Origin of the sequence: Moraxella sp. CTOTU48268 (assembly GCF_032069585.1) — a bacterium.
Classification (GTDB): Bacteria; Pseudomonadota; Gammaproteobacteria; order Pseudomonadales; family Moraxellaceae; genus Faucicola; species Faucicola cinerea.
The window spans coordinates 12,256-69,926 of record NZ_DAMALV010000007.1 but is presented as its reverse complement, the minus strand read 5'-3'; the positions used below and the strand labels follow the sequence as shown (position 1 = coordinate 69,926).

The window sequence follows — 57,671 nt, the reverse complement described above, 5'->3', positions numbered from 1 at the left end:
GTTGGGCAAGGGTTTTGCGCCCATAGATTCAAAGGTCTTGCGACCCATAATCACGATACCGCCATTGGTATGTTTTTTAAAATGTTTCAAGTCCTCAGAGATGTGCCAAGGCAATTGATTGTCTTTGCCAATGGCGCGATTTTGGCTCATCGCCACGATTTGGGCGACTTCCACATTAGAATAACTCATGATTTATCCTTATTGTTGTGAGTTTTGGCATTAGGCTGCAAGCTTATACAGAGACCTCAGCCTTAATTGTGGCATGGCTTTGATAATTTTCAATTTTTATATCGTTAAAATCAAAGGCAAAAATGTCAGTAATGTCAGGGTTGAGCCAAAGTTTGGGTAGGGCAAACGGCTCACGACTAAGCTGCTCATGCACTTGCTGTAGATGATTGTTATAGATATGACAATCACCGCCCGTCCACACAAACTCACCGACACCAAGCCCGGTCACATGGGCTATCATATGGGTAAGCAAGGCATAGCTGGCAATGTTAAAAGGTACACCCAAAAACAAATCCGCCGAGCGTTGGTACAACTGACAAGATAATTTGCCATCGGCGACAAAAAACTGAAACAGGGTATGACAAGGGGGCAAGGCCACTTCGTTGGCTTCCAAAGGATTCCAGCCAGAGACAATCAAACGGCGCGAGTTTGGGTTGTTTTTGATTTCATTCACCACCCAACTGATTTGGTCAAAACCGTCTGAATGATAGCTGCCGTCCGCTTTTTTGCTCGCACCAAAGTTGCGCCACTGGTGTCCGTACACCGCGCCAAGTTCGCCTTCAGGCTTGCCAAAGCGGGCAGTTTGCTCGGCGGTTGCCCATTCATTCCAAATGCGTACCCCATTGTCCTGCAAGTATTGGACATGGGTATCGCCTTTTAAAAACCAAAGCAGCTCATAAATCACGCTTTTGGTATGGATTTTTTTTGTGGTTAGTAGTGGAAAACCCTCATTCAAATCAAACCGCATCTGCGCGCCAAAATAGCTGATGGTACCCGTGCCCGTACGGTCGCCTTTTTGTATGCCGTTATCTAGCACCAGTTTAAGTAAATCCAAATAGGCTTGTTCGTTCTTTGACGTAATCATGGGTGATGAGTTCCTTGGTTAGTTTTCTTTGTTAGTCCACATTCTTTTGACTGCCCCAATCGTAAATTTGGTTTTTATACGCCCAAATCAATAAAACCAAACCACCGATAATCATCGGTAGGCTTAAGATTTGCCCTTTTGTCATCCACCCTAATAAAATAAAACCTTGGTCAGCATCAGGTTGGCGGAAGAATTCGGTAATAAAACGTGCAATACCGTAGCCCATCACAAACAAACCACTAACCGCCATACGCGGACGCGGCCGACTGGCAAACCACCAAACCAAAACAAACAGTACCACCCCTTCAGTAAAAGCCTGATACAGCTGTGACGGATGGCGTGGGAGTAACAAATAATTGTTGCCATCAATCATAAAGGTTTGCGCAAGGCTTTGCAGGGCAGGGCTTTGTTTGAGTAGTTCATTGTCTTCATTGACCGCTTGCGGGAACAGCATCAGCCAGTTGTAACCCCCGTCAGACACGCGACCCCACAATTCGCCATTGATAAAATTGCCAATACGACCAAACAGCAGTCCGGTTGGCACGCAGGGAATAATAAAATCTAGCACATTCCAAATATTCTTTTGATATTTGCGGGCAAAAAATAGCATTGCGATGGCGACACCCAAAAATCCCCCATGAAACGACATGCCGCCTTGGTTGATTTTGAACAGATACATCGGATTGGCTAAAAATTCGCTTAATTGATAAAACAGCACATAGCCGATACGACCGCCTAGAATCACGCCCATCGCCCCGTAAAATACTAGGTCAGCGACCATGTCGGCATTCCAGTCTGGGCGTGATTTAGTGCGATACCAAGCCAACGCATAAGCGGCAGCAAAAGCCAGTAAATACATCAGCCCGTACCAGTGGGCTTGGATAGGTCCCAAATGCAGAGCGACAGGATCCCATTGCGGGTGAGTTAAAATTAGTGGAAACATGGCAATTTAGTCATTATCGAAAATGCCAATATCATAGCAGTTTTGGCTAGCTTGGGCTATTTTTTGCTGTGCCCTTTTAGTTATTACCAACGGCTATCGTTCTCACAAGGCTCGCCATTACAGGCGCATTTCAATGCCTTGCTGTGCCATAAACTGCTTGGCTTCGCCCACGGTATATTCGCCAAAATGGAAAATACTCGCCGCTAGTACCGCATCAACACCGCCTTGCAGCACCCCATCTGCCAAGTGTTGCAAATTACCGACACCACCTGAGGCAATCACTGGCACATTCACGCTATCTGTAATACGCTTCATCAAGGCGATATCATAGCCGTTTTTGGTACCATCTGAATCCATCGAGGTCACAAGCAGTTCACCCGCCCCAAAACCTGCCATTTTGACCGCCCATGCCACTGCATCAATGCCAGTCGCTTTGCGTCCCCCATGGGTAAAGATTTCCCATTGATTGTCAGCCACTTTTTTGGCATCAATCGCTACCACGATACACTGACTGCCAAAACGCGCTGCCGCTTCACCGACAAATTCAGGGTGAAAAATTGCCGCTGAATTAATCGATACTTTATCCGCGCCGGCGTTTAGCAAGTGACGAATGTCATCGACTTTACGCACCCCGCCGCCCACGGTCAGCGGTACAAATACGGTCTCTGCCATGCGTTCAACCGTGTGATAGGTGGTGTCGCGTCCATGATGGGTAGCGGTGATGTCCAAAAAAGTGATTTCATCCGCGCCTTGTTCGTTGTAGCGCTGCGCCACTTCAACAGGGTCGCCCGCGTCTTTGATGTCGACAAATTGCACACCTTTGACCACCCGACCATTGTCAACATCAAGGCAAGGGATAATTCGTTTTGCTAACATATTCGATTTCCTTCTATAATAGCCGTAAGTTTATCAAATTTACTTTGCCATTACCGCAGTTTTATCGGTGTGCTGCGCTTCAAGGATGCCTTATGTCTGTATATACCCAGTTGACTGACCAACAATTTAGTGATTTTTGCCAACAATTTGGCGTGGATTTTGCCAAAGCCATACCTATCACACAGGGTATCAAAAACAGTAATTGGTTTATTGAAACAACCACGGACAAAGCCGGCGAGCCGTCTTATGTATTTACCTTGTTTGAAGAACGCAAACCGCATGAAATTCAAAAAATGGCGATTATCCTAAACCGCCTAAAAGACCAGCTACCCGTAGCAGCACCGCTAGCCGCCAAAAACGGCGAGTTTTTGCTGTATTTTGACAACAAAGCCATTGTGGTGTCACCAAAACTCTCAGGCGGTCACCCAAAAGCAACCACACCTGATATGTGTCGCCAAATGGGCGAGGCTTTAGCTGTTCTTCACCAAACCTTGCAAACTTTGACCCCTGCACAAAACTATGGCGTTGAGTTATACCCTTGGCATCTGGTGCGTGACCGTGAAACCAAGTTTATGCCAAGCGATGAAGCCAAACTGATGAATGATATTTGGCAAGCGTACGAAACCGTAGCGAGCAAAAATTTGCCAACAGGTTTATGTCATCTGGACATGTTTGCCGATAACACGCTATGGGATTTTAGTGATGAAACCCAGCCAACACTCACAGGTTTGCTTGATTTTACCGAAGTCAGTGTTGAACATTTTGTGATGGATGTGGCGATTACCATTAATGATTTTTGCACCACTTGGGGTAACGCCAACGATGGTGAAGCGGTGAATTTTGATGACGCCAAGATGCAAGCGTTTTTACAAGGGTACGAGAGCAAACGCGCTTTGAGCGATGATGAGAAAAATGCATTGCCGATTATGCTGGCGATGGCGGGCGTGACGTTTTGGCTGCTGCGTTTGAATGTGATTTATTATAACCGTCAGCAAGGTCGCACGGGCGATAATATTATGGTGAAAAATCCTGACTTGATGAAACGCTTGGCAGCATACCATTGGGCGAGCGTGAAATAAGGATATTCAATGTTTCTTGTGTATGTGGATGAAAGCGGTGATACTGGCTTGGTAAATAGTCCATCGAATTATTTTTGTTTAAGTGCTATCGTAGTTCATGAAAGTCATTGGCAAACCACGTTAAATTCAGTGATTGGCTTTAGAAAAGAACTGAGAGCAAGCTATGGTTTTAAATTACGAGAAGAAATTCACTGTTCTCATTTTATTCACAAACCTGGTGATTTTCAGAGAATTCCTAAGTCTTTACGGCTCAGGCTGTTACGAGATGTTATTGATTTTCAAGCAAGTTTACTTAATTATCAAATTGTGAACGTGGTGGTAAACAAAAAGAATAAATCTTTAAATAGTGATATTTTTAGCCTTGCTTGGCAAACGCTTATTCAGCGTATCGAAAATACACTTTATCATCACAATTTTATTGGTTCAAACAATGCAACTGATTCAGCTTTGTTATTTGTTGATAAAACTGATGAGATAAAATTAAGAAATTTAACCCGACGAATGAGAAGATATAATCCTGTCCCAAATAGCTTTAACTTGGGCTCAGGCTATCGTATGATGCCCACACAATGGGTTATAGAAGATGCAATTCATCGTGATTCTGCACATTCTTATTTTATTCAATTAGCCGATGTTAATGCTTATTTCTTGGGGCAGAAATTTTTTACTAATCAATATGTTAAAAAGAAAGGTGGTAGAAATTATCTTGATAGACTAATGCCAGTTTTATTAAAACAAGCAAGTAAAAGTCATCCGTTAGGCATAGTTATACGTTAAAAAGAAAAGGGTTCAGCTTTCGCCGAACCCGATGAGTCCTACTGTAGGGTCTAGCCCTAGGTCAGACTACCTATTAATAATAGCATTTTTATGATTGATTTCAATTTAATTTTACCAAAATATACATAATTCTCGGAATAGTAAAGATGAATGATATTAACAACTGGCAGAAACTTGCCGAATACCCGACCAACTTATTGGCAGAAACCCATGCCATCTATTTACAAAACAACGGCATCAACGTACAGACCCAACTTGTTGATTTGATGGGATTAAACACAGGCGGTGTGCTATGGGTTGCCCCTGAAGATGTTGAGCAAGCCAAAGCTTTGCTCAATAATATCGATGACACCTCGCAACTAGCGGATGACGACTTGGTAGACCATAACGACTCAGCAAAATTGCAGTAGAAAGGAACCCTAATCACCATGTGCCAACTTCTGGGTATGAATTGCAACACACCCACCGATATTCATTTTAGCTTTGCGGGGTTTCGTCAGCGGGGCGGGCAGACCGATATCCATACCGATGGGTTTGGTATTGTATTTTTTGAAAAAAATCCCGACCCATCGCAGGGTAATGGTAAAGCAGGTCTGCGTCAATTTCACGATGACAAGCCAAGTTTCTGTTCACCGGTGGCGGATTTAGTCAATAGTTATCCGATTAAGGCGATGAATGTGATTAGTCATATTCGCAAAGCCACGCAAGGCACAAATTGCTTGGCTAATACCCACCCATTTGTCCGTGAGGTATGGGGCGAGGAATGGGCATTTGCGCATAATGGGCAATTACAGATGGATTTTATTGATCAGCTCAGCCCTGTGCCCACCCACTATCAGCCCGTAGGTACAACCGATTCGGAGATGGCGTTTTGTTATCTGCTCAATCGACTCAAATCACAATTTAGTGAGCCGCCCAGCGACGCGGTGTTATTCCAGTTTTTGACCACGATTTGTCGTGAGTTATCGGCGTTGGGCTTGTTTAATTGTCTCATTAGCAATGGCGATTGGCAGCTAGCGTATGCAGGGAGTTTGCTATTTTTTATCACCCGTAAAGCGCCATTTGGTGAGGCAAAACTCGCTGACAGTGAGCTGGCGATTGATTTTAGCGAGGTGACCTCGCAGACCGATAAAGTGACCCTGATTACAACCATTCCTTTGACTTACAACGAACACTGGCAACAGCTGTATGTGGATGAATGTTTGATGTTTCGGGATGGCGATATTTTATTTAAAGACACGCCTGATAATCCGACATGCTTAACCATTGAAGAAGGCATTGCCATCGCCCGCAAAGTAGGGGCGAGCTTATAATATGATAAAAGTCGCTTATTCTGATATTTTTAAATATGACGTCCCCGAGCGTCACCGTTTCCCTATGCAAAAATATCCGATGATTGCCGAGCGGTTACTGGCGGAGGGTACATTCACCCAAGCCAATTTTTTTGCCCCGCAGCGATTGAGCGAAGACGAAATTCTCACCACCCATACCCAAAGGTACTGGCAGCATCTAAAACACCAAACATTGCCCGCCAAGGACGCGCGTGCCATCGGCTTTGAGATGACGCCAAGGCTCGTTGAACGGGAACGTGTGATTGCCCATGGCACTTATGAATGCGCGCTATTCGCCAAACAATTCGGTGTCGCGCTCAATATCGCAGGCGGCACCCACCATGCCTTTGCCGATCATGGCGAAGGGTTCTGCGTGTTTAACGATGTGGCGGTGGCGAGTAATTTATTGTTGGCACGTGGACAGGCGACCCAAATTCTGACCGTGGATTTGGATGTGCATCAAGGCAACGGTACAGCGCATTTGATGGCAAATGAACCTCGGGTATTCACCTTTAGCATGCATGGCGCAAAAAACTATCCATTTCGCAAGCAAGCATCCGATTTGGATATTGATTTGCCAAACGAGACAGGCGATGAGGCGTATTTAGCAATATTAATGGATACGCTGCCCAGACTTATTGCAAAAGTGAAACCCGATATGCTGTTTTACCAGTCTGCTGTGGATGTGCTCGCCACCGATAAGCTCGGTAAACTTGCGCTCACCCGTGACGGCTGTGCCAAGCGTGATGCGTTTGTATTTAGCCAAGCCAAAGCCAATGGGATCCCAGTGGCGGTGGTGATGGGTGGCGGCTACTCAGAAAACATCGACGATGTGGTGGAAGCCCATTGCAATACCTTTCGCATAGCAAAAAGGCTGTATGAGTGAGTGTTAAGAGATAAAAAAAGCCCTGTTTCACAGAGCTTTTAAAATAAACCGTTGTTATGCTAATCAATGCGCTAATACATACGCTGATAATTAAGCTAATACTTTCTCAAGCGCTTGCTTAAAACGGCTGACTGTGCCGTCGACATCTATTAATTTATCTAACCCAAATAGCCCCAAACGGAATGTTTTAAAGCTGTCGGGTTCGCCAACTTTCAGTGGGACGCCGCCTGCAATTTGTAAACCTTGGGCTGCAAATGCTGCACCTTTGTGCATATCATCACGCTCAGTATAGACCACAATCACACCGGGTGCTTGGTAGCCTTCAGCTGCGACGCTGATAATATCGTGTTGATTGAGGACAGAGAGCACTTTTTGACCCAATTCAAATTGGGCGCTTTTGAGTTTATCAAGTCCAATCGCTTCGGCTTCTTTGACGGTATCGCGGAATTTGGTCAGCCCATCGGTTGGCATCGTCGCATGATATGCATGACCGCCATTTTCATAAGCGCGCATGATAGTGAGCCACTGTTTGAGATCGAGCCCAAAACTGGTCGATTCGGTGGCTTCCACTTTGGCAACGGCTTGTTCATTCATCATTACTAGTCCCGCACATGGCGTGCTTGACCAGCCTTTTTGTGGCGCAGAGATGAGCACATCAATGCCCAACGCTTTCATATCCAGCCACACGCAGCCTGAGGCGATACAGTCGATGACCAGTAAACCACCGACACTATGTACCGCATCGGCAAGTTGTTTAATATAGTCATCAGGCAGCATCAAGCCTGCCGCGGTTTCGACATGGGGGGCAAATACCACCGCAGGTTTTTTGGATTGAATCTCAGCGACAGCCGTCTCGATTGCCACTGGCTCAAACTGCTGTTGTTGGTTGCTATCACCGATGTGTGCGGTCAGGACAGTCACGTCATCCGTGATACGACCTTTTTCAAGGATTTGCGTCCAGCGAAAACTAAAAAAACCGTTACGGATGATGAGCACTGTTTGGTCAGTGGCAAGCTGGCGCGCAACCGCTTCCATACCGTAACTCCCTGTACCGGGCACGATTGCCACCGCATCGGCGTTATACACGTTTTTTAAGCTTGTGGACAAATCATTCATCACGGTTTGGAATTTTTTGGACATGTGATTGAGCGAGCGGTCGGTGTACACCACAGAGTATTCTAATAAACCGTCTGGATCAATATCTTGGCGTAGCGCTGGCATGGGACTCTCCTTTAATATCATTGTCTTTATCGCAAAATCGCAAATAAAATTAGTCTAGCAAAAAAGCCCTTTTAAAAAACAAAAAAATTGTAGAGCGGTTGTTAAAGTTTTTGTTATCAATGGCGCATCGATTAAGCCAAAAACTGTCCGCAGCAGCGTTTGTATTTCTCACCACTGCCGCAGGGGCAAGGCTGCTTTTGGGTGACAGACATGACCACTGTTGGATCCAAAAAATACCAACGGCTGTTGCCATGGTTGGGAATATTCACAAAGGTGGATAGCTCATGATGGACGTCTTTGCTGTCTAAACCTTTGTTGTCTAAAACAGCTAAATCCAAACCAGCGGAGTGCACAGCTGATGCAGGCAAGTGAAAGTAGGCTTTAAACTCCACTTGAGCGTGACGTTTGCCAAGTTTTGCTAGATGGTTGATGACTTCAAGTCCTGCCCAGTCAGTCTGCTGCGCCCAGTCGCTAATTGCTTTTGTATCGAGTAGCGGCTGCTGAAAAGGCGCGGTGGTGGCAAAGATATACTCGACATGTTGAAGCACAAATGCCCCATACCGAGCGCGCATTAGCTGTTCGGCGGTGTCGGCGGTTTTTTGCCCCACATGCAGGGGCGCACAGCAATGAGCATAAGACAGTGTAGAGCCACACGGGCAAGGTGACGTATGTATCATGTTAATGAATGTTCGGTAGGTTGATGGCGGTAGGCAAGATATTTTTCTTTAAAATAAGCCAACTAATCGGGTCTTGTAGCGTCTGCCAAAATATTTTAAACGGCGGGGCAAACACAATCATGGCGGCCAACACGGCATATAAGCCCAAATACCAGCCTATTTGATCGAATTTAAACACTTTAAACGCGGTACCAAAAGATTTTTTGACACTCAGCCCCAATAGGTTGACGCTAAACATCTCATCTAACAGCAGATGAACAATGGCGCCAAACATCAAAAACAGCCCCAAAAACCAACTGATAACAGCGCCTTGCTTAAACCCATAGAAGCTTGCGTACACGAGGGTCATCGCCATAATCCCCAGATAGGGAATCGAGTGCACGATACCGCGGTGCACTGTCAATTTGCTATATAAATTAAACACACCGTAGCGCATCAGCAAATAAGATGCTAACCACAATCCTGCCAATGCAACCAACGAAAACTGCCCGACACACAAGATAACAATAAAAAATGCGCACAACAGCGATACGACATTAAATCCTACGGTCGCGGGTACCGAGTGGTCCAAATCAATATCGGGCAGCAAGCCACCAATTGTACCAGCCACCACACACATTAAATATTCAGGCGCGGTCAGCATCCCTGCTTTATAAATCACCAAGCCAGTGACGCCACTGGCAACAAAAGCCACGCTTATGTGGGTGTTAAAATTTGCCATAGTCTTCGCCCAGGTTCCCAATAGCTTAAAATCAGCGAGTCAAAACTCAAGTGGTAAAATTTAGTGGCTTAAATCAAGTAGCTAGAATCAAGTAGCTTAAAGCAGATAGCCACAAAGTCATTTATCACATACGCAATTGCGCGCTCAATTATATGCTAATTTTGATGACAAAGCGTCAACTGAGCGTAAGGAAAATTGATTTTGTGGGGCATGAGGCATGGAGAAAAGCAAAACATTGTAAGCTATGTAACCTATGTAACCTAGCGTGGGTCAAGGCAATACTAGATAGCAAAAATTCCTACCAGAAACAGATAGCAAAAACAAAAAAGCCATCGTCCGTCAGACAATGGCTTTTTTTAAAATAAGTGGCGTCCCCACGGGGATTCGAACCCCGGTTACCGCCGTGAAAGGGCGATGTCCTAGGCCTCTAGACGATGGGGACGCAATCGCACGAGGTGCTCTAAGCAGACTTAATAGTGGTGGAGCTAAGCGGAGTCGAACCGCTGACCCCTTGCATGCCATGCAAGTGCTCTACCAACTGAGCTATAGCCCCATTTTTGGGAATTATTTAGACTGCTTTGCCTAAGAGTGCGCGTATTTTATTGAAAACTGATTTTGCTGTCAAGATGATTTTTGCCTAAAAACACAAAATTTTTACCCATTCTTGCTATAATGATGCCTGCTTAATGTTGCCTTCATATAACGACTGTAGATTAGTTATATTTTGTCGTTTTGTCTAAAATTATAAGGATAGCCCATGTGGTTGGTAAATTTTATTTTGCATATCGGTGATCATTTACAAGAGCTGGTCAACAACTATGGTAATTGGATTTATGCGATTTTGTTTGCCATTGTGTTTTGCGAGACGGGTCTGGTGGTGTTGCCATTTTTGCCCGGGGATTCGATGTTGTTTGCCGCAGGCACCATTGCCGCAGTGGGCGATATGAATATCTTTGTGCTGATTGGTTTATTGATTGTGGCGGCAGTATTGGGCGATTTTGTCAATTTTGAGATTGGCAAACACTTTGGGCAAAAGTTATTTTCCAATCCCAATTCCAAGATTTTTAAGCAAAGCTATTTGCAAAAAACCCACGATTATTATGAAAGATACGGCGGACGCACCATTATTATTGCCCGTTTTATTCCCATTGTGCGCACTTTCGCGCCGTTTGTAGGCGGTATGGGTAACATGAATTATGCCCAGTTTGCTCGCTATAACATCGTTGGCGCGGTATTATGGGTCGTATCTTTTACCACGCTAGGCTATTTTTTTGGTCAATTACCTTTTGTCAAAGAACATTTTTCGTGGATTATGATTGCCATTATTGTGTTTTCGGTGGTACCTATGGTGATTGAAATTATTCGCCATCGCAAGGATAAATAATTGAATTAGTCTTCAAAAATAACGCTAAATGCCAAAGTCAATCTGGCATTTAGCGTTGCCTTCCAAATTTATATTTTATCAGCCACCTATCATCGCTAGGATTCAATTTATAAAAATTCGATAGTCGGCTATAATAGCCGCTAATTTAAAATTTTTGTAAAATTGAGAAATCCATGTCAAAAGTCCGCACCCGTATTGCCCCAAGCCCCACAGGTTTTCCCCACGTTGGCACCGCTTATATCGCCCTATTTAACCTTGCCTTTGCCAAAGCGCATGGCGGCGATTTTATCCTGCGCATTGAAGACACCGACCAAACGCGCTCCACCGCTCAATCTGAACAAATGATTTTGGACGCGCTGCGCTGGGTCGGTCTTGACTGGGCAGAAGGTCCAGACGTGGGTGGTCCACATGCACCGTATCGCCAAAGCGAGCGTAAAGACATCTACAAACAATACGCTGAAGAACTGTTGGACAAAGGTCATGCATTTCGCTGTTTTGCCACAGCCGAAGAGTTAGATCAAATGCGAGCCGAACAAATGGCGCGGGGTGAAACCCCAAAATATGACGGTCGCTATGCGAACCTTTCCCGTGAACAATCGGACAAGCTCGCCGCCGAAGGCAAGCCATTTGTCATTCGTATGCGTGTGCCAGACGAAGGTGTATGTAAGTTTGACGATATGCTACGTGGGGAGGTCGAGATTCCTTGGTCACAAGTGGATATGCAAGTGCTACTTAAAACCGACGGTCTACCGACCTACCATTTGGCAAACGTGGTCGATGACCATTTGATGCAGATTACCCACGTCATCCGTGGCGAAGAGTGGATTAACTCTGCCCCAAAACATCAACTGTTGTATAAATATTTTGGTTGGGATATGCCAGTACTCTGTCATATGCCACTGCTCAGAAACCCCGACAAATCCAAACTATCCAAACGCAAAAACCCAACATCTATCACTTATTACCGTGATGCAGGTGTGTTGCCAGAAGCCTTGCTCAATTATTTGGGACGGATGGGCTACTCCATGCCAAATGAAGCCGAAAAATTCACGTTGGATGACATGATTGCCAGTTTTGACATCAAACGGGTATCGCTTGGCGGTCCGATTTTTGACGTGGAAAAACTCACTTGGCTCAATGGCGAATGGTTGCGTTCACTGTCACCCGAAGCGTTAAAAACCAAAATTCTCGATTGGGCAAATGACAGCGACAAACTTACCGCGATTGCCAAAGCCATTCAGCCACGCATTAACTTGTTGTCAGATGCGGTGAATTGGTCGAGCTTTTATTTCCAAAACTTGCCAACGATTAGTGAGGTGGACTTTGAGCATAAAGTGTTATCCACTGAACAAACTGTGGAGATTCTACAACTTGCGCAATGGCAGTTAGAAACCCTGCCTGTATGGACGGAGGAGAATATCCAAGCGGTATTGTCTGGTTTGGCAGGCGAGATGGGCATTAAATTGCGTGATTTTATGTCGCCATTTTTTATTGCCATCGCAGGTAGCAAGTCAAGTACGCCTGTGATGAATTCAATGTATTTGATTGGGGCGGATATGACGTTGCAGCGCCTGCGTCATGCCATTGAAGTATTAGGCGGTGTCAGTAAGAAAAAAGCCAAAGAATTGGAAAAACGTCATAAAGTATTGCCAAGCTTTTTGACCCAATAAGCTTAATTATGTTGTATAAAAGTCCGTCGCTATGGCGGATTTTTTATTTTAACAAGAGTAACCTAGGGTCATGCTAAATAACATGAATAAACCTAACAAAAATGGTATCATACCTAGCAAAATCAGATTCTAATTTTTACAATTTAAAGGTAATCATCATGGCAAATCTTCAAAATGAACTCGCCCAAGTACAGCATATCAGCGGTGAACTACACACCAATGCCCACGCCAAAATCGGTATGGTGGTAGGACGTTTTAACAGCTTTGTGGTAGAAAGTTTGGTCAGCGGCGCGATTGATACTTTATTGCGTCATGGTATCGCAGGCAGCAATATTACTGTCGTACGTGTACCGGGCGCTTGGGAAATTCCACTGGCGGTAGCCCGTATGGCACAAACCGATAAATTTGACGCTATCATCGGTTTAGGCGCGGTGATTCGTGGTAGTACGCCGCATTTTGATTTTGTCGCTGGTGAATCTGCCAAAGGCTTAGGCGCGATTGGGTTGGATTATGACGTGCCTGTCATTAATGCAATTTTGACCACAGACAGCATCGAACAAGCCATTGAGCGCTCTGGTACTAAAGCAGGTAACAAAGGCTCAGAAGCAGCCATGGTCGCGCTTGAGATGATTAACGTATTGGGTCAAATTGACGCACAAATGGCTGGTGAATAAGGTAGCGATATGACTGACAATTCAACCCACACCTCACCAGAGCAGGCGAGTCAAGACAACGCCGTCAATTATAAAACCAGCCTGACCGCGATTCGTAAAGCACGCCGTTTTGTGGTACAAGGGTTATATGAATGGCTGTTGACAGGCAATCCATCGCACGAAATCGAAGCGCATACCCGCAGTGAGAATGCCATGCACACAGTGCATTTGGGCTATTATCACGAGCTACTGAGCAAAATCATTGAGCAAAGCGATGACTTAATCGCCTATATCGACAGCCTACTTGATCGCCCTTGGACACGTCTAGATAAAGTTGAGCAAGCGGTACTGCTTGTCGGTGCGTATGAGATGAAGCAGCACTTAGAAGTGCCTTACAAAGTAGTGATTGATGAAGCGATTCAGCTCAATACCCATTTTGGCTCATCAGATGGCTATAAAATGATTCATGTGGTGATGGATAAAATCGCCAAAGACGCGCGTATGCCTGAAGTAGAGGCAGATGCCAAAAAAGCCAAAACAGAGGATGCGCCGCAGCCGCCATCTGAAGCGACCATTGAAGAAGAAAAATAATACCGTAAAGGGCGTAGCCAATACGCCCTTTTATGCTCGATACGGATGGCTAAGATGTCCGAATTTTCTTTGATTTATCAACATTTTCAACACTGTACACGCAACAATCCTTTGACCCAAGTGGGTATTGGGGATGATTGCGCGATAAGCAGTATGCCAAGTGATTGCGAACTGGTGAGCTGTATTGACACACTGGTTGCAGGTCGACATTTTCCCCTATCAACATCCGCTTATGCCATCGGCTATAAATCGGTCGCGGTCAATTTATCCGATTTGGCAGCGATGGGGGCGACGCCCTATGCGATATTGCTGGGTATTAGCTTGCCCGCTAAGCTTGCACAGGATGACTGGCTCAAACCATTCGCCCAAGGTATCGCGGACATTTGCAACCGATTTGATGTCGAGCTTATCGGTGGCGATACTACCCAATCAAACACTTTAACCATCTCTGTCACTGCACTGGGTTTTGTGCCAACTGGGCAAGCTATTACCAGAGGGGGCGCAAAAGTCGGTGATATCATCTGTGTGAGCGGTGAAATTGGCTCAGCAAGTTTTGCCTTACAGCAGATTTTAAACGCTGAAAAATCTGAGCAGCACAATACTGCTTTACAACAAATTGCTTTACAGCCGGCACTCGATTTACCTGTTCCGCAAGTTGAGCTCGGGCAAAAATTACGTGGGTTTGCCCATAGCATGATTGATATTTCAGACGGGCTAGGGCAGGATTTGGGTCATATTCTAATCGCATCACAGGTGGGTGCGGTAGTTGATTTGGCCAATATTCCAACGCATCCGCGATTACAAGCCTTACCAAATGCTGATAAGTGGCAACATCAGCTCAACGGCGGCGATGATTATCAGCTGTGCTTTACCATGAGTGAGCAAAATTTTCTCAAATTTAATCAACAGTTTTCGGATAAAATTTTTGCCATTGGCAAAATTGTCACAGAAAACGGCTTGAGGCTGACTTATAATAACCAACCAATTGAATTTTCGATCACTGGCTATCAGCATTTTTAGCCAAAGAACTCCCTATGACTCAACTGCACAAACCCGACGTCCGTAAAGCCAATGTTTGCCCGCCTTGTCCGCCAACCGCAAGCGTTTGGGAAAAGCTGATTTATTGGCTCGGTATCGGCTTAGGCTCAGGATTGCCAAAGCGCGCTGCTGGGACGTGGGGCACAGTGGGCGCACTGGTGGTTGCCATTCCAATGTTATGGCTGGGTTTTTGGGGGTTTTTGGCGGTTACAGTGCTGGGCGCTCTAGTGGGTAGTTATATCTGCGGTAAAACGTCTGATTTGATGGGTGTACATGATGACCCGCATATCGTATGGGATGAATGGGTCGGCATGTGGGTGTCACTCTTGCCAATTTTATGGCTGCATTTCTACGATGATGCTTTATTGCAAGGTCATCAGTTAAGTTTACTGCTACTATATTTTGCTGCATTTGTCGCGTTTCGTTTTTTTGATATTTTAAAACCTTTTCCGATTAAATGGGTGGATAAAAATGTGAGCGGCGGTTTTGGTATTTTGATTGATGACATTTTGGCGGGGCTGATGGCAGGGGTTGTACTAATAGTTTTTGTAAGTGTGCTCGTTACTTATGTTTAATCTGTTGTATCATTAAAATTAGTTTAAAAAAGAATAAGGAATTCCCATGACCAACTTAACCACCATCATCATGGCAGCAGGCAAAGGCACTCGCATGAAATCGAGCAAGCCAAAAGTACTGCAACCGCTGGCAGGCAAGCCTTTGCTACATCACGTACTTGCCACTGCCAAACAATTAGGTAGCCAAAAAAATATCATTATCTATGGTTTTGAAGGTCAGCAAGTCAAAGATGCCTTTGCCGATGAACAAATTGATTGGGTCGAGCAAGCTGAGCAATTGGGCACGGGTCACGCGGTGCAAATGACTTTGCCGGTGTTGCCTACGGATGGGAAAAGCTTGATTTTATCAGGGGATGTGCCACTCATTGGCGTCGATACCTTAGAGAAATTGGCAAATACAGACAGCCGTTTTGCCATGCTGACCCTAAACTTAGCCAACCCGTTTGGTTTGGGTCGTATTGTGCGTGACAACAACCAAGTAATCGCCATTGTCGAAGAAAAAGATGCCAACGATGAGCAAAGACAAATCACTGAAATCAATAGCGGTGTGTACTGTGTTGCCAATGATATTTTGCATCGATATCTCAATAACTTGACCAATAACAATGCCCAAGGCGAATATTATTTGACCGATATCGTCAAAATGGCGGTGGATGATGGCATCGAAATTGCCACCGTATCACCGACCCATCAGTTTGAAATCGAAGGCGTGAATGACCGTCTGCAGTTGGCAAATCTAGAGCGTACTTGGCAAACGCATCAAGCCCAAGCGCTAATGCAACAAGGTGTACATTTGATTGACCCAAGCCGTTTTGATTTACGCGGTTCGCTCAAAGTTGGCAAAGATGTGCAAATTGATATTAATGTCATCATTGAAGGTGACTGTGAGCTAGGTGATAACGTCAAAATCGGCGCAGGTTGTATTATCAAAAACAGCAAAATCGCCAGTGGCACCGTGGTGCAACCTTATAGTCTATTTGACAATGCGGTAGTGGGTGAAGACAACCAAATCGGACCATTTGCCCGTCTGCGCCCCAATGCGGTCACTGATAAAGAGGTGCATATCGGTAACTTTGTGGAGCTTAAAAACACCCAAATGGCAAGCGGCGCCAAAGCCAATCATTTGGCGTATTTAGGCGATGCCACCATTGGACAAAAGACCAATATTGGCGCAGGCACTATCACTGCCAATTATGATGGCGTCAATAAGTTTAAAACCGAAATCGGTGATGAGGTCAGAATTGGCTCAAATGCGGTGCTGATTGCCCCTGTAACCATTGGTGACCGTGCCACCATTGGCGCTGGTAGTGCCATCAGTAAAGCCTGCCCTGCCGAAAAACTGTCTATCGCCCGTGGCAAACAAGTCACGATTGAGGGTTGGCAACGTCCTGAAAAAAAATCTTGATATTTGAATTTTTGCCTAAATTTAACATATTCTTGCTTAATACGATAAACTTGCTTTATACGATAAAGCCGTTTGGTTAAGCAACAATAAAACAATCTAACGACTGTGTAAACGGGGGGATTGTTTTTCACAGCAGTCAAATTTGATTGCTCACACCAAAAACTGGATACTAAGGAACAGTTATGTGCGGTATCGTTGGCGCCATTCGTGCGCAAGACAATGTGGTAGATTTTTTAACCGATGGCTTAAAACGCCTAGAATATCGGGGTTATGATTCATCGGGTATTGCAGTGCAAACCGATGAAGGACTCAAACGCGTGCGCCGAGTGGGGCGTGTTGCCTTAATGGAAGCCGCTGCCAAAGAGCGCGGCGTGTATGGTCACACGGGCATCGGTCACACTCGCTGGGCGACCCACGGCGGCGTCACTGAGCCAAACGCGCATCCGCATATCTCGGGTGATTTGATTTCGGTGGTACATAACGGCATCATCGAAAATTTTGAAGCTGAGCGCGCTCGCCTTCAGCAAAATGGCTATCATTTTGAGTCACAAACCGACACCGAGGTCATCGCCCATGCAGTGCACCAGCACTATGTACAAAACGGCGGTGATTTATTCAATGCAGTACAAGCGGCGACTCAGCAATTTCATGGCGCGTATGCGATTGCGGTGATTGCCAACGATATGCCACAAAACATGGTGGTGGCGCGGATGGGCTGTCCATTACTCATTGGCTTAGGTGAGCATGAAACCTTTATCGCATCGGATGTCTCAGCAGTTGTCGCCTTTACCCGTCAAATCATGTATCTTGAAGATGGTGATATTGCCCAGTTGACCGCAGATGGCGTAGCACAAATGATTGACAAACAAGGCAATCCAGCGACCCGCAAAGCCACTACTTCGCAAGTGTCCTTAGCGTCTCTTGAACTAGGGGCTTATAGCCACTTTATGCAAAAAGAAATCTACGAGCAGCCAAAAGCGGTGTCAGATACTGCCGAAATCTTTTTGGATGCCGGGTTTATCGCCGAAAACTTTGGTGAAAATGCTGAAGCCGTTTTCAATGATATCGACAGTATTAAGATTCTTGCCTGTGGCACGTCGTATTATGCTGCATCGACCGCCAAATATTGGTTGGAAAGTATTGCCAAAATTGCCACCGATGTCGAAATCGCTAGCGAATACCGTTATCGTGAGGTGATTGCCAATCCAAAACAATTGATTATCACCATTTCGCAATCAGGTGAAACGCTAGATACCATGGAGGCGCTAAAATACGCACAAGCTTTGGGTCATAAACATAGTCTATCCATCTGTAACGTGATGGAATCCGCCTTGCCTCGTGCCAGTGAGTTAGTAGTCTACACCCGAGCCGGTGCGGAGATTGGGGTCGCCTCAACCAAAGCCTTTACTACCCAGTTAGTGGCTTTATTTGGTTTGGCGGTGACACTCGGTCGTGTGCGTGGCTATGTGGATGACACTAAACTGGTCGAATACACCAATGCGCTGCGCAGCTTGCCCAATGATATTCAATATGCGCTCAATCTTGAGCCACAGATCAGCAGCTGGTCAAGCAAATTTGCTGATAAGCCAAGCGCGCTGTTTTTGGGACGTGGTATTCATTACCCGATTGCACTAGAAGGCGCATTGAAGCTCAAAGAAATCACCTATATCCATGCAGAAGCCTATCCCGCTGGCGAGTTAAAACACGGTCCATTAGCATTGGTTGATGAAAACATGCCTGTGGTGGTGATAGCGCCAAATGACAGCTTACTCGATAAAGTCAAAGCCAATATGCAAGAAGTCTCGGCGCGTGGCGGCGAGTTATTTGTCTTTACCGATCTTGACAGTGATTTTTCTGATAGTGAAGGCGTACACGTGATTCGCACCCCCCGTCATATTGGCGTGTTATCGCCCATTGTACACACCATTCCTGTACAGTTGTTGTCTTACCATGTTGCGCTTGCCAAAGGTACAGATGTTGATAAACCCCGTAACTTGGCCAAGAGCGTCACGGTGGAATAAACTAAGCTGACACAAAAAAACCGCTAACGATTAGCGGTTTTTTTGTGGACAAAGTATTAAGAAGGGTCATCATCGTAGGTATAGTAGCTATTTGCGGTTTCATCAAAGCTGTCGATACGCTCAGGGTATTTGCCTTCATTAAAGCGCTTTTCGTTGTGGTCATGGGCGTGACGCACATCGTGATTGTAAGCAATTAACGCCTCGTTATTTGCCAAAAAGCTATCAGGATTTGCCATGACCCACATTTGGTTAAAAATATCTGAGCGCGCCGATAAATTGAGTAACACGCCAGGTTCCGTAAAATAATAAAACTTGGATAATAGTTTAATCTGCCCATTTTCCAGGCGTCTAGCGATATGATAGGCTTGTAAATCTTTTGGGTGATGTAAACCCACCGCACCGACAATCGCTGCCAATGATTTAAGGGTGTTTTTATGAAAATTATAGACCCGCTGCGCCTTGTCAGGAATATGTAATGCCCGCTGACGATAGGGGTCTTGGGTGGCAACCCCAGTTGGGCATTTGTTGGTATGGCACGCGCGCGATTGGATACAGCCTACCGCAAACATAAAGCCACGCGCGGAGTTACACCAATCTGCACCCAGCGCCAGCATGCGAGCAATATCAAAGGCAGAGATGATTTTGCCACTGACACCGATTTTGATTTTATCACGCACCCCTGCACCCACCAGCGTGTTGTGTACAAGCAAAAAGCCATCGAGTAGTGGCATGCCAACATTATCCATAAACTCAACAGGCGCAGCCCCTGTACCGCCTTCTGCACCATCAACCACGATAAAATCAGGGTAATTATCTGCTTCAATCATGGCTTTGACAATCGCCATAAACTGCCAAGGCTGTCCGACACACAGCTTAAAACCGACTGGCTTGCCCCCTGACAATTCACGCAGCTGTTGCCAAAACTGCACCATCTGACGCGGGGTAGTAAAGGCTGAGTGGCTGGCTGGGGAAACGCAGTCTGCATCCATCGGCACATCACGGGTTTCGGCAATTTCGGGGGTAATTTTTTCTTTGGGCAATACCCCGCCTTTACCAGGTTTCGCCCCTTGCGACAGCTTGATTTCAATCATTTTGACTTGCTCAATGCGCGAGCGTTCAGCAAATTTTTCGGGACTAAACGTGCCATCGTGATTACGGCATCCAAAATACCCGGTACCTAGCTCCCAAATCAAATCGCCGCCATGTTTTTTATGGTACGGACTAATCGCACCTTCACCTGTATCATGAGCAAATCCACCGAGTTTTGCGCCCTGATTGAGTGCTTCGATTGCCGCGGCTGACAGGCTGCCAAAACTCATGGCTGAGATATTAAACACCGACATCGAGTAGGGCTGTAGGCATCGTTCACCACCCACCAGTATACGAAAATTGGTTTCTTTTAGGGGATAGCTAAGGGTTGATTGTAAAAACCATTCTTTGCCAGACTGGTATAGATTTTCTAAGGTACCAAAAGCATTGGTATCACTGACGTTTTTGGCACGTTGATAGGCAAGCGCACGCTGCTGGCGCGAAAACGGCACGGCGGCTTGGTCATCTTCAATCAAATACTGGCGCAGTTCAGGTCGGAACTCTTCCAATAGATAACGAATATGTCCCGAGATTGGATAGTTACGCAAGACGGCATGGTGTACTTGCATCAAATCATAAATGCCCACCACAAAGCCCACCAGACCAATCACTATCAGCCACCACTTGAGTAGCACAATCCCCAGGGCAAGGATAGCAAAGGCAATGACAAACACGCTGTAGCGAAACACAACGCCTTGCAAATAGGGCTCTTTATGGGTAGGGGTTACCGTGATATCAGTGCGCTTGTCAACCATGACAATCTTCCTTATCAGATAGGATCGCGGACAAAATGATCATCGCAAATTTGTGGTTATTTTAAATGTCGGAGGGGGTAATGCGATGGCAAAATGGTCAATCACTTGTCAGCCGTGTGCGCTGACAAGTGATTGTGTGATTAAGCTTGAAGGGCAGCGGCGTGGTGCGCAAAATGGTCAGCGATAAAACTACTGATAAAATAGTAGCTATGGTCATAACCGTCCTGCATACGTAGCGTCATCGGATAATTGGCATCTTTGGCAGCTTGCGCAAAGAGCTCAGGTTTGAGCTGCTCAGCCAAAAACTCATCTCCGCTACCTTGGTCAATCAATAGCGGTAATTTTTTACCATGCGCAGACTGTTTCATCCACACTAAGCTATCGTAGTTTGCCCAGGTGCTTTGGTCATCGCCCAAATAAGCGCTAAAGGCTTTTTGTCCCCAAGGCACTTGTGACGGTGCGACGATGGGTGAAAAAGCCGACACGCTGGCATAGCGCTGGGGATTGCGCAGGGCAATCATCAGCGCGCCATGCCCACCCATACTATGACCAAAAATACTGCGCTGGTCACTGGCAGGGAAGTGATGTTCGATTAGATTAGGCAATTCATCGACGATATAGTCATACATCTGAAAATGCGTTGCCCAAGGCGCTTGGGTCGCATTGACATAAAAGCCTGCCCCTTGCCCCAAGTCATAAGCGCTGTCGTCAGGCACATCGTTACCGCTCAAATCGACACCCCTAGGACTGGTATCGGGTGCCACCACAATCACGTTGTGACGACTGGCATACTCAGCAAACCCAGATTTTTGAATAAAGTTTTGCTCAGTACAAGTCAGCCCTGATAGCCAATACAGCACCGCAAATTTTTGAGCTGTTGTTTCAGCTGTTTCATTGACGATAGCTTTGGGTGGCAAATAGATGGCAAATTTCATCTCCGTGTGTGTGGTAGCACTGGTATGCTGCCACACTTGTAGGTCACCACCGTGCAATTTATGCGATTCAATTTTTTTCATGGTGAATTTCCCATTCTTTATAATGCCAAGTTTGGTAATGGTTTAGTAATGCAACACTGAACGAATGGACTCACCTTTATGCATCAAATCAAATGCGGTATTGACATCTTCAAGACCCATGGTATGGGTGACAAAAGGTGCCAGTTGGATATCACCGTGCATGGCTTGCTCCACCATACCTGGCAGTTGTGAGCGACCTTTAACCCCACCAAATGCAGAGCCTAACCAGCGGCGACCTGTCACTAGTTGGAACGGACGAGTGGAAATCTCTTGACCTGCAGCCGCGACACCAATAATCACGCTTTGACCCCAGCCACGATGCGCGCATTCAAGTGCCGAGCGCATGACATTGACGTTACCGATACATTCAAAACTGTGATCCACACCCCAACCTGTCATCTCAACAATCACTTGTTGAATGGGTTGGTCATAATCTTTTGGATTCACAAAATCAGTCGCACCAAACTCACGGGCTAACTCAAATTTTTCAGGGTTGGTATCAACCGCAATAATACGTCCTGCTTTGGCAAGTTTGGCACCTTGAATCACAGCAAGCCCAATACCACCAAGCCCAAATACCGCGACACTATCGCCTTCTTGTACTTTAGCGGTATTTTTTACCGCACCTAGTCCTGTGGTCACGCCACAACCTAATAGACAGACTTGCTCAGGATTGGCTTCAGGATTGATTTTAGCAAGCGATACGTCAGCAACGACAGTATATTCACTAAACGTCGAGCAGCCCATGTAGTGATAAATTGGCTGACCTTGATAGCTAAAACGGGTAGTACCATCAGGCATCACGCCTTTACCTTGGGTGGCACGCACCGCGACGCATAGATTGGTTTTGTCACTTTTACAAAATAAACACTCACCACATTCAGCCGTATATAGCGGAATGACATGATCACCAGGTTGTACACTGGTTACCCCTTCACCGACTGCCATCACAATACCTGCGCCTTCATGACCTAAAACCGCTGGAAAAACCCCTTCAGGGTCATCGCCACTCAAGGTGAATGCGTCCGTGTGGCAGACGCCCGTATGGGTGATTTTGACGAGTACTTCACCTTTACGCGGTGGCTCGACGTCGATTTCGACGATTTGTAATGGTTCTCCCGCAGCGAAAGCTACCGCAGCACGCGATTTGATGGGTTTGGTAAAATCTAATGGCGCTGTGGCCGCAGTCATATCAGTCATCGGTTTATCCTTGTTATATTGGTTTAATTAAAAATGCCTTTGGTCGGCATTATAACATAACCAATTATCGCATGATTAAGCTCAAAATTGTAAGCAATTGGGTTTAATTAAATCATCATTAAAATTAAAAATTTGAATTGGATTTTTAAAAATATTTAATAATTAAAAAATAATGAAAAAAACGCCTGTAACTACAGACGTTTTTTCAATTTTGGTAAGCAATTAAGCGGGTTGTTTATCGGCTTTAACTACATTGATAAGGTTATCAACCACCTCTGGTTCTGCCAAGGTTGAAGTATCGCCTAAACCTTCAAATTCATGCGCGGCAAGTTTACGCAGAATACGGCGCATGATTTTACCGGAGCGCGTTTTCGGTAAGGCTTCGACCAAGTAGAGCGAGTCTAAGTTGGCGATTGGACCAATCTCACCACGGACATGACGGTTGATTTCACCTTTGAGCATCTCGCTTGGCTCTTCGCCTGATTTTAAGATAACGTAAGCGGCAACGCCTTGACCTTTAAGCTCATGGGGCATACCGACAATAGCCGCTTCAGCGACGGAAGGATGCGATACTAACGCACTTTCAATCTCGGCCGTACCTAGGCGGTGACCAGAGACGTTTAAGACATCATCCACACGACCTGTGATCCAATAATGACCGTCTTCATCACGCAGGGCACCATCACCTGTGAAGTAAGCGCCGGGATAGGTGCTAAAGTAAGTTTCTAAGAAGCGTTTATGGTCTCCCCAAATGGTACGCATTTGACCTGGCCAACTGTCTTTGATGATTAAGTTGCCTTCGGCAGCACCCGTTAATTCAGCACCTTCGGCATCGACAATCGCTGGCATGACGCCATACAGCGGATTCATCGCAGAGCCTGGTTTAAGATCAACCGTATTGGGGATTGGCGTCATCAAAATACCCCCTGTTTCAGTTTGCCACCAAGTATCGACAATCGGACAACGTCCTTCGCCCACCACGTTATAGTACCAGTTCCAAGCTTCAGGATTGATAGGTTCACCCACCGAGCCCAACAGACGTAAGCTAGAGCGGTTTGATTTACGGACGTAATCATCGCCTTCTTTCATCATCGCGCGAATGGCGGTTGGCGCAGTATACAAGATGGTAACGTCATGCTTGTCAACAATATGACCGATACGCGCCCAATCTGGGTACTGTGGCACCCCTTCAAACATCACGGTCGTTGTGCCGTTGGCAAGCGGTCCATATACCACATAGGTGTGACCAGTGACCCAGCCCACATCGGCGGTACACCAAAATACGTCATTGTCTTTGATATCAAACACGTCACGGAAGGTGGATAGCGCATAGGTCAAATAACCACCGGTGGTATGTAACACGCCTTTAGGCTTACCAGTTGAGCCTGAAGTGTAAAGCAAAAATAGCGGGTCTTCGGCATTCATTGGCTCTGGTGGACAGTCTTCAGAGGCATTGTCGATTAAGTTGTGATACCAAATGTCGCGGCGACCGCTCATTGGGATGGATTCACCGGTACGGTACACCACAATGACATTTTCAACACATTCGGTGCCGTCATGGTCTAGCGCACGATCGACATTTTGTTTAAGCGGCGTATGTTTACCACCACGCACAGATTCATCAGCGGTGATGACAATTTTTGATTGGCTATCGATGATACGGCTGGCTAGACTGTCTGCTGAAAACCCGCCAAATACCAATGAGTGAACCGCGCCAATCCGCGCACAAGCCAGCATCGCAACCGCCGCTTCAGGAATCATCGGCAAATAAATGGTGACGCGGTCGCCTTTTTTGATGCCTTTACGACGCAGTGCGCTACCAAGGCGGCATACTTCTGAATGTAGCTCTTTGTATGAGATGATTTTGTGAAGTGAGGGGTGGTCGCCTTCCCAAATAATCGCAGGCTTGTAAGGGTTTTCAGCAACGTGACGGTCAAGACAGTTGACCGATAGATTAAGCTCACCATCTTCAAACCATTTAATGCTAAAATTGTTTAGGTCATAATTGACGTTTTTGATTTTGGTGGGTTTTTTTATCCAATCAATCCATTCAGCGCGTTTTGCCCAAAACGCTTCGTTATTTTCGACAGATTCTTGATAGGTCTCGGCGTATTTTTGGGGAGTGGTATTAGCTTTAGCGGCAAATTCAGCGCTATGAGGGTAGGTCTTCATAAAACATTCCTTGTTATGACTCGTAGGTTGGTGGGGTAATACTCTAAATGGCTACGAACTGACAAACGGCTCAAATAGGTAGCGGGCTTAACTTAAAAAACAACATTTTCACGTTGATAAACTAACATTGATAAGCTGGCAGTAACACGGGCTATCAACAGAGCGATGAAACGAGCCATCAATAAACGTCCGCTCACTATGAAAAGGCAATACAATCTAATCCTTGATTCTAGAGTGCCTTTTCCTTAGTTTGGCAAAAAATCACAAATTTTGCAATGTTACTCAGGATATTTTTAAGGATATTTTTTCAGATCTTGGACAAATATCTTTATTGTAAGCGGATTCCACTTTCGTCTTTTACTTGATAAATAGCAGTCATCATGCAGCAACAACATACTTCACCAAATACTTCACCAAAGATTGACACGGTTCAAAATCACGCTGGGTCAACAAACGCACCGTCCACGTTGGCGTATGATGTCATCATCATCGGGGCAGGGGCATCAGGGCTATTTTGTGCATTGACAGCGGGCAAGCGCGGACGGCGTGTGCTGGTGGTAGATCATGCCAATAAAGCGGGCAAGAAAATCCTTATGAGCGGTGGCGGGCGCTGTAATTTTACCAACTATGACATTGAGCCCAAGCATTATTTAAGTAGCAATCCGCACTTTTGCAAATCAGCATTGTCACGCTATTTAAATTGGGATTTTATTGGCATGGTTAGCCAGTATCAGATTCCTTATCATGAGCGTGAGCATGGGCAACTGTTTTGTGATACCTCTGCCAATGATATTTTGCAAATGCTACTGACCCAATGCCGCGCCAACCAAGTGACTATTCAACTAAAAACCACCATCCAGCAAATCCAAGCGTTACCCGACAATACAGGGTTTGTCTTAACTGTCAATCAACCAGCTAGTCAACAGCCTCATCAACAAGCTAATCAAGCAGCCAATCAAAAAAGTAGCGAGCAAACCTTAACTTGTCACTCATTGGTAGTCGCCACAGGCGGGCTGTCGATTCCGACCATGGGTGCGACAGGATTTGGTTACCAAGTAGCGCAGCAATTTGGGCATACCATTGTGCCAACATCGGCAGGACTAGTACCATTTACCTTTACCGATAAGATTGGCGATGCGATTAAATCGTTGTCGGGGGTTAGTTTTGAGGTCATTGCGTTTAATGAGCGCATCAGTTTTAGGTTGCCCATCCTATTTACTCATCGCGGTTTATCCGGGCCTGCGATGTTACAGCTATCGAATTATTGGCAGGTGGGCGAGCCGATTTTTATCAATTTATTCCCAAACCTTGATATGGCAGCATTCTTAGCCGAACAAAAAAAACAGCGCCCAAAACAGCTGATTAGAACCGTGCTAAATGACCAGATAGGCGCGGCGGCGTTACCTAAAAAAGTGATGGCTACTTTGCAAAATCTATTGTGGCAAGACATGGCTGAGACTGAGCTTGCCAATATCAAAGACGAGAAGTTAGCGCAGCTTGGCGAGCAGCTCAATGCTTGGCGTTTGACGCCATCAGGCACTGAAGGCTATCGTACAGCTGAAGTCACCCGTGGCGGCGTTGCTACCGATAAAGTCTCCTCAAAAACCATGCAAAGTCAGTTACAACCGAATTTGTATTTTATCGGCGAGGTGCTCGATGTTACTGGTTGGCTAGGTGGCTACAATTTCCAGTGGGCTTGGGCAAGTGGGTTTGTGGCTGGCGAAGTGGTTTAGGTTTGAAGTGGGTCAGGTATTGATAAACCTAAAAAAATGGTTAAAAAAGACATCAGCGAAATGCCTTTTTTAGTTTAACCGATTTATTTTAACGCATTTACGTTAATCAAGTTTGGTGGGTTTTTAATGTTGGCGCGCAACCGGTTGTTGCAGTGCTTGAGGTAACTCAAGAATGGTCAGATTACTGGCGGCAATATCATCGGGACGGGCCACCACCAAGGCTTCAAAACCTGTCTCAGTAGCAATGCTATTGACCACATCCACGTTGCCAATTTTTTCACCCGCGTTAGGTATATCACCGGTACCTGCTACGCGGTGGAGCCAAGCTTTTGGGCTGGCTTTAAAATATAACCGCGCAATGATTTCTTGACCTAAATAACAGCCCTTATCGTAGTCAACACCGCCTTGTTGGTGTAGACGTAACTCTTGGGGTTGCCACAAGCCTGCGGTGGCTTTGACAATCCAGTAATTGCCTGTAGCGATACTCGCTTTTTGCCATGCTTTGCGGTGAACGTTGGTGTCAGTGCCATTCTCTGATTCGCTAAAACTAGGTACCCCATTGTCAACAACCGCAAAAATATCACGTGGGGCTGATAGGGTAAGTTTTGAGAACGCCGCATATTTTTTGATGTGCTTGGCAAACTCATCGGCACAGTCTTGGCTGATGACGATTTGGTAAGCGTCATCCGCTATTTTTCTAATCCAAATACCCAACGCTACACGCCCTTTGAGATTACTAATCGCGGTCGCTTGGTATTGTTCGCTGAGTTTGGTGACGTTGCAGGTCAATTGTCCTTGCAAGAATTTTTGGGCATCGCTGCCGGTTATATCAAAGACGACGAAATCTGTCATGGTGGTTCTCTTTTTATTTGCTAAAAAAATTATGATCAAAGTTTTGCACAATTGGGCTCGGACTGCAATCATGCTTTATTAGGTTATGCTTGACTAAATGCTGGTTTAAGTCCTGCTTGACTAACTACTGTTACTAGGTCATCTGTCAGCGGGTTTTCTGTACTAGCTGATTACTATTATTGGGGCGACTTATCGCGTACAATATATCATTTAACGACTGTTAAATTTTTTCTAAGATAATTGAGCGTGTGCTATGAGTTTACCTGCCTGTCCCCCATGCCCCAAGTGTAAAGAAAACTATACATACCAAGATGGCGAGTTACTGATTTGCCCGATGTGTGGCTTTGAAGCAGAACAGCAGGCATGGCAAGCGGGCGAAACCGAAGCAGCCAGCGAACAAATTATTAAAGATGCCGTCGGCAATGTGCTACAAGATGGGGATAGTGTGACGGTTATTAAAGACTTAAAAGTCAAAGGCTCAAGTACCCCCATTAAAGTTGGTACCAAAGTCAAATCCATTCGGCTGCTCCATGATGCGCCCGATGATCATGATATTGATTGTAAAATTGACGGTTTTGGCGCGATGAAACTCAAATCCAGTGTCGTCAAAAAAGCTTAGTTTGGGGAGGGTTTAGGCACTATTCGGGTCTTTGTGTTTGCAACAGACATTGACACCCAAAGCTTATCTTTTTTTATGACCTCCCAAAAGCTGTCACAATAAATTCAGTAGGTGATTGTAGAAAAATACGTTACAATAAGGCTATTTTTCTAAAAATTTAATCATATACTTTTTTGTTAGTAGGTAATTGTGACCGCCTTATCTCATATTCGTAATTTTTCTATTATTGCCCATATTGACCACGGTAAATCCACGCTTGCCGACCGCATTATCCAAATGTGTGGGGGTCTACAAGCACGTGAAATGCAGGCGCAAGTACTTGACTCGATGGACATTGAGCGCGAGCGCGGTATTACCATTAAAGCCCAATCTGTCACGCTGTATTATAACCACCCAAACGGTGACAAATACCAATTTAACTTTATTGATACCCCAGGGCACGTCGATTTTTCGTATGAAGTATCGCGTTCACTGGCAGCTTGTGAAGGCGCTTTGCTGGTGGTTGATGCCGCACAAGGCGTAGAAGCGCAGTCGGTTGCCAACTGTTATACCGCGATTGAGCAAGGTCTTGAAGTATTACCGGTACTCAACAAGATTGACTTACCGCAAGTGGATCCTGAGCGCGTGATTCAAGAAATCGAAGACATTATCGGGATTGAAGCGATGGATGCACCGCGCGTGTCTGCCAAGACAGGGGTGGGCGTGGATGATTTGCTACAAGCGATTGTTGAGCGTATTCCCGCGCCTGAAGGCGACCGTGATGCCCCTTTGCAAGCGTTAATTATTGACTCATGGTTTGACAATTATCTTGGGGTTGTGTCACTGGTACGTGTGCGTCAAGGCACACTCAAAAAAGACGATAAAATCCATATCAAATCCACCAAAGGCACGCATATTGTGACATCGATTGGGGTATTTACCCCAAAATCGTTTGAAACCAATATCTTAGAAGCCGGTGAAGTGGGTTTTGTGATTGCCGGTATCAAAGACATTGGCGGCGCGCCTGTGGGCGATACCATTACCCTTGCCAAAACCCCAGATGTAGATAGTATACCAGGGTTTAAAAAGGTCAAGCCGCAAGTCTATGCCGGTATGTTCCCTGTCGATTCGAGTGACTTTGAGGCGTTTCGTGAAGCGCTACAAAAACTGCAAGTCAATGACGCTGCGTTGTTTTTTGAGCCTGATACCTCTGACGCTCTTGGGTTTGGTTTTCGCTGTGGTTTCTTGGGGATGCTCCATATGGAAATCATCCAAGAACGTCTTGAGCGTGAATACGATTTAGATTTGATTACCACCGCCCCGACCGTTATCTACGAAATCAAAAAACGCAATGGTGAGATTATCCAAATCGATAACCCATCAAAAATGCCTGACCCAGGTCTGATTGATGAGTTTCGTGAGCCGATTGCGCGCTGTCACATTCTGGTGCCACCCGATTATCTAGGTAACGTGATGACATTATGTATCGAGCGTCGCGGTATCCAAGTTGATATGAAGTTTATGGGACAGCAAGTGCAGTTGACCTTTGATATTCCGATGGGTGAAGTGGTCATGGACTTTTTTGACCGTCTAAAATCGGTATCACGTGGCTTTGCGTCACTTGATTACGGCTTTGAGCGCTTTGAAACAGATAAATTGGTGCGGGTGGATGTGCTGATTAATGGCGAAAAAGTTGATGCATTGGCGATGATTTGTCATGCTGAGCAAGCGCGCTATCGCGGTAATCAGCTGGTTGAAAAAATGAAAGAATTGATTCCGCGCCAAATGTTTGACGTGGCAATTCAAGCGGCGATTGGTAGCCAAATCATTGCCCGTAGCACTGTCAAAGCCATGCGTAAAGACGTACTTGCCAAATGTTATGGTGGTGACGTGTCACGTAAGAAAAAACTACTGTCAAAGCAAAAAGAAGGTAAAAAACGCATGAAGCAAGTGGGACGTGTTGAGATTCCACAAGAAGCGTTTTTGGCGGTGTTAAAAGTGGATAACCAGTCGTAGAGGCAAGTATGGATTTTGATTTTAATTTGATTCTTGTCCCTGCGACCTTGATTTTGGGCGCTATTTGGCTACTGGATAAGTTGGTACTAAAGCAAAAGCAAAGCAAAGGATTGGAGAAATCGACTGCGCCGGTGCGATGGGCGTATGATTTTTTTCCGATTTTAGCGATTGTGCTCGTAGTGCGCTCGTTTTTGATTGAGCCGTTTAATATCCCCTCATCGTCGATGGTGCCAACCCTGTATACGGGTGATTTTATTGCGGTCAATAAATACGCATATGGTATTCGCTTGCCACTGGTGAATACCAAGGTGCTTGATTTAGGCGCGCCACAGCATGGTGATGTGGTGGTATTTCGCTATCCTGAGAACCCAAAAATTTATTATATCAAGCGGGTGATTGGCGTGGGTGGTGATACAGTGAGCTTTAATAACGGGCAGTTAAGCGTCAATGGCAAAGCGATTGCGACCACGCCAGCGAATTTTACCCCTGACCCTAAGATGACAGCGCAGCTATATCCGCCAGGTAAAACTGAGACCGGTGAGCTTGTGACAGCTGAGCAAGCCGCGCAACTGGGCAATCAAGAAGAATTGTCTGCCAAATACGTGCAAGAATCTCCTAGCAATAATCATCAACATTTGGTGCGCTATTTGGGTGACAAAAATTGGTTTCAATATGCCAGCTTTTTGCAGCAAGCGTCACCTCAATTGATGGCGAGCCAAGGTCAACAATGGCAACTAACAGTGCCTAAAGGGCACTATTTTGTGATGGGCGATAACCGTGATCGCAGTGCTGATGGTCGTTTTTGGGGGTTTGTACCCGATCAAAATTTAGCGGGTAAAGCGGTATATGTGTGGACTCACAAAGCCAGTGGATTAAGTCTACCCACCTTTAATCGAAATGGCGCAATACACTAACCGCTTGCTTTAAAAAATTGGATGTCAAAGCCTTTATTGTTGAGAATATTTAATTAACTAAAGCTTACATTAACCTATCTTGAGCGATGGTAAAAGGAGAATACGGCATGAACCTACCAAGTCATCAGCGCGGCGCCAGCGTCACGGGTATCGTGATTATGATTGTACTCATCGTCGTATGTGCCAAACTCGGTTTAGCTATTATCCCTGCCCAAGTCGGTCACTACCAACTCAAAAAATCGTTGGCATTTGAACTCAAAAAGTCCAATGACAATAAAGAAAGTGTCAAAGAGTTTTTAGGTAATGTCAATTCCCAATGGCATATCAACGGTCTCAGCCAAAAGGCAGAGGACGTCGTGGAAGTGGTGGATAATACGCCAGGTGCGATGTCAGTGAAATTGAAATACGATGAAGCAAACAACTTTTTTGGTAACGTCGATATCGTCAATCGCTTTGAAGATACCATTAGCGCAGAAGATGCCAAAGTCGCCAAGCAATAGTTATTGAACTTGTAGCCCCAATCTTAAGTAAGTGATAGCCATGTGATGATTTCACTGGCGAATACTTTTCTAACAATTTGAAGCAGATGAATTTACCAATCACTATCCCTACCTTTAATCTCAAAAAACTACCGCCACAAGTGCGTCAATTAACCGTGCTGTTTTATCAAATGGGTTATCAGTTTGATAATGTGAATTTACCCATTATGGCACTCATGCATCGCTCATTTGATAGCGAACACAATTATGAGCGATTAGAGTTCTTGGGAGATGCATTGCTCGGTGTGATCATCGCAGAAGCCTTGTTTTTGCGCTATCCCGACTATAATGAAGGTCGGCTCAGTCGCTTACGTGCGTCGCTTGTGCGCGAAGAAACTTTGGTGATTATTGCAAAACAGCTCAATTTGTCAGATTATTTGATTTTAGGGGTGGGCGAGCGTAAAGGTGGCGGTCGTCAGCGCGCCTCAATCTTGGCAGATAGCGTTGAAGCTTTGATTGGCGCCATTTATCTTGACAGTCAAAATTTTGACACGGTTAAAGCTTGTGTGCTGGCGTGGTTTGAAGATTTGTTCGAAAAAGTGAAAGAGCAAAAAGTGCTAAAAGATGCCAAAAGCCGTTTACAAGAGCTATTACAAGCACACCAACTTGCGCTACCACGCTATGAAGTGACCGAAACCATTGGCAATGCACCCAATCAAATTTTTGTGGTCAGCTGTCAAGTCGACATTATTTTTGACAATAAAACTGCCAAACCCATAGCGCCAACCCAAGCTTTAGTCACAGCACAAGGGGAAAGTCGCCGTATTGCCGAACAGCGCTGCGCCGAAGCCATGCTGACTAAAATCAGTGATTTGTTACCCCCACTGCGCTAATTTGCCAACCTGCCATACCGTCAACACCCAAATTTGCTGAAATGCTTACTGAAATTTGCTCAAAACTATTCTACAATAATTTGTACCCTTTAAACCAATGTTGAGATCCCACTTTATGTCTAACCAAGCAGACGCTACCCAACAAACCACCACTGACCCAGCTGTCGACAATCCATCAGCGGACAACAACCAGGATGTTATCAGTCAATTCTTTAGTGGGCAAAGCGAATCAGCGCCCGTGCGCGCAGTGGATTTTCGCACGGGTTATGTAGCCATTGTCGGACGTCCAAACGTGGGTAAATCAACGTTAATGAATCATGTGTTGGGTCAAAAATTGTCGATTACCTCGCGAAAACCCCAAACCACCCGCCATCGCATTATGGGAATTTTGACCAACGAGCAACTACAAGCAATTTTTGTTGATACCCCAGGTATCCATAGCCGCGAAGTGCGCGCTATCAATGAGCGTATGAATAAAGCCGCAACCTCGGCTTTAGCGGACGTTGATGCGGTATTGTTTGTGATTGATAGCCTAAAATGGGTGGAAGATGATGAGCTGGTGTTTGCCAAAGTGCAAAATTTGGGTGTCCCTGTGATTGCAGTAGTTAATAAAAGCGACACCATTAAGGACGAAGCTCAGCTGTTCGCGCTACTACAAAAATTGCATGATACCCAAGTATTTAGTGATATCGTGCCGGTATCTGCATTACGTGCGCACAACTTAGATGAGCTAGTACGAGTCATCGGTAAGCATTTACCGATTGCAGCGCCAATCTATGATGCAGAGCAGGTCACTGACCGTTCGGAACGCTTTTTAGCCAGTGAAATCATTCGTGAAAAAGTGATGCGGGCATCGGGCGATGAGATTCCTTACGATTTAACGGTACAAATCGATACCTTCAAGGATGAGCCCGCGCATCAAGACCCAAAAACAGGCAAATGGCGTAAAGCCGTAACCTTCATCGATGCCACGATTTTTGTCGAGCGTCAAGGTCAAAAGGTGATTGTCATCGGTGATAAAGGCGAAAAAATCAAACAAATCGGCATCGAAGCGCGCCAAGACATGGAAAAAATGTTTGATAAAAAAGTGATGCTAACACTGTGGGTCAAAGTCAAAAAAGGCTGGTCAGATGATGAGCGTGCGCTAACGAGCTTGGGCTACTAAGCAATAAGGCAAATAAGCTACTATGCGCAATCAACTGCTAACAGGTTATATTCTGCACCAAAAGCCATATGGTGAAAACCGTAGTTTGGTTTACCTGTTTAGTGAAGAATGGGGCGTAGTACATGGTATCGGTAAAAAAAACTTACCGCTATTTGTCCCCATACAATTTTTTGGCAATGGTAAAAACAGCCTAAAAACCTTCAGTCAAAGCCAGATTTTGCAAAATCACATTACCCTCACAGGACAAAGCCTGTATGCAGGCATGTATCTCAACGAGATTTTGCAAAAACTATTACCTGTTGAAGAGCCGTTTGCTGAGATATGGCAAGCATATCAGCAGTGCCTGGCAAACATGGCAACGCTGTTTGTCGACCCAGCGCAATCGCCACATGACATGACCCGTTTAAAGTGGTATTTAAGGCGCTTTGAAAATGTATTGTTTGAACAACTAGGCTATGGGTTCGATTTTGCTAAAGATGCATTAGGGGATTTAATAGTCCCATCGCAGCGTTATCAATACCAGCTACAGCAGGGATTTACGCCAGTTTTACCCTTGGATAAACCTGATATGTCAATAACAGGTGAGCAGCTGCTAATTTGGTATCAATGTTTACAAGATGAAGCTAGCTTTAACCAAATGATGCAACAAGATTTTGATTTAGCCAAACAATTGGTCAATAGCATCAGTGCCATGCACCGCCATTTGATGGATAATTTACTCAATTATCAAACCTTGCAAAGCCGAGAACTTTGGCAGCAGCTTACCCAATATCAATAAGCTTACTCAGTATCAATCATAGACAAAATAGGGAATGTCATGACCAGCAATCAACCCTTACTCGGTGTGAATATCGACCATATTGCAACGTTGCGTCAAGCGCGCGGCGTGGCATATCCCGACCCTGTGGCAGGGGCGTTAATTTGTGAGCAGGCAGGGGCGGATGGCATCACGCTGCATTTGCGTGAAGATCGTCGTCATATTCAAGATGATGATGTTTATCGACTTGCCAAAGTCATAACCACTCGTATGAACCTTGAAATGGCAGTCACTGACGAGATGGTTGCGATAGCCTGTGATGTTAAGCCAGCTTGGGTGTGCTTTGTCCCTGAAAAACGCCAAGAACTGACCACCGAAGGCGGGCTTGATGTGATTGGTAATCAGCACAAAATAGCCAGTGCGATTCAACAGTTACATCAGGTCGGCACTCAAGTATCACTATTCATTGATCCAGAGTTGGCACAAATTGATAAAAGCATTGCGTTGGGGGCAGATGCCATTGAACTACACACAGGCGCTTATGCTGACTATTGTTTGCAACATGACCAAGTTAAAATTAGCCATGAAATCACCCGTATCAAAACAGCCGTGACTCATGCCCACGAGGCAAAAGCAAGTTTACTGGTCAATGCAGGGCACGGTCTTACCCGTGACAACGTTGCACCCATTGCTGATATTGATGGCATCCATGAACTAAACATCGGTCATGCCATTATTGCAGACAGTGTGTTTATGGGACTTAGCGAAGCGGTTAGCGCAATGAGAAAAGCATTTACAGCAAAAGCCTAGCTGTTAGGAGCAGTTAAACTGTTCAACTGAGTAGGGCTTATATTTAATAATGCCTGTTTTGCTAAAACTTACCTTTAGTCGATTATCGACCTTACCATCTAAAGGGCAGTATTGAATATTACCCATATAACCAATGGGTCTAGCATTTTCTGGCTTAAAAATAATATAGTTGTTATTCAGCGAGATATTTGCCGTCAGCACCCCCCAGGACAAGTCTAACGTAAGCTGATGATTGAGTTTGTCTACCGTTGCCTCATAGCTGTTATTGTTATTTTTATCTATAAAGCTAATCAGCTGATGACCGCCAGTTGTCACGCAAGCCAAGTTATCATTGGCGACACAGGCTATCACAGGGTTTTGATAAATCAACGCCTCTTGTTTTGCGCTGCTTAAAAAATTCATTAAGCTTGAAGCGGTGCTTTTTGCTTCCATTTGCTTTAAGCTGTTGGTAATAGTAATCGAAGCCATCGCTACGATGATAGATAAAACAGCCACAACGACAACTGTTTCAATCAAAGTAAACCCCTGTCTTTTTATTGAGAACACGTTGGTTTTTGCATTATTCATTCTATTCATTCTATTAAAGCTACCGTTAAGTGATGATGGGATAACACAATAAACAACTTTAGTTCATTATTATATAGAGTTCAAAAGAATTAACAAACAAATATTGAACTATAAGGTAAGGCTGGTGGCTAGAAAGTGAATGAAAGCGACTAAAAAACTGAAGTTATCAGGGAATGGAATGTCTATTCTAGATAGTAAGGTTTTCACAGGCAAAGATGGGTTTAAATGTTCAAATACCTATTGTTACTGGTTCTAAAACATTATTAAGAAAAAACTGTTGTGACTGTAACGTAAATGTCTCCTTTATTTAGTAAGTGAATGTCACTAGAATGTATCATTTAGTGAAAGTATGAATTTAAGATATGGTAAATTTAAATAGACTGTATTAAAATCCTTCTCAAGATAAGTATATAGTTTTGATGTGTAATGTCGAATCATGATAGTTGTTGAATTTTTAGTATCGGGCGTAAGTGATTAGCTTGGCTACTAAAAAATAAAAATATAACATATTGTGATGTTCGTGTAATATTGTGTAGCAATGTAAAAAAAAGAGTTGTAAACACAATTTTTAGGCGTTAAGCTATATTTAACAAGTTCATAAATTGCATGTGATTTAATGTGTCATTTTGTGAATTAACTGTCAGGTTATTTTAATTTAAAATAAGCCAATCCTTTGGAGGACTTCTATGAAGCTAAATAAAATCGCTCTAGCAGTTGTTGCTGCAGCTGTTATGCCAGTAGCCGCTAACGCAGGCGTTACTGTTACACCTTTGCTACTAGGTTACCATTATGTAGATGGTATTGGTGATACTGAAGATAAACAAGGCGAACAATTTTTTGGCACTCACCAAGATAACGACTTGTACACTGGTGCAGGTATCGGTATCGAATTGACACCTACTATCGCACTTGAATTAGAGTACGGTGAAACTGATTCTGACGCATTGTATGCCAATGGCGATAAAGTTAATGGATGGGATTTTGAACAAAAATCATACTCAGGTAACTTTACTATCGGTACTGAAACCTTTAGTGGCTACACTAACAGCCCATTCAAGCCATATGTGTTAATCGGTGCCGGTCAATCAAAAACCTCAATGGCATTTGATGATGGCAGCAAAGCAACTTCTAAAGACACAATTGGTAACTTAGGTCTTGGTGCTTACTACCGTATAAATGACGCATTAAGCTTACGTGGTGAAGGTCGTGCGATTTATAACTTCGATAACGATTGGTGGGAAGGTCTAGCATTAGCAGGTCTTAACGTGGTTCTAGGTGGTCACTTGGCACCAGCCGCCCCAGTAGTTGAACCTACACCTGTTGAGCCAATCGTTGTGACTGATGGTGATGACGACCAAGATGGCGTATTAAATAGCGTTGATAAATGCCCAGGTACACCATTAAACGTTGTTGTAGATGCTGATGGTTGCCCACGTGAAATCGCACTTGACGATGCGTTACGTATGGAATTACGTGTATTCTTTGACAATGACAAAACTGTCATCAAAGATCAGTACAAACCAGAAATCCAAAAAGTTGCTGAAAAAATGAATGAATACCCAAATTCAACAGCTTCAATTGAAGGTCATGCTTCAAAAACTGGTCCATCTGCGCGTTACAACCAACGTTTGTCTGAAGCACGTGCAAATGCGGTTAAATCAATGTTAGTTAACCAGTTTGGTGTTGCACCACAACGTATTAGCACAGTGGGTTACGGTTATGACCGCCCAATCGCAGACAACAACACTGCTGAAGGCCGTGCAATGAACCGTCGTGTATATGCTATCATCACTGGTAACAAATCTGGCACAACCGTTCAAACTAAAGACATGAACGTACAATAATTAGTTATTAAATAAAAAAAGCTACCCTCGTTGGTAGCTTTTTTTATTTTTATTATCAGCTATAAACTCAACTTAGATAAATTTAATCTATTTTTAACGATAAGATGTTATACTACCGCGTGTTTTAATTTCCCTTCCTAGCCGAATTTTCAAGAGCTATTTTTTTATGTCAGATTCAATCAAAAATCTTCGCAATATTGCGATTATTGCCCACGTTGACCATGGTAAAACTACTTTAGTCGATAAACTGTTACAACAATCTGGTACTTTTGGTGAGCGTGCCGCAGAAGTTGAACGTGTCATGGACTCTAACGCATTAGAGCAAGAGCGTGGTATTACCATTTTAGCCAAAAATACGGCGATCAAATGGACCAATCCTAAAGACGGCGTTGAATACCGTATTAACATCGTCGACACCCCCGGTCACGCCGATTTTGGTGGTGAAGTTGAACGGGTAATGTCGATGGTTGACTGTGTGTTGTTGTTAGTTGATGCCGTTGATGGTCCTATGCCACAAACCCGTTTTGTGACCTCAAAAGCATTTGCCCGTGGCTTAAAGCCAATCGTGGTGATTAATAAAATTGACAAACCAAGCGCCCGTCCAGACTGGGTCATGGATCAGGTGTTTGATTTGTTTGATAATTTGGGTGCGACAGATGAGCAGCTAGATTTTCCAATCGTTTATACCTCTGCCATGAATGGTATTGCAGGGTTAGCGCCTGACGAGCTTGCAGAAGATATGCAGCCATTGTTTGAGACCATCGTAAATGTCGTTGAGCCACCACAGGTGGATACGGAAGGTCCATTCCGTATGCAGATTTCAAGCCTTGATTATGATAACTTCAAAGGTTTGATTGGTATCGGTCGTATTCAGCGTGGGTCAGTTAAAACCAATACACCTGTAACGATTGTTGATAAAGAAGGTAATAAACGTAACGGCCGTATCCTACAAATCATGGGTTACCATGGTCTCGACCGTATCGAAGTACCTATGGCACAGGCAGGTGATATCGTCTGTATCACGGGTATCGATGCGTTAAATATTTCTGATACTATCTGTGATCCACAAAACGTGGAAGCCTTACCAGCGTTAAGTGTCGATGAGCCAACCGTATCGATGACTTTCCAAGTGAACAACTCACCATTTGCGGGTAAAGAAGGTAAATTCGTGACGTCGCGCAATATTCGTGAGCGCCTAGAACGTGAGTTAATTCATAACGTGGCACTTCGCGTAGAAGATACCGACAGTCCTGATAAATTTAAAGTATCAGGTCGTGGGGAACTTCATTTATCTGTATTGATTGAGAATATGCGCCGTGAAGGTTTTGAGCTGGGTGTATCACGTCCAGAAGTAATTGTTCGTGAAATCGAGGGTGAGAAACAAGAACCGTTTGAAAATGTGATTTTTGACGTTGAAGAACAGCACCAAGGCGCGGTAATGGAGCAAATGGGCTACCGTAAAGGCGAATTGACCAATATGGAAGTTGACGGCAAAGGCCGTATCCGTATTGAAGCGGTTGTGCCATCTCGTGGTTTGATTGGTTTTCGCTCTGAGTTCTTAACCATTACCTCAGGTACCGGTATCATGACCTCAAGTTTCTCACATTATGGTCCTGTGAAAACAGGCGATGTGGCAAAACGCCAAAATGGGGTGTTGATTTCTATGGTGAATGGTACTGTATTGGGCTATGCGCTATTTAACCTTCAAGAACGCGGTCGTATGTTTGTATCACCACAAACTGAAGTATATGAAGGTATGATTGTCGGTCAAAACTCACGTAGCGATGACATGGTAGTCAATCCAACCAAAGCAAAACAGTTGACGAACGTGCGTGCCAGTGGTACCGATGATGCGATTATTTTAACGCCGCCAATCATTTTTACCCTTGAACAAGCGCTTGAATTTATTGAAGATGATGAGCTGGTTGAGGTGACACCTAAATCAATTCGTCTACGCAAAAAATACTTGACTGAAAATGAGCGTAAACGTAACGGTCGTAAATAATAGCGAGTCTACGCTATAAGCCTTGCGAAAAATCCTAACACTTATTTACAAAAAGCTTGTACCTGTTACAAGCTTTTTTAATTTAATCTACACGCTTGCAAAGCAAAGGTTTAAAATTTTATACAATTCCTTATGATAATAAGGGCTTTTTAGTCAACGATTGTAGCAACTATTTTGAAGGTAGGAGAAGTAATATGAGTATGATGTCAGAATTTAAAGAGTTTGCCCTCAAAGGCAACGTGATGGATTTGGCTGTGGGTGTCATCATCGGCGGCGCATTTGGTAAAATCACGACGTCATTGGTAGAAGATATTATTATGCCGATTATCTCTGCGATTATGGGCGGCAGAATCGACTTTACCAATATGTTTGTGGTGTTAGGTGATGTACCTGCAGGCACGGCTATGACGTATGATGCACTGAAAAAAGCGGGTGTGCCTGTATTTGCATATGGTAATTTTGTCACCATCTTAATCAACTTTATTATTTTGGCATTTATCATTTTTATGTTGGTGAAAGCTATGAATCGCCTACGCCGTCAAAGCGAAGCACAAGAAGCGGCTGCACCAGAACCTTCAGAAGAAGTACTATTGCTACGTGAAATCAGCAGTAAATTAAGCAAATAACGGTTTGTAAAAAAGCTGATAGATTAAAATTTCAGCCCATGTTATTTATAAATGAAAAAAAGCCTCCATGATAATTGGGGGCTTTTTATTGATTGCTAGTCAATCTACATTTTTTATCTATAGATATTCATCAGCTAACGACAGTAAGGCAAGTTATGACAAAGCAGGTAATCGTGCTTGGTGCAGGGGTGGTGGGTGTCACCACTGCTTGGCAGCTTCGACAAGCAGGGTTTGAGGTAACGGTAATCGAGCGTGAAAGTAGTTCGGCATTGTCAACATCGTTTGCCAATGGTGGGCAAATATCTGTGTCACATGCCACGCCTTGGGCAAATCCTGATACACCCTATAAAGCGCTAAAATGGTTATTTCGAGAAGATGCGCCATTGTTGTTTCGCTGGCGTCGGTTGTTGGGTTTATCGGGCAACGCGGGACAAGATACAGCCCCTGATATGGCGCTGTGGCGATGGGGTCGGCAGTTTTTGCAGCAGTGCAATGCGAAAAGTGCCGATGCTAATTTGGTGCAGATGGTTAATTTAGGATTATACTCTCGGCAAGTACTGGGGGAGGTTAGGGCGCAAACGGGCATTGATTATGACTGTCTGACACGCGGTATTATGCATTTTTATACCGATCATGCTGAGTTTCAGGCAGCGATAGCACCCACTAAGCGGATGCAGCAATTGGGTTGTGATCGGCAAGTAATTAGTGTGGATAAAGCGATACAATTAGAGCCTGCGTTAACTGGTATTGGCAAAGAGTTGGTTGGGGCGACTTATACCGCACTTGATGAATCAGGAGATGCCCAAAAATTCACTCATCGCTTGGCCGCAATTTGTCAGCAGCAAGGGGTAACATTTTTATTTAATACCGCCATCAAACGACTTATTTATCATAACCAACACATTGACGGTGTGGAAGTAATGTCCGTTGATAGCAGAGACAATACCGCTTTGCCAGCGCAGTCACAGATACTGTCTGCGGATGCGTATGTACTGGCGTTAGGGAGTTATAGTCCTGCCTTAGTCAAAGCATTGGGTATCAATTTACCCATCTATCCTGCCAAAGGCTATTCAGCCACGTACCCCGTAGTGCGACCCGATGAGACACCTTATGTGAGCTTGATTGATGATGAGTTTAAGCTGGTATACTCGCGCTTAGGCGATCGCTTGCGAGTAGCAGGAACGGCTGAATTTAACGGTTTTAACCTTGAGCTTAATCCCGTTCGTTGCCAAGCGATTACGCGGCGGGTAGGAGAGGTGTTTGGGGATGCGGTAGATTTGACTCAGCCAAATTATTGGACAGGGCTGCGACCGATGACACCGTCAAATGTGCCAATTATCGGTCGCGCGGTCAATCGCCAAGGACGTATTGATAATTTGTATCTCAACACCGGACATGGCACTTTGGGCTGGACGCACTCGAACGGCTCAGCAAAAGCGATTGCTGATATCATGCAAGGGCGTCAGCCACAAGTAAATTTTAACTTTGTGGGCTTACAGGATTAAGGGATTGGGTTGGAATACTGGCAGATTTTGGAAAGGTCACAGTGAAGGTCGAGCCTTTGCCAACTGTGGATGTAATATCCAAGGTGGCATGATGCTGATACAAGACATGCTTGACGATTGCTAACCCCAAACCCGTTCCGCCTGTCTCACGGCTTCGACCCGTGTCCACGCGATAAAAACGCTCGGTTAAGCGCTGAATATGGCGCTGCTCGATACCAATGCCATTGTCGGTCACGCTAAAACATACCCCCGCGTCACACTCATGCCAGCTAATACTAATCTCACCACCTTTTGGGGTGTATTTCATGGCATTGGTAATCAAGTTACTGAGCGCACTTCGCAGATAATCTTCATAACCCAAAATATGTAACGTGCTGTCGATATGCAAATGAATCATATGGTCGTATGACTTGTTGTACATCTGCGCATCGTCAAACAATTGCATCAGCATTTTGGGAATATCAATATCTTTGGGCTCAGCGGGCTTTTCATCGTTCTCTAGTCGAGATAATAACAGTAAGTCATTGATGATGTTATTCATGCGCTGACTTTGCTGCATCATCTGAGTAAACGCACGAGCAATACGCGGATCTAACTCAGGCTGTTCACTCAAAGTCTCTACATACCCCATGATGACGGTAAGCGGCGTGCGAAGTTCATGCGAAACATTTGCCACAAAGTCTTTTCGCATCTGTTCTAAGTGCTGAAAACGGGTGACATCATAAATCAGCAGTAATTTTTCTTGCCCAAATTTGGTAATCTTGCACTGCACATAGCGCTCGATATTAGACGGGTTATGGATACGCACACCATCGGGATAGTCTTCAATGTGGTGATAATATTGATGAAAAAGCGGGTTGCGAATAATGGTCAACACATTGCGACCTTGGTCGGGCGCTTTAAATTGAAAAAGCCGCTCGGCAGAGTTGTTCCACCATTCGATACAGTCGTTTTTATCAATCAGAATAATCGAGTCTTGCAATGCGCTCAGCGAGTCACGCACTTTTTGCACCAGCGAAACGGTTTGCTGATGCGCCAATTTCTCTTGGCGATTGACTTGGTAGATATTGCTGGCAACGACACTAAGGTTGGACTCAAATGCAGGCGGCGGCTCATCGGGGTTTTTGTTGTACCACGCTTTGAACCGTTGTATCGACCATAAAAAATATAGCTGATACAGGCAAAGCCCTATCGCCAGTCCCCAACCCCAAAACCCTAATAGCCCGCCAATCAACAGCCCGGCAACCCCAACTGTCACCACGCGTAAAATGCTCGCCCACATATTAATTTTTCTAGCATCCATTGAGAAAGCTTACTATAGCGAAGTTGGGATAAGTTGGCAAAAATTTCAATGCGATTAATCAGGCTATTGTTAGTCGATTTTATTAGAAAAACGATAGCCTGTGCCACGTACAGTTTGGATATAGTCCGCAAACCCAAATGGCTCAAGCACTTTACGCAGGCGGCGGATATGCACGTCAATGGTACGATCTTCGACATACACATTGCCACCCCACACTTGATCGAGTAGCTGGGTACGGGTATAAGCCCGCTCGGGATGACTCATAAAAAAAGCAAGTAGCCGATACTCTGTCGGTCCGATATCTACCGCTTTGTTATTGGCACTCACGCGCTGACTGGCAGGGTCTAGCAACAAGCCGCCCACATCAATGGGTTTTTCGCCTGACAATGCGCTACTACGGCGTAATACCGCTTTGATACGGGAAACCAATTCACGGGTGGAAAATGGCTTGGTGATATAGTCATCTGCCCCAGCGTCAAGTCCTTGAACTTTGTTGTCCTCTTCGCCTTTGGCAGTGAGCATGATAATAGGAATTTCAGAGAGCATTTCATCTTTTTTCAGGCGGCGGCATAAATCAATGCCTGATAGCCCATTGGGTAGCATCCAGTCTAATAAGATGAGGTTAGGACGATGATCGACCACCAAATGATGGGCTTGAGAGACTTCTGAGGCTTGCAAACAATCAAATCCTGCCATCTCTAGTGTGGTCACGATCATTTCTCGAATGGCAGGCTCATCTTCCACTACCAAAATAGTTTCATTTTTCATAAATTTCTCAAGCGATAAAAATAGGCTACTGTTTGTCAAAATAATTTTATGACAACAATATTACAATGCCCATATTACAACTTCAGAATATGACAAAAAAATGACAATGATAAGCTTTTATGGCTTTTATTTGTGGTTTTGTAAAAAGTTCGGCGTTTGACTCAATTTTTGATACTTAACACAGGTCGCATCACAGTTCAAAAATAAAATTTATCGGACCATCATTGCAACTGCTGACTTGCATATCTGCGCCAAATTCGCCTGTTTGCACGGCTGCATATTGCGTCTTGGCATACGCTACTATCTGCGCAAACAAAGCTTTGGCAGTGTCGGGCGCCATCGCGGGCTTAAAATCAGGACGCCTACCCGATTGGGTATTGGCAAGGAGGGTAAACTGCGATACTAACAGTAAGCCGCCATTAACCTCTTGCACGTTTTTATCCATTTTGCCTTGTTCATTTTCAAATACGCGATAGGTGAGGATTTTATCAATCATTTTTTGCCCCATCGCAAGCGTATCATCATGCCCAAGGCCAAGGTAGACAAGTACGCCGTGTGCAATCTCGCCAACGATTTGTTGTGGGTGAGGCGTGTGGTTAACTGCTACTTTGGCAAATTTCACCCGTTGTAGTACTGCTTTCATGATTTTTCCTATCTGTCAGTTTGAGCGTAAGCGGCTTAACTTAACAGCTAGCTTGTCGCTTAGCTCGTAGCCCAGTGTTTAATATACCGTGATTCTAAGGGGGATTTTGATTATAATAAGCTAACTTTAAAATGCCAATCTCGAGTAACTTATGACCTTGTTTACGACGTTACAATCGCTTGTCCCACAACGAAAAATCAGTGAAATCGCAGGTCGTCTTGCCCAAAGCCGTCATCCGATGGTGAAAAAAACCTTTATTCGTACCTTCGCTTCGGTGTATGGCATCAAGCTAGAGGAATATGCGCGCGGTAGCTTTTCTCAGTATGACAGTTTTAATGATTTTTTTACCCGGGAGCTCAAAGATGGCGCGCGCAAGATTGATGATGACCCAGATGCGCTGATCTGTCCTGCAGATGGCATGATATCGCAATTGGGGCAAATCGATAAAGACCAAATCCTGCAAGCCAAAGGCAAATCGTATGAAGTCGGGCAATTGCTCGCGGATTATGAACTTGGCAAAGCCATGCAAGAGGGGAGTTTTGTCACCGTGTATTTGGCACCGACCAATTATCACCGCGTGCATATGCCATTTGACGGTACTTTGGTAGAAACCATCTATGTGCCAGGACAGCTATTCTCGGTCAATAATGAGACCGCTGAAAACATTACCGATTTGTTCGCCCGTAACGAGCGCTGCGTGTGTGTGTTTGATACCGAATTTGGGAAAGCTTGTGTTGTGCTAGTCGGGGCGATGATTGTAGCGGGGATTGAAACAGTTGCCACAGGCAAAATCAAACGTAGCGATCGCGTGCAGCGTCAAACCCATCAAATGACGTTGAAAAAAGGCGATGAACTTGGGCGGTTTTATTTGGGCTCAACGGCGATTGTGGTACTACCCAAATCAGCAGGCATGGCTTGGGCCGCAGGTCTTTATAATTCAGTGCCGGTGACAATGGGTCAACGTTTGGGTACTTTTTTGCAGTAAGCTGTCAAGGTATTCGCTAAAAAAGGTAGCAAAGGCTGCCTTTTTTATGCTGTGTTTTAGCCAACCTGCATGGTTGATTGCTCACATAAACTAAACGATAACGAAAAATATTTTAGTAAAATTTGTTTATAATAGCCGACTTATGATTTTTGCCTACTTTTTTATTTAGACGCGCTTTTTTATTTAAATTGATCACTATGAACCTACCGCAACCACAACAGCCATCGCACGACTTAGACTATCCAACCGTTTGGATTATGATTTTGGGGTTGATTATCGCCATCGGCCCGCTGTCGATTGATATGTATTTGCCGGCCTTGCCCAGTATGGCAAAAGATTTTGGCGTGGCAACGGCTTTTATGTCCAATTCGGTGCCTGCCTATTTTGTGGGCTTGGTGGTCGGGCAGTTGTTTTATGGTCCGATTTCGGATCGAATTGGGCGCATCAAGCCCTTGTATGTGGGCATGGTACTGTATGTGATTGCTTCGGTGATGTGTGCCACCACCACCAATGAATACGTGTTATTTATCTCACGAACGCTACAGGCATTAGGCGCGTGTGTGGGAACAGTGGTGTCGCGGGCGATGATTCGTGACCGCTTGCATCCCAAGCAAATGGCAAAGGCATTTTCGCTGATGGTCCTAGTGATGGGGATTGCACCGATTTTGGCACCAAGCTTGGGGTCGTTGCTGTTAAAAGTCGCCAGTTGGCGGGTGATTTTTTGGTTTTTGGCGGGGTTTGGTATTTTAAATATCGTGCTGACCCGGCTGTTTCTGCATGAAACCTTGACCGATGAGTTTCGCAACAACCGTCCGATGAATGACGTGCTCAGTCAATACTGGGATTTGCTCAAAGATACCCAGTTTAATTATCCTGCGATTGGCGCAGGGCTGCTGATGGGTTCGATGTTTGTGTATATCAGCGCGGCACCTGAGCTAATTATGGAAGGGTATGGGGTGACGCCGCAGCATTTTAGTTGGATTTTTGGGATGAATGCGGCAGGTTTTATTGGGTTGACACAGGTCAACCAATGGCTGGTGAACCGTTATCGTCTAGTCAGCTTGCTGCGCTTTGGGGCGGTGATGCAAGTAATCGCGGCAGCGTGTTTGATGCTGCTAGGCTTAGTCTTTGGCACGCAAGCTTGGCTGCCGTTGGTGCTCGCCAGCATTTTTTGTTGTATTGCAGGGTTAGGACTTACTCAGCCCAATTCAGGTGCCATTGCTTTGGCATTTCAAAAACGCCGCGCTGGCATGGCGAGTGCCTTGCAAGGCTCACTCAACTTTGTCGTCGGTATTTTTGGCGGATTACTATTAAATATCCTGCCCTTTAATCCCGTTGCCAAGCTAGGTATTACCATGTTTATGCTCATGACTATTGGTGCATTTTTGGTATTTCAAATCGACAAAAATCTTGATGTGGCGGATGTGGACTAAGGGTTAATCAAACCGATACACATCCATACCCAAACTAAAATGAGCAAAACTTTCATGCACGATACTCATCTTTGAGCCTGCGCCTGCCGCAAAAAATAATGGCAATAAATGTTCAGGGGTGGGGTGATTGTGATGGGCAAATGGATGTGACCGCCAATCTAAAGCCGTTGGCATATGTTGTTTGAGTTTATGAATCAACCAATATTTAAATTCACGTGCCTCAGCATCCACCTCACCACTATCAAACTGTACCTGCGCCAAATTATGGGTGACACTGCCAGAGCCGATGATTAAGACTTGCTCTGCCCGTAGTGGCGCCAATAAAGCACCCAGCTGAAAACACGCATAACTATCAAAATGCTGCGGCAGCGAAAGCTGCACAATCGGCACATCTGCCTGCGGATACAAATGCACCAGTGGTGACCATACCCCATGATCAAATGGACGCAGTCGATTGACCGACGTGCTAACGCCTAAAGCCTGCAACTGCTGTGCCAGCTGCTCAGCAATCAGGCTATCGCCTTTGACAGGATAATCGATTGTATAAAGCGCTTTTTGAAAGCCGCTAAAATCATGCCAAGTAGCGGGCGCCGCATTGCCATTGATTTCTAGATGCTGGCTTTGCCAATGCGCAGAGATGATGATAATCAAGCGCGGTTTTGGCAGATTTTGCCCAAATTTATTCAGCGCTTGGGTAGTACGGTTGTTTTCGATGGCAATCGTCGGCGCCCCATGTGAGATAAACAAACTGGGCAAGGTATAAAGCTGGTACGGTGTTTGGGGTAAAAATGGCTGCAGGCTGATTGGTTGTTTTTCGGTTTTTTCCATCAATTTTCTTAAAGTTGCAGTGATAAATAGAAATGATAACGAATTAATAAGGATTAACTAAAAAGGATTAATAGGTTAAATAAGGGAAAAATTCGCAAAAACAAGCCATGTCAGCGATTTCATACATAATCAAACATAACAGGTTAACTGGAAAAACTTAAAAATAATCACCGCGGTGATACGGATGATGATAGATAATGGTCATAGCGCGGTACAGCTGTTCCATCAGTAGCACACGCACGAGCGGATGCGGCAAGGTAAGATTGGACAGCGACCATTTGAATGTCGCATGGGCTAATACCTCTTTTGAAATGCCATCAGCACCTCCAATTACAAACGCCATGTCATCCCCTATTTGCATGGCTTCGCCAACTTTAGCCGCTAAATCTTCAGTTGATAGATTCTTACCGCGGACGTCTAGGCAAATCAGCTGTTCGCGTTTGCCTGCTGAATTTTTGGCTTGGTGCGCTTGCAGAATTAACCCGCCTTCGGTGATGGCATATTTTTCAAGTTCGGCAGGCGAAGGGTTTTTGGCGCGTTTGCAGGCAGGGATTTCAACGATTTCGGTGCTGAGCATAGGCTGAATACGTTTATGATAGTCATCAAATCCCGTCTGCACCCAAGCTGGCATTTTTTGTCCAACGGCTAAAATTCTTGCTTTCATGGGTTCCCCTCTGTTATTTTTTTGACCAATCTATGTCACTGTCTATGTCACTGTGGCGATTCATTGTTAGCCATTGAACACTCATTATTGAAGCCAGCTATATTAAAATTAAAGCTTAATTAAAACTTGAAATGAACCATTATTAAAACCAACCATTTAAAAACGCTTGCAACGCACCCATATACAATGCAATAAAGCCTAAATCAACCTAAGCTGAGCTAGAGCCTGAACTAAAGCTAAGCTGAGCAACAAAATTTTAACATGATTTTATCGCTATGATGGATAATACTTCCCCTAGCATTTAACGAAGGTGATAAAATAATTTGCATGACAAAGTTTAAATGATAAATTTTAAATGATAAGAAAAGACGACAACAATATGAAAAATTGGCAAGACCCCAATGCCGCTGTTGAAGCAGCCAACTATGACAACCCGATTCCAAGCCGTGTACTGATTTTGCAAACCCTACTTGAGCGCGGACAAGCTACCCAACACGAGCTTGCGACGATTTTTGATTTAGATGACAACGAATACGACGCACTGGGCAACCGCTTAAAAGCCATGCTGCGGGATGGACAATTAAGCCGTGATGCCGACGGTGGCAATCCTTACATTTATCGCCCACTGACTGAGAACGATGCCGTGACTGGCGTGGTCGCTGCCCATGCCAAAGGCTTTGGCTTTGTGGTGCTTGAGGATATGCCGGATTTATTTTTGAATGAAACTGAAATGCGCTGGGTATTTCATGGCGATAAAGTAAAAGCCGTCGCTACTAGCACCGACAACCGTGGTCGTATGATGGGTCGTGTGCTGTCGGTGGTGTCCCATGCCCAGCTACAATATATCGGTAAACTTGCAAAAGATGACGATGGTTATTTTGTAGAACTCATTAGCCCAAACAATCATCAACCGATTACGGTGACGGAAGAAAACGTCGAAGCGCTACAACTCAAAATTGGTGACCCCGTTAAAGTCGATATCATCGACTATCCCACCCAGCATGAATACGCGACAGGGAAAATTACTGAAAGCTTGGTCGATGATAACGAGCGTGAATTGATTATCAAAACCACGCTGCTAAATTACGATATTCCCCATGAGTTTAGCCCAAAAGTCATGCAACAAGTCGATGCGTATAAAGAGCCGACGCAAAAAGACTATCAAGACCGTATCGACTTACGAGCCTTACCGCTAGTCACCATTGATGGCGAAGACTCGCGCGACTTTGATGATGCTGTCTATGCTGAAAAACGTCGCGGCGGTGGCTATCGCTTGGTGGTCGCGATTGCCGATGTCAGTCATTATGTGACTGCCAACTCAGTACTTGACCAAGAAGCCTATGAGCGTGGTACATCAGTGTACTTCCCGCATTTTGTGGTGCCGATGCTCCCTGAAAAACTCTCCAATGGGCTTTGCTCTCTAAACCCAAGTGTTGACCGCTTGTGTATGGTAGCCGACATCATACTATCGCGTAGCGGCAACGTGACCAGCTATCAGTTTTATCCAAGCGTGATGCACTCTCAAGCGCGATTGACTTATAACCAAGTCAATGATTATTTTGCCCAAGCGCAAGGGGAAACGCCCAAAGCCGAAGTGCCTGTCACTATCACGGGTAATAAAGCGGTCAAAAAATCGATTGATGTGCTGTATGATTTGTACAAAGTGCTATTGGTCAAACGCGAACAGCGCCATGCGATGGATTTTGAAACCCAAGAGACTTATATCAAGTTTGATGAAGCAGGCAAAATCAGCGCCATTGTGGCACGGACGCGTGGTGACTCGCATAAGCTCATCGAAGAGATGATGCTACTTGCCAATACCTGCGCGGCTGAATTTTCGCTTAAGCATGAATTGCCGGTTTTGTATCGCAATCATGATACCCCAGAGGCAGAAAAAGCCGCTCGTGTCAGTGACTTTGTGAAGCATTTTGGTTTGTCATTTCCTGAAGAAAACCCGACACAGGCAGATTATCAGCGTATCATTGAAGCGACACGCGAGCGCCCTGATGCGATTAGTATCCATAGCGTGCTACTGCGCTCCATGCAGCAAGCCAACTATGCACCGACCAATATCGGACACTTTGGGCTGGCGTATGAAGAGTACAGCCACTTTACCTCACCGATTCGCCGTTACCCCGACTTGATGCTACACCGTGCCATCAAAGCCAAAGTGACTGGCAAAAAGGCACCGCTGCCAGATTGGTCACTAGAAGATGCGGGTGAGCAGACCTCAATGACAGAACGCCGTGCCGATGAAGCCAGCCGTTTTGTTGAGCAGTGGCTCAAAGCCCATTATATGAAAGACCATATCGGTGAAGCATTTGATGCGGTGGTTACCACAGTGACCAATTTTGGCCTGTTTGTGACGCTTACCGATTTATTCATTGATGGCTTGATTCATATCTCGCATTTGGGCGAAGATTACTTTGTATATGATGACAAGGCGCAGCAGTTATTTGGTGAAAAATCAGGACTGGTGTTTGGAATCGGTGATAAAATCCGTGTCAAAGTCGCTGCCGTCAATATGGAGACCCAGCAGATTGATTTTGATTTGGTGGCACAGCTGGAAAAATCGTCATTTAATAATCGCGGTAAAGGCAAAAGTCGCGGTCAATCGCAAACGGTATCCACTCCTAACGCTCGATCCAATCCCAACGCGCCATCTAAGCCAAATGAGAGCACTAGGAAAGCAAAAAGCGCTAAAAATAAAAGTAACGCGCGCAACAAATCTCGTTAATGAAAAAAAGGGCAATACAATTTGCCCTTTTTTTATCGTTGAGACAAATACCTGCTAGAACAAAAAACGTCTTTGCCTACTTAATCTTAGCTATTTAATAATAGCGACTTAATATTAGCCACTTGATGCGCTTTAACCCGTGTTGCTTGGCGGTACTAGCAGCTAATACGTCAAGTTATTATTGCGTGGTTTTTTCTGCGCTTGCCAAATTATTGGATGACGTTTGGGCGGCTTGATTCAAATCTGTTGTTGCCTTATCAAGTACTTGTTTGGGCTGCTCGCCAATCAATGACGTATCGTTTGATGGTATGGTTAAGGGCGCCGAGGCGGTACTACTATTGGCTTGGTTTGACGCAATGACTTGCTGGGTACGATGTGATGATATTAGGTTGAAAATGGCGAGTGCGGTGATGCCTAATATTGCAAAAATAATGAGTAATTTTGGTTGCATGAGAATTTCCAGTGTAGCGTCAATTTGGCTAACCGATGTCTAAAGCCTGACGTCTAAAGTCTGTGGCTTAAAACGTCAAATCGGGTTTCGCTAGGACAAAAATTGACAGTCATGTCTATAAAATTTGGTATGCTACCTTGCTGCAAAAATCATGCAAGTTTAATCTGTTAATGTTTAATCTGGCAGCAGACTGACTTCGGCACTAATTGGCAAATGGTCAGAGAGATTTGACCAAGGTTGTCCCTTATGCACCCAAGCACGGTGTACTTGTAGGTTACGCACATAGATACGGTCAAGGCTTAATACCGGAAGCTTGGCAGGGAAGGTGGGCAGTAATTTGCCATGGTGGGTCAGCACGGCTTCTTGTAAATTAAGGTCACAGCCAAGCTTTTGACAGGATAATTTTTTCCAGTCATTGAAGTCGCCTGCCAATATCAGCGGCGTGGATTGGTCGATTTCGTTATTGATATACTGGCTTATCACCTCATATTGTTTTTCACGGTCATTTTCCCTTAAGTTTAGATGCGCGCAAAGCACGATGATGGGCGTATGCCAGCCTTGGGGCTGGATTTCGCAGTGCAATACACCACGCTGCTCAAGGCGGCTCACTGTGATATTGACATTGTGTTTGGGGTCGAGCGGATGGCGACTTAGCACCGCATTGCCATGATGACCGTGGTTATATTCGACGTTTTTGCCATAGCTGTTTTCAAGCTGTAGATACTCGCCAAACCATTCATGTTGGGACTGGTGGGGAAATTCATTGTATTTCACCACGCGTTTGAGATTTTGACCTTGGACTTCCTGCAAACAGATAATATCGGATTGCACTTGGTTAAGGGCAGCAGCGATGCCTTCCATTTTGACAAAACGATTGAGGGGTGACATGCCTTTATGGATGTTATAACTGGTGATGATTAGACTGTTTTTTGGTTGTTGGGCGCCTGCTACTTGGTTAGACACTATTTTGTTAGATGCTACTGGGTTAGGTGTTATTTTTTTAGGTGTTAGTGAGCGCATAATAAAATCACAGTGATAAACATGGCATTATTTTAACGTGAAATTGTACCGCTGGCTTGTTTTGACAAAAAATTGTCACAATATAATGGTTGTCGACATTTATGTCGCAAATGTATGTAGCAAACCTATGTAGTAAAATGGGGTGGCTTTGCCAAGCGTTGCGGTTTTTATGCTAAAATTTTGGGCAATGACGACTTTTACTTTCAATCATCAACGAGCAATAAAAATTGGAAAACAGTATGACCAACGATGTAGAAAATCCGACAAAAAATTTGCACCTTGTTGAATTTAATCAATTAGCGCTTGAGCGACTCAAGACGGCAATCGATGAGGCGTTGGCGAATGGACATGCGTTTTTAACTATGCTCGATGATGAAGCTGCACAAGCTAATAGCCAAGTTAACGATGCACAACTCAGCAGCCAACAAGCGCTAAATGATATCATCGCCTTTGACCATGTGAATTTGGCATTAGACCGTAGTTGGGGCTTGCTATCGCACTTAAATAGCGTGGTCAGTGATGAGCCAATCCGTGCGCTGCACCATGCATTATTGCCTGCGCTTTCTGCCTACGGCACGGCGGTTGGTCAACATCTCCCGCTGTATCAACGCTATCAGCGTGTGGTGAGCGATCAGCCATTTTTTAACCGTTTAGAGCCGGCAAGACAACGCTCGTTGACCTTGGCGCTACAAAGTTTTGAGTTATCCGGTGTGGGTTTGGGTGAGGCGCAAAAACAGCAATTTGCCACCCTTGCCAGCGAGTTATCTACGCTATCAGCTAAATTCTCCGATAATGTGCTCGATGCTACCCAAAGCTACTTTTTACCGTTAAGCGAATCGCAACTGGCAGGACTGCCTGAATCTGCGCTTGCCATGCTGGCAGATGCGGGTAACCGATACACAGAAAAATTCCCTGAGCAAGTATTGGCAACGCCTTATGTGGCGACACTTGATATTCCAGTCTATCTTGCGGTGATGACCTATGCTGATGACCGCGAGTTACGCGAAACATTGTATCGTGCGTATGTCACCCGTGCCTCTGAATTGTCAGCGCAGCCAGAATTTAACAATGCCGATATTATGGCGGATATCTTGGCAAAACGCGCACAAAAAGCCCAGTTGTTGGGCTATGACAATTTTGCTGAGTTATCGCTTGCCACCAAAATGGCGGACAATGTCGACACTGTAGAGCAGTTTTTACGGGATTTGGCAGATAAAGCACGACCCTTTGCCATGCAGGATTTAAAACAACTGCAAGTTGAAGGTTTGGCGTTTGGCATCGGTGATGAGGGCGATGAGGTGCGACCTTGGGATACGGCGTATCTGGCAGAAAAAGTTAAACAACGTCAATTTAATCTATCGCAAGAACAAGTGCGTCCGTACTTCCCAGTGCCGACGGTCATCGCAGGCTTATTTGAGATTGTGCAAAAACTGTATGGCATTCAGATTGAAGATAAAACTGCAAGCACACAGCGCTGGCATGATGACGTGCGTTTTTATCAAGTTTTTGATGAACACCAGCAGCTTATCGGTGGTTTTTATTTTGATTTATATGCCCGTCCTGGCAAACGCGGTGGCGCATGGATGAGTGGCTTTCAAGCGCGTTATCAACACGATGATAGCGGTTATCAGCAGTTACCTGTTTGTTTTATGGTGGCAAACTTTACCCCTGCGCCAACGGGTGCACAGCGCGGCAAACCCAGCTTATTAACCCATGATGAAGTGTTAACCCTCTTTCATGAGTTTGGACATGGGCTGCACCATCTGCTGACTGAAGTGAATGTGGGCGATGTGGCAGGCGTGAATGGCGTCGAGTGGGATGCAGTTGAGCTACCCAGTCAGTTTATGGAAAACTGGGCATGGCACCCTGAAGGGATTGCATTAATCAGCCGTCATGTCGATACCGGTGAGACATTGCCAGAGAGCATGCTACAAAGTATGCTCGCTGCCAAAAATTTCCAAAGCGGCATGCAAACCCTGCGCCAACTGGAGTTTGCGTTATTTGATTTGTTATTGCATGCCAAAACCCCAGCACCCGACTATCCACAGTTATTGGCGTTACTCGACAGCGTGCGTGCCGATGTGTCGATTATGCCGACCGCCAGTTATAACCGTTTTGCCAATGGCTTTAGTCATATTTTTGCAGGGGGCTATGCGGCAGGGTATTATTCTTACAAATGGGCAGAACTGTTGTCAGCCGATGCGTTTAGCAAGTTTGAAGAAACCAGTATTTTTGATAAAAACGCTGGCAAATCGTTCCGCGATAACATTTTAGCCAAAGGCGGTAGCCAATCTGCAAAAGCCAACTTTGAGGCATTTCGCGGTCGTGAAGCCCGTATTGATGCGCTGTTACGCCACTCGGGATTTTTAACCAGCAGCTATGATGAACTGCTGAGCGATGACACCGATAACGCCAACACCCAAGCTTGGTAACACGGTTGTCAAAATACAGGCTAGTAAAAAGAAGAAACTATGAGATATCAATCCAATCGCCCCAAACGTCAATTTTTGGCAGGGGTGGCTTGTCCAAGCTGCAAAGCACTGGATAAAGTTGTTCAGATTCAGCTATATCAGCCCGAGTATGATGAGTATATCGAGTGTACGGCATGTGGCTACACCGAGCGTCGCCCAACACCCGATGAGATCGTTGACATTCAGCAATCCAATCATCAGGAAACCGTTCATTATGGCGACGATGGCGCAGGTATTGTTAGGTTTAAATAAGCCAAGTTTAAGCGGTTTGGGTAAATTTTGACAAGGTTAACGAGTTTAAGCGTCCCTGATACAATTAGGGTGGTCAAAGTATGGCGGTCAAAGTAGGTTTTTGTCTCAAACGTTGTTATTTTTGATTGCGGTTTGTTATAGTAACAAGCAAACGAATGTACACCATCGTTTTCATGCCAGCTTGGCATATACATCGCTAGCATGAAATCGTACAGACATCTGACCCGCCCGACATGGATAGGGATATTGACCCAACATGAAATTATTTAGCCTAAAAAAAGACAATGACTCTATAGCCCCGACTAGCGAAGATGCCCATCCATCATCACAGCTGGCTGAAAATCCAACGACAGGCGTGTCAGATAATGCGTCGCAGCTTGATACAACTAATCAGCCGCCGATGCAAGCGACTAAATCTCCAGACACATCTCCAAACACATCCCCAGAAACGACAGCAATCACAAATGCGTTTTCGCTAGATAGCATTGATTTGAACCAGTTAGAAGATGAATTACTTCATGGCAAAACGGACTATACGGCAGATAACAGAAAAGCAGCTCATACTGTCGCGCCCAAAAAGCTGAGTTTTGATGATTTTGATTTGGATGAGCTACCCAGCGATGTTGAACCCAACACCACTGTGACTCTCCAAGACACTGCTAATACAGCGACAGTGTCACAGCCCGTACCGTCACAGACAACCGATAATGCGCTGATATTTGATATTGATAACCTACCGCTAGAAGCTAAGTCAGCCCTAGACCTAGAACTAAGTCTAGAATTAGACAAGCATAGCGCGCAACCACAGCCCATCGCACCACAAAGTAGTGATGAAAATAGTGATAAAAAAATTATCGAGACTATCGAGGCTATTGAAACGACGCCACCCGTTGTATTAACCAAAACAAAACCCGAAAGTAAAGCGGTTATCGCTCAGACGCCAAATCCATTTTTAAGACCGCCAAGTCAACCACTAGCGAAACGGACATTAAAAAAACGCAATCAACTTGGGTTGCTAGTGGGTGCAGGGTTGGCACTGGCTGCCTTAGCATGGTTTTTTATGGGGCAGTCAAGCGAGCCCAACAAATCCACTGAGCAATCACAGATGCAGACCCAAGCACACGCAATACCCAAAACTGCAGCGCCTATAGTAAAACCACAAGCTAGCGCTAGCTTGCCTGCCGCCTCAACCATCGCAGTGGATGCTAACTCTAGCTCAGCCCATGCGACCGCAGCGCTACCGGCAATCACGCCAGAAGAAATTTTTGCGCCGACACTGCCTGAAGATCCGGCGATTGCCAAAGAAGAGCTGAGTCGACTGTCAGAGCAGAGCGCGCAGCTAAAAGAGCAAGAAACCATGATGCAAGACCAGCTGCGTATGATGAATGAGCTGAGTAGTAAAAAAGAAGAGCGTATCCAGCTGCTAGAACAGCAAGTTGCACAGCTTGAACAGCAAAAAGCCGCCAACAAATAACCACTAATAAGTAACTGGAAAGCTAAGTAGTGCTGACCCAAGTCGATAAAAAAACCTTATTTCAAGACCGCTATCAAGCGCTCATTATGCCCGTCCCGGTGTCAGGTGTTTTTCGTCATCGCACCTTACTTAAGTACCAATCGCTGTATCCTGAGCATTACACCGTTTACAAGCAAGCCTGTGAGCGTTTGCAGCTGTTGCTCGGTGATGTGTTACAGTTTACCCCGCAGCGTGATTTGGCGGGTATGGCAGTCGGCGGGGCGTTGTCAAAGCCTCAGTTCATCGTGGATATGGCAATCACAGAATTTGCCGAAGATCCGCCGCATGTTGAGTATATGGTGTCAGCGTTACAAAAGTTAGAAAAAGTTGTGTTTGATTGGGGACGGTATCAAGGTATTCGCCGTGTGGCAATATTGGCAAGTGATGAACTCATTTTGCCAAAAGACAAAATTTTTGATGACGATATTTTGCCATTAATGGAAAAATACCTTCAGCCCGTGAGTAATTTGAATGTGATGGTTTATCGCTAACGCTATTAGTTTAAATGGTTTTCAATGATTAAGATTTTATCGAGGGCTACTCGGCGATTCATTGTCGCCATCGGCATATTGCAAGTAGTAAAATGCCAACGGGGTCAAAACCTTCTTATTTCTTATTATCGGGCATTTTTTCTAATTACTGTAATGATGTTTTCATAGCGTTTGC

General features: G+C 45.0%; 53 protein-coding genes and 2 tRNA genes (1 of these 55 running past the window's edge). 33 read left to right on the top strand and 22 right to left on the bottom strand.

Going from position 1 to position 57,671, the window contains the following annotated elements:
• From RT143_RS04105 to hisF, 4 genes are all read right to left on the bottom strand, one after another.
• A protein-coding gene (locus RT143_RS04105; protein ID WP_313091370.1) for a dihydrofolate reductase crosses the window boundary here: on the bottom strand, positions 1-189 show its 5' end (the start). The gene continues 339 nt to the left of window position 1, outside the view; only the first 189 of its 528 coding nucleotides appear in the window; its start codon is at positions 187-189; its stop codon lies off the left edge, out of view.
• Between the two features lie 43 nt (positions 190-232).
• Positions 233-1,093 carry a thymidylate synthase gene (locus tag RT143_RS04100; protein ID WP_144918432.1) on the bottom strand — a complete coding sequence of 287 codons (861 nt, stop codon included), beginning with the start codon at positions 1,091-1,093 and terminating at the stop codon, positions 233-235.
• A 31-nt stretch (positions 1,094-1,124) separates the two neighbouring features.
• Positions 1,125-2,024, bottom strand: a complete 900-nt coding sequence (gene lgt, locus RT143_RS04095; protein WP_313091442.1) for a prolipoprotein diacylglyceryl transferase — start codon at positions 2,022-2,024, stop codon at positions 1,125-1,127.
• A 129-nt stretch (positions 2,025-2,153) separates the two neighbouring features.
• On the bottom strand, positions 2,154-2,912 hold the full coding sequence (gene hisF, locus RT143_RS04090) for an imidazole glycerol phosphate synthase subunit HisF (RefSeq protein ID WP_313091368.1): 759 nt from the start codon (positions 2,910-2,912) through the stop codon (positions 2,154-2,156).
• Positions 2,913-3,004: 92 nt separating this feature from the next.
• On the opposite strand from hisF, the gene RT143_RS04085 reads away from it, so the two are divergent.
• The 5 genes from RT143_RS04085 to RT143_RS04065 all read left to right on the top strand — a co-directional run bounded on the left by RT143_RS04085 (position 3,005) and on the right by RT143_RS04065 (position 6,985).
• Positions 3,005-3,991: a homoserine kinase gene (locus RT143_RS04085; RefSeq protein ID WP_313091366.1), complete on the top strand. Its 987-nt coding sequence runs from the start codon at positions 3,005-3,007 to the stop codon at positions 3,989-3,991.
• A gap of 9 nt (positions 3,992-4,000) precedes the next feature.
• Positions 4,001-4,768 (top strand): DUF3800 domain-containing protein, encoded by a 768-nt coding sequence (locus RT143_RS04080; RefSeq protein ID WP_062333511.1) that lies wholly within the window; start codon positions 4,001-4,003, stop codon positions 4,766-4,768.
• A gap of 146 nt (positions 4,769-4,914) precedes the next feature.
• Entirely contained in the window at positions 4,915-5,178 is a 264-nt protein-coding gene (locus RT143_RS04075) for a hypothetical protein (RefSeq protein ID WP_313091364.1), read from the top strand.
• An 18-nt stretch (positions 5,179-5,196) separates the two neighbouring features.
• Positions 5,197-6,081, top strand: a complete 885-nt coding sequence (locus RT143_RS04070; protein ID WP_313091363.1) for a class II glutamine amidotransferase — start codon at positions 5,197-5,199, stop codon at positions 6,079-6,081.
• A gap of 1 nt (position 6,082) precedes the next feature.
• Positions 6,083-6,985, top strand: coding sequence for a histone deacetylase family protein (locus RT143_RS04065; RefSeq protein WP_313091360.1), 903 nt, complete (start codon positions 6,083-6,085; stop codon positions 6,983-6,985).
• Between the two features lie 90 nt (positions 6,986-7,075).
• Here RT143_RS04065 and RT143_RS04060 read toward each other — a convergent pair whose 3' ends face one another.
• The 5 genes from RT143_RS04060 to RT143_RS04040 all read right to left on the bottom strand — a co-directional run bounded on the left by RT143_RS04060 (position 7,076) and on the right by RT143_RS04040 (position 10,157).
• The gene (locus RT143_RS04060) at positions 7,076-8,206 is read right to left on the bottom strand and encodes an aminotransferase class V-fold PLP-dependent enzyme (protein ID WP_313091358.1); all 1,131 of its coding nucleotides are present in this window, start codon (positions 8,204-8,206) and stop codon (positions 7,076-7,078) included.
• A 131-nt stretch (positions 8,207-8,337) separates the two neighbouring features.
• A complete protein-coding gene (locus RT143_RS04055) occupies positions 8,338-8,883 on the bottom strand; it encodes a YchJ family protein (RefSeq protein WP_313091356.1) in 546 nt (181 codons plus the stop codon).
• Position 8,884: 1 nt separating this feature from the next.
• A complete protein-coding gene (locus RT143_RS04050; protein ID WP_313091353.1) occupies positions 8,885-9,604 on the bottom strand; it encodes a metal-dependent hydrolase in 720 nt (239 codons plus the stop codon).
• Positions 9,605-9,970: 366 nt separating this feature from the next.
• Positions 9,971-10,046: transfer RNA gene (locus tag RT143_RS04045), tRNA-Glu, on the bottom strand.
• 35 nt (positions 10,047-10,081) lie between these two features.
• Positions 10,082-10,157: transfer RNA gene (locus RT143_RS04040), tRNA-Ala, on the bottom strand.
• 204 nt (positions 10,158-10,361) lie between these two features.
• Between RT143_RS04040 and RT143_RS04035 the strand changes: the two genes are divergently transcribed.
• From RT143_RS04035 to glmS, 8 genes are all read left to right on the top strand, one after another.
• Complete coding sequence (locus RT143_RS04035; protein ID WP_050325648.1) at positions 10,362-10,988, top strand: DedA family protein; 627 nt, start codon at positions 10,362-10,364, stop codon at positions 10,986-10,988.
• Positions 10,989-11,161: 173 nt separating this feature from the next.
• Positions 11,162-12,658, top strand: coding sequence for a glutamate--tRNA ligase (gene gltX / locus RT143_RS04030; RefSeq protein WP_313091352.1), 1,497 nt, complete (start codon positions 11,162-11,164; stop codon positions 12,656-12,658).
• Between the two features lie 158 nt (positions 12,659-12,816).
• The gene (gene ribH, locus RT143_RS04025) at positions 12,817-13,332 is read left to right on the top strand and encodes a 6,7-dimethyl-8-ribityllumazine synthase (RefSeq protein ID WP_007115135.1); all 516 of its coding nucleotides are present in this window, start codon (positions 12,817-12,819) and stop codon (positions 13,330-13,332) included.
• Between the two features lie 9 nt (positions 13,333-13,341).
• On the top strand, positions 13,342-13,902 hold the full coding sequence (gene nusB, locus RT143_RS04020) for a transcription antitermination factor NusB (RefSeq protein WP_313091350.1): 561 nt from the start codon (positions 13,342-13,344) through the stop codon (positions 13,900-13,902).
• Between the two features lie 54 nt (positions 13,903-13,956).
• A complete protein-coding gene (thiL, locus tag RT143_RS04015) occupies positions 13,957-14,922 on the top strand; it encodes a thiamine-phosphate kinase (protein ID WP_313091348.1) in 966 nt (321 codons plus the stop codon).
• Positions 14,923-14,936: 14 nt separating this feature from the next.
• Positions 14,937-15,515, top strand: a complete 579-nt coding sequence (locus RT143_RS04010; protein WP_313091347.1) for a phosphatidylglycerophosphatase A family protein — start codon at positions 14,937-14,939, stop codon at positions 15,513-15,515.
• Between the two features lie 46 nt (positions 15,516-15,561).
• Positions 15,562-16,920, top strand: a complete 1,359-nt coding sequence (gene glmU, locus RT143_RS04005) for a bifunctional UDP-N-acetylglucosamine diphosphorylase/glucosamine-1-phosphate N-acetyltransferase GlmU (protein WP_313091345.1) — start codon at positions 15,562-15,564, stop codon at positions 16,918-16,920.
• A 182-nt stretch (positions 16,921-17,102) separates the two neighbouring features.
• Complete coding sequence (glmS, locus tag RT143_RS04000; protein WP_219299588.1) at positions 17,103-18,941, top strand: glutamine--fructose-6-phosphate transaminase (isomerizing); 1,839 nt, start codon at positions 17,103-17,105, stop codon at positions 18,939-18,941.
• A 56-nt stretch (positions 18,942-18,997) separates the two neighbouring features.
• Here glmS and RT143_RS03995 read toward each other — a convergent pair whose 3' ends face one another.
• The 4 genes from RT143_RS03995 to acs all read right to left on the bottom strand — a co-directional run bounded on the left by RT143_RS03995 (position 18,998) and on the right by acs (position 25,173).
• Positions 18,998-20,785, bottom strand: coding sequence for an FMN-binding glutamate synthase family protein (locus RT143_RS03995; protein ID WP_313091342.1), 1,788 nt, complete (start codon positions 20,783-20,785; stop codon positions 18,998-19,000).
• 140 nt (positions 20,786-20,925) lie between these two features.
• The gene (gene fghA, locus RT143_RS03990) at positions 20,926-21,801 is read right to left on the bottom strand and encodes an S-formylglutathione hydrolase (protein ID WP_313091341.1); all 876 of its coding nucleotides are present in this window, start codon (positions 21,799-21,801) and stop codon (positions 20,926-20,928) included.
• Positions 21,802-21,843: 42 nt separating this feature from the next.
• Positions 21,844-22,953: an S-(hydroxymethyl)glutathione dehydrogenase/class III alcohol dehydrogenase gene (locus RT143_RS03985; protein WP_313091440.1), complete on the bottom strand. Its 1,110-nt coding sequence runs from the start codon at positions 22,951-22,953 to the stop codon at positions 21,844-21,846.
• Positions 22,954-23,223: 270 nt separating this feature from the next.
• The gene (gene acs / locus RT143_RS03980; protein ID WP_313091340.1) at positions 23,224-25,173 is read right to left on the bottom strand and encodes an acetate--CoA ligase; all 1,950 of its coding nucleotides are present in this window, start codon (positions 25,171-25,173) and stop codon (positions 23,224-23,226) included.
• Positions 25,174-25,553: 380 nt separating this feature from the next.
• On the opposite strand from acs, the gene RT143_RS03975 reads away from it, so the two are divergent.
• Entirely contained in the window at positions 25,554-26,906 is a 1,353-nt protein-coding gene (locus tag RT143_RS03975) for a BaiN/RdsA family NAD(P)/FAD-dependent oxidoreductase (protein WP_313091338.1), read from the top strand.
• A 123-nt stretch (positions 26,907-27,029) separates the two neighbouring features.
• Here RT143_RS03975 and ygfZ read toward each other — a convergent pair whose 3' ends face one another.
• Positions 27,030-27,758 (bottom strand): CAF17-like 4Fe-4S cluster assembly/insertion protein YgfZ, encoded by a 729-nt coding sequence (gene ygfZ / locus RT143_RS03970; protein WP_313091335.1) that lies wholly within the window; start codon positions 27,756-27,758, stop codon positions 27,030-27,032.
• Between the two features lie 253 nt (positions 27,759-28,011).
• On the opposite strand from ygfZ, the gene RT143_RS03965 reads away from it, so the two are divergent.
• The 8 genes from RT143_RS03965 (at position 28,012) to pdxJ (ending at position 35,390) form a co-directional block, all read left to right on the top strand.
• Complete coding sequence (locus tag RT143_RS03965) at positions 28,012-28,377, top strand: zinc ribbon domain-containing protein YjdM (RefSeq protein ID WP_313091334.1); 366 nt, start codon at positions 28,012-28,014, stop codon at positions 28,375-28,377.
• Between the two features lie 189 nt (positions 28,378-28,566).
• Entirely contained in the window at positions 28,567-30,372 is a 1,806-nt protein-coding gene (lepA, locus tag RT143_RS03960) for a translation elongation factor 4 (RefSeq protein WP_065253830.1), read from the top strand.
• Between the two features lie 8 nt (positions 30,373-30,380).
• Positions 30,381-31,286, top strand: coding sequence for a signal peptidase I (lepB, locus tag RT143_RS03955; protein ID WP_313091332.1), 906 nt, complete (start codon positions 30,381-30,383; stop codon positions 31,284-31,286).
• Between the two features lie 107 nt (positions 31,287-31,393).
• Positions 31,394-31,786, top strand: a complete 393-nt coding sequence (locus tag RT143_RS03950; RefSeq protein ID WP_309596599.1) for a DUF4845 domain-containing protein — start codon at positions 31,394-31,396, stop codon at positions 31,784-31,786.
• Positions 31,787-31,872: 86 nt separating this feature from the next.
• Entirely contained in the window at positions 31,873-32,658 is a 786-nt protein-coding gene (gene rnc / locus RT143_RS03945) for a ribonuclease III (RefSeq protein ID WP_313091331.1), read from the top strand.
• Positions 32,659-32,773: 115 nt separating this feature from the next.
• Complete coding sequence (gene era, locus RT143_RS03940) at positions 32,774-33,823, top strand: GTPase Era (protein ID WP_313091329.1); 1,050 nt, start codon at positions 32,774-32,776, stop codon at positions 33,821-33,823.
• Between the two features lie 22 nt (positions 33,824-33,845).
• A complete protein-coding gene (gene recO, locus RT143_RS03935; protein WP_313091328.1) occupies positions 33,846-34,601 on the top strand; it encodes a DNA repair protein RecO in 756 nt (251 codons plus the stop codon).
• A gap of 39 nt (positions 34,602-34,640) precedes the next feature.
• On the top strand, positions 34,641-35,390 hold the full coding sequence (gene pdxJ, locus RT143_RS03930; RefSeq protein WP_096489452.1) for a pyridoxine 5'-phosphate synthase: 750 nt from the start codon (positions 34,641-34,643) through the stop codon (positions 35,388-35,390).
• Positions 35,391-35,393: 3 nt separating this feature from the next.
• Here the strand turns inward: pdxJ and RT143_RS03925 are convergent, their stop codons facing one another.
• Positions 35,394-35,957 (bottom strand): GspH/FimT family pseudopilin, encoded by a 564-nt coding sequence (locus RT143_RS03925; protein WP_313091325.1) that lies wholly within the window; start codon positions 35,955-35,957, stop codon positions 35,394-35,396.
• Between the two features lie 686 nt (positions 35,958-36,643).
• Between RT143_RS03925 and RT143_RS03920 the strand changes: the two genes are divergently transcribed.
• From RT143_RS03920 to RT143_RS03905, 4 genes are all read left to right on the top strand, one after another.
• Positions 36,644-37,801 carry an OmpA family protein gene (locus RT143_RS03920; protein ID WP_313091323.1) on the top strand — a complete coding sequence of 386 codons (1,158 nt, stop codon included), beginning with the start codon at positions 36,644-36,646 and terminating at the stop codon, positions 37,799-37,801.
• 166 nt (positions 37,802-37,967) lie between these two features.
• Positions 37,968-39,806: a translational GTPase TypA gene (gene typA / locus RT143_RS03915; RefSeq protein ID WP_313091322.1), complete on the top strand. Its 1,839-nt coding sequence runs from the start codon at positions 37,968-37,970 to the stop codon at positions 39,804-39,806.
• A 194-nt stretch (positions 39,807-40,000) separates the two neighbouring features.
• The gene (gene mscL, locus RT143_RS03910; RefSeq protein ID WP_036595296.1) at positions 40,001-40,432 is read left to right on the top strand and encodes a large conductance mechanosensitive channel protein MscL; all 432 of its coding nucleotides are present in this window, start codon (positions 40,001-40,003) and stop codon (positions 40,430-40,432) included.
• Positions 40,433-40,524: 92 nt separating this feature from the next.
• Positions 40,525-41,937 carry a D-amino acid dehydrogenase gene (locus RT143_RS03905; protein WP_472796618.1) on the top strand — a complete coding sequence of 471 codons (1,413 nt, stop codon included), beginning with the start codon at positions 40,525-40,527 and terminating at the stop codon, positions 41,935-41,937.
• Here the strand turns inward: RT143_RS03905 and phoR are convergent.
• The 3 genes from phoR to dtd all read right to left on the bottom strand — a co-directional run bounded on the left by phoR (position 41,912) and on the right by dtd (position 44,651).
• Positions 41,912-43,219: a phosphate regulon sensor histidine kinase PhoR gene (phoR, locus tag RT143_RS03900; protein ID WP_313091318.1), complete on the bottom strand. Its 1,308-nt coding sequence runs from the start codon at positions 43,217-43,219 to the stop codon at positions 41,912-41,914. The two genes, RT143_RS03905 and phoR, sit on opposite strands and share 26 nt — an antisense overlap.
• 90 nt (positions 43,220-43,309) lie before the next feature.
• Positions 43,310-44,008 carry a phosphate regulon transcriptional regulator PhoB gene (gene phoB / locus RT143_RS03895; protein ID WP_313091316.1) on the bottom strand — a complete coding sequence of 233 codons (699 nt, stop codon included), beginning with the start codon at positions 44,006-44,008 and terminating at the stop codon, positions 43,310-43,312.
• A 190-nt stretch (positions 44,009-44,198) separates the two neighbouring features.
• Positions 44,199-44,651: a D-aminoacyl-tRNA deacylase gene (dtd, locus tag RT143_RS03890; RefSeq protein ID WP_313091315.1), complete on the bottom strand. Its 453-nt coding sequence runs from the start codon at positions 44,649-44,651 to the stop codon at positions 44,199-44,201.
• A gap of 151 nt (positions 44,652-44,802) precedes the next feature.
• On the opposite strand from dtd, the gene asd reads away from it, so the two are divergent.
• Positions 44,803-45,636, top strand: a complete 834-nt coding sequence (gene asd, locus RT143_RS03885) for an archaetidylserine decarboxylase (RefSeq protein ID WP_313091313.1) — start codon at positions 44,803-44,805, stop codon at positions 45,634-45,636.
• A gap of 197 nt (positions 45,637-45,833) precedes the next feature.
• Entirely contained in the window at positions 45,834-47,069 is a 1,236-nt protein-coding gene (locus tag RT143_RS03880) for a multidrug effflux MFS transporter (protein ID WP_313091311.1), read from the top strand.
• A 3-nt stretch (positions 47,070-47,072) separates the two neighbouring features.
• On the opposite strand, the gene RT143_RS03875 is transcribed toward RT143_RS03880, so the two are convergent.
• On the bottom strand, positions 47,073-47,897 hold the full coding sequence (locus RT143_RS03875; protein ID WP_313091309.1) for a DODA-type extradiol aromatic ring-opening family dioxygenase: 825 nt from the start codon (positions 47,895-47,897) through the stop codon (positions 47,073-47,075).
• 157 nt (positions 47,898-48,054) lie between these two features.
• Positions 48,055-48,561 (bottom strand): 23S rRNA (pseudouridine(1915)-N(3))-methyltransferase RlmH, encoded by a 507-nt coding sequence (gene rlmH, locus RT143_RS03870; RefSeq protein WP_313091307.1) that lies wholly within the window; start codon positions 48,559-48,561, stop codon positions 48,055-48,057.
• Positions 48,562-48,916: 355 nt separating this feature from the next.
• On the opposite strand from rlmH, the gene rnr reads away from it, so the two are divergent.
• Positions 48,917-51,298 (top strand): ribonuclease R, encoded by a 2,382-nt coding sequence (rnr, locus tag RT143_RS03865; RefSeq protein WP_313091306.1) that lies wholly within the window; start codon positions 48,917-48,919, stop codon positions 51,296-51,298.
• A 178-nt stretch (positions 51,299-51,476) separates the two neighbouring features.
• Here rnr and RT143_RS03860 read toward each other — a convergent pair whose 3' ends face one another.
• Together RT143_RS03860 and RT143_RS03855 are read right to left on the bottom strand one after the other, a co-directional pair.
• Positions 51,477-51,749, bottom strand: a complete 273-nt coding sequence (locus RT143_RS03860; protein ID WP_313091304.1) for a hypothetical protein — start codon at positions 51,747-51,749, stop codon at positions 51,477-51,479.
• A gap of 174 nt (positions 51,750-51,923) precedes the next feature.
• On the bottom strand, positions 51,924-52,712 hold the full coding sequence (locus RT143_RS03855; protein ID WP_313091303.1) for an endonuclease/exonuclease/phosphatase family protein: 789 nt from the start codon (positions 52,710-52,712) through the stop codon (positions 51,924-51,926).
• A gap of 296 nt (positions 52,713-53,008) precedes the next feature.
• Between RT143_RS03855 and RT143_RS03850 the strand changes: the two genes are divergently transcribed.
• From RT143_RS03850 to RT143_RS03835, 4 genes are all read left to right on the top strand, one after another.
• The gene (locus RT143_RS03850; RefSeq protein WP_313091302.1) at positions 53,009-55,201 is read left to right on the top strand and encodes a M3 family metallopeptidase; all 2,193 of its coding nucleotides are present in this window, start codon (positions 53,009-53,011) and stop codon (positions 55,199-55,201) included.
• Between the two features lie 39 nt (positions 55,202-55,240).
• A complete protein-coding gene (locus RT143_RS03845) occupies positions 55,241-55,492 on the top strand; it encodes a YheV family putative metal-binding protein (RefSeq protein ID WP_100285209.1) in 252 nt (83 codons plus the stop codon).
• Positions 55,493-55,748: 256 nt separating this feature from the next.
• A complete protein-coding gene (locus RT143_RS03840) occupies positions 55,749-56,966 on the top strand; it encodes a hypothetical protein (protein WP_313091299.1) in 1,218 nt (405 codons plus the stop codon).
• A 29-nt stretch (positions 56,967-56,995) separates the two neighbouring features.
• Entirely contained in the window at positions 56,996-57,496 is a 501-nt protein-coding gene (locus RT143_RS03835; RefSeq protein ID WP_313091297.1) for a hypothetical protein, read from the top strand.
• Positions 57,497-57,671 lie beyond the last annotated feature (175 nt).

Coding starts and splice junctions, on each gene's coding strand:
- RT143_RS04100 (WP_144918432.1), bottom strand. CDS start 1,093: ATGATTACGTCAAAGAACGAACAAGCCTATTTGGATTTACTTAAACTG.
- hisF (WP_313091368.1), bottom strand. CDS start 2,912: ATGTTAGCAAAACGAATTATCCCTTGCCTTGATGTTGACAATGGTCGG.
- RT143_RS04085 (WP_313091366.1), top strand. CDS start 3,005: ATGTCTGTATATACCCAGTTGACTGACCAACAATTTAGTGATTTTTGC.
- RT143_RS04080 (WP_062333511.1), top strand. CDS start 4,001: ATGTTTCTTGTGTATGTGGATGAAAGCGGTGATACTGGCTTGGTAAAT.
- RT143_RS04075 (WP_313091364.1), top strand. CDS start 4,915: ATGAATGATATTAACAACTGGCAGAAACTTGCCGAATACCCGACCAAC.
- RT143_RS04070 (WP_313091363.1), top strand. CDS start 5,197: ATGTGCCAACTTCTGGGTATGAATTGCAACACACCCACCGATATTCAT.
- RT143_RS04065 (WP_313091360.1), top strand. CDS start 6,083: ATGATAAAAGTCGCTTATTCTGATATTTTTAAATATGACGTCCCCGAG.
- RT143_RS04060 (WP_313091358.1), bottom strand. CDS start 8,206: ATGCCAGCGCTACGCCAAGATATTGATCCAGACGGTTTATTAGAATAC.
- RT143_RS04055 (WP_313091356.1), bottom strand. CDS start 8,883: ATGATACATACGTCACCTTGCCCGTGTGGCTCTACACTGTCTTATGCT.
- RT143_RS04050 (WP_313091353.1), bottom strand. CDS start 9,604: ATGGCAAATTTTAACACCCACATAAGCGTGGCTTTTGTTGCCAGTGGC.
- RT143_RS04035 (WP_050325648.1), top strand. CDS start 10,362: ATGTGGTTGGTAAATTTTATTTTGCATATCGGTGATCATTTACAAGAG.
- gltX (WP_313091352.1), top strand. CDS start 11,162: ATGTCAAAAGTCCGCACCCGTATTGCCCCAAGCCCCACAGGTTTTCCC.
- ribH (WP_007115135.1), top strand. CDS start 12,817: ATGGCAAATCTTCAAAATGAACTCGCCCAAGTACAGCATATCAGCGGT.
- nusB (WP_313091350.1), top strand. CDS start 13,342: ATGACTGACAATTCAACCCACACCTCACCAGAGCAGGCGAGTCAAGAC.
- thiL (WP_313091348.1), top strand. CDS start 13,957: ATGTCCGAATTTTCTTTGATTTATCAACATTTTCAACACTGTACACGC.
- RT143_RS04010 (WP_313091347.1), top strand. CDS start 14,937: ATGACTCAACTGCACAAACCCGACGTCCGTAAAGCCAATGTTTGCCCG.
- glmU (WP_313091345.1), top strand. CDS start 15,562: ATGACCAACTTAACCACCATCATCATGGCAGCAGGCAAAGGCACTCGC.
- glmS (WP_219299588.1), top strand. CDS start 17,103: ATGTGCGGTATCGTTGGCGCCATTCGTGCGCAAGACAATGTGGTAGAT.
- RT143_RS03995 (WP_313091342.1), bottom strand. CDS start 20,785: ATGGTTGACAAGCGCACTGATATCACGGTAACCCCTACCCATAAAGAG.
- fghA (WP_313091341.1), bottom strand. CDS start 21,801: ATGAAAAAAATTGAATCGCATAAATTGCACGGTGGTGACCTACAAGTG.
- acs (WP_313091340.1), bottom strand. CDS start 25,173: ATGAAGACCTACCCTCATAGCGCTGAATTTGCCGCTAAAGCTAATACC.
- RT143_RS03975 (WP_313091338.1), top strand. CDS start 25,554: ATGCAGCAACAACATACTTCACCAAATACTTCACCAAAGATTGACACG.
- ygfZ (WP_313091335.1), bottom strand. CDS start 27,758: ATGACAGATTTCGTCGTCTTTGATATAACCGGCAGCGATGCCCAAAAA.
- RT143_RS03965 (WP_313091334.1), top strand. CDS start 28,012: ATGAGTTTACCTGCCTGTCCCCCATGCCCCAAGTGTAAAGAAAACTAT.
- lepB (WP_313091332.1), top strand. CDS start 30,381: ATGGATTTTGATTTTAATTTGATTCTTGTCCCTGCGACCTTGATTTTG.
- RT143_RS03950 (WP_309596599.1), top strand. CDS start 31,394: ATGAACCTACCAAGTCATCAGCGCGGCGCCAGCGTCACGGGTATCGTG.
- rnc (WP_313091331.1), top strand. CDS start 31,873: ATGAATTTACCAATCACTATCCCTACCTTTAATCTCAAAAAACTACCG.
- era (WP_313091329.1), top strand. CDS start 32,774: ATGTCTAACCAAGCAGACGCTACCCAACAAACCACCACTGACCCAGCT.
- recO (WP_313091328.1), top strand. CDS start 33,846: ATGCGCAATCAACTGCTAACAGGTTATATTCTGCACCAAAAGCCATAT.
- pdxJ (WP_096489452.1), top strand. CDS start 34,641: ATGACCAGCAATCAACCCTTACTCGGTGTGAATATCGACCATATTGCA.
- RT143_RS03925 (WP_313091325.1), bottom strand. CDS start 35,957: ATGAATAATGCAAAAACCAACGTGTTCTCAATAAAAAGACAGGGGTTT.
- RT143_RS03920 (WP_313091323.1), top strand. CDS start 36,644: ATGAAGCTAAATAAAATCGCTCTAGCAGTTGTTGCTGCAGCTGTTATG.
- typA (WP_313091322.1), top strand. CDS start 37,968: ATGTCAGATTCAATCAAAAATCTTCGCAATATTGCGATTATTGCCCAC.
- mscL (WP_036595296.1), top strand. CDS start 40,001: ATGAGTATGATGTCAGAATTTAAAGAGTTTGCCCTCAAAGGCAACGTG.
- phoR (WP_313091318.1), bottom strand. CDS start 43,219: ATGTGGGCGAGCATTTTACGCGTGGTGACAGTTGGGGTTGCCGGGCTG.
- phoB (WP_313091316.1), bottom strand. CDS start 44,008: ATGAAAAATGAAACTATTTTGGTAGTGGAAGATGAGCCTGCCATTCGA.
- dtd (WP_313091315.1), bottom strand. CDS start 44,651: ATGAAAGCAGTACTACAACGGGTGAAATTTGCCAAAGTAGCAGTTAAC.
- asd (WP_313091313.1), top strand. CDS start 44,803: ATGACCTTGTTTACGACGTTACAATCGCTTGTCCCACAACGAAAAATC.
- RT143_RS03880 (WP_313091311.1), top strand. CDS start 45,834: ATGAACCTACCGCAACCACAACAGCCATCGCACGACTTAGACTATCCA.
- RT143_RS03875 (WP_313091309.1), bottom strand. CDS start 47,897: ATGGAAAAAACCGAAAAACAACCAATCAGCCTGCAGCCATTTTTACCC.
- rlmH (WP_313091307.1), bottom strand. CDS start 48,561: ATGAAAGCAAGAATTTTAGCCGTTGGACAAAAAATGCCAGCTTGGGTG.
- rnr (WP_313091306.1), top strand. CDS start 48,917: ATGATAAGAAAAGACGACAACAATATGAAAAATTGGCAAGACCCCAAT.
- RT143_RS03860 (WP_313091304.1), bottom strand. CDS start 51,749: ATGCAACCAAAATTACTCATTATTTTTGCAATATTAGGCATCACCGCA.
- RT143_RS03850 (WP_313091302.1), top strand. CDS start 53,009: ATGACCAACGATGTAGAAAATCCGACAAAAAATTTGCACCTTGTTGAA.
- RT143_RS03845 (WP_100285209.1), top strand. CDS start 55,241: ATGAGATATCAATCCAATCGCCCCAAACGTCAATTTTTGGCAGGGGTG.
- RT143_RS03840 (WP_313091299.1), top strand. CDS start 55,749: ATGAAATTATTTAGCCTAAAAAAAGACAATGACTCTATAGCCCCGACT.